Annotated in this window: 55 protein-coding genes and 1 pseudogene (1 of these 56 only partly in view); 34 read left to right on the top strand and 22 right to left on the bottom strand. The window is 63.8% G+C overall.

The window, feature by feature from the left end; translation table 11 throughout:
- A protein-coding gene (locus C100_RS32625) for a competence/damage-inducible protein A (RefSeq protein ID WP_024019225.1) crosses the window boundary here: on the bottom strand, nt 1-533 show its 5' portion. 229 nt of this gene lie to the left of the window's left edge; 533 of the gene's 762 nt are visible here — the first part of the coding sequence; it begins with the start codon at nt 531-533; its stop codon lies off the left edge, out of view.
- A 91-nt stretch (nt 534-624) separates the two neighbouring features.
- Here C100_RS32625 and map point away from each other — a divergent pair, with 91 nt between their 5' ends.
- From map to C100_RS32645, 4 genes are all read left to right on the top strand, one after another.
- On the top strand, nt 625-1,455 hold the full coding sequence (map, locus tag C100_RS32630) for a type I methionyl aminopeptidase (RefSeq protein WP_024019226.1): 831 nt from the start codon (nt 625-627) through the stop codon (nt 1,453-1,455).
- 238 nt (nt 1,456-1,693) lie between these two features.
- Complete coding sequence (locus tag C100_RS32635) at nt 1,694-2,032, top strand: P-II family nitrogen regulator (RefSeq protein ID WP_006953025.1); 339 nt, start codon at nt 1,694-1,696, stop codon at nt 2,030-2,032.
- Between the two features lie 85 nt (nt 2,033-2,117).
- Nucleotides 2,118-3,530: a type I glutamate--ammonia ligase gene (gene glnA, locus C100_RS32640; protein ID WP_024019227.1), complete on the top strand. Its 1,413-nt coding sequence runs from the start codon at nt 2,118-2,120 to the stop codon at nt 3,528-3,530.
- Nucleotides 3,531-3,636: 106 nt separating this feature from the next.
- Nucleotides 3,637-4,686 (top strand): NAD(P)H-dependent flavin oxidoreductase, encoded by a 1,050-nt coding sequence (locus C100_RS32645; RefSeq protein ID WP_024019228.1) that lies wholly within the window; start codon nt 3,637-3,639, stop codon nt 4,684-4,686.
- A 16-nt stretch (nt 4,687-4,702) separates the two neighbouring features.
- On the opposite strand, the gene C100_RS32650 is transcribed toward C100_RS32645, so the two are convergent.
- The gene (locus C100_RS32650; RefSeq protein WP_031309050.1) at nt 4,703-5,350 is read right to left on the bottom strand and encodes a histidine phosphotransferase family protein; all 648 of its coding nucleotides are present in this window, start codon (nt 5,348-5,350) and stop codon (nt 4,703-4,705) included.
- Between the two features lie 90 nt (nt 5,351-5,440).
- Nucleotides 5,441-5,842, bottom strand: a complete 402-nt coding sequence (locus C100_RS32655; RefSeq protein ID WP_024019230.1) for a M67 family metallopeptidase — start codon at nt 5,840-5,842, stop codon at nt 5,441-5,443.
- A 17-nt stretch (nt 5,843-5,859) separates the two neighbouring features.
- Here C100_RS32655 and C100_RS32660 point away from each other — a divergent pair, with 17 nt between their 5' ends.
- The 5 genes from C100_RS32660 to C100_RS32680 all read left to right on the top strand — a co-directional run bounded on the left by C100_RS32660 (nt 5,860) and on the right by C100_RS32680 (nt 10,826).
- Nucleotides 5,860-6,813, top strand: coding sequence for an RluA family pseudouridine synthase (locus C100_RS32660; protein ID WP_024019231.1), 954 nt, complete (start codon nt 5,860-5,862; stop codon nt 6,811-6,813).
- Nucleotides 6,814-6,890: 77 nt separating this feature from the next.
- Complete coding sequence (rpoH, locus tag C100_RS32665; protein ID WP_031309051.1) at nt 6,891-7,802, top strand: RNA polymerase sigma factor RpoH; 912 nt, start codon at nt 6,891-6,893, stop codon at nt 7,800-7,802.
- A gap of 155 nt (nt 7,803-7,957) precedes the next feature.
- On the top strand, nt 7,958-9,127 hold the full coding sequence (locus tag C100_RS32670; protein ID WP_024019233.1) for a hypothetical protein: 1,170 nt from the start codon (nt 7,958-7,960) through the stop codon (nt 9,125-9,127).
- 68 nt (nt 9,128-9,195) lie between these two features.
- Nucleotides 9,196-9,828: a glutathione S-transferase family protein gene (locus C100_RS32675; protein ID WP_024019234.1), complete on the top strand. Its 633-nt coding sequence runs from the start codon at nt 9,196-9,198 to the stop codon at nt 9,826-9,828.
- A gap of 71 nt (nt 9,829-9,899) precedes the next feature.
- Nucleotides 9,900-10,826 carry an IS1595 family transposase gene (locus C100_RS32680; protein WP_024019235.1) on the top strand — a complete coding sequence of 309 codons (927 nt, stop codon included), beginning with the start codon at nt 9,900-9,902 and terminating at the stop codon, nt 10,824-10,826.
- A 143-nt stretch (nt 10,827-10,969) separates the two neighbouring features.
- On the opposite strand, the gene C100_RS48250 is transcribed toward C100_RS32680, so the two are convergent.
- Both C100_RS48250 and C100_RS32685 read right to left on the bottom strand, forming a co-directional pair.
- Nucleotides 10,970-11,791, bottom strand: a complete 822-nt coding sequence (locus tag C100_RS48250; RefSeq protein ID WP_152536430.1) for a hypothetical protein — start codon at nt 11,789-11,791, stop codon at nt 10,970-10,972.
- 334 nt (nt 11,792-12,125) lie between these two features.
- Complete coding sequence (locus C100_RS32685; protein ID WP_031309053.1) at nt 12,126-12,863, bottom strand: Bax inhibitor-1/YccA family protein; 738 nt, start codon at nt 12,861-12,863, stop codon at nt 12,126-12,128.
- A 122-nt stretch (nt 12,864-12,985) separates the two neighbouring features.
- Between C100_RS32685 and thpR the strand changes: the two genes are divergently transcribed.
- Nucleotides 12,986-13,531, top strand: coding sequence for an RNA 2',3'-cyclic phosphodiesterase (gene thpR / locus C100_RS32690; RefSeq protein WP_031309054.1), 546 nt, complete (start codon nt 12,986-12,988; stop codon nt 13,529-13,531).
- 32 nt (nt 13,532-13,563) lie between these two features.
- Here the strand turns inward: thpR and C100_RS32695 are convergent, their stop codons facing one another.
- Nucleotides 13,564-14,109 carry a superoxide dismutase family protein gene (locus C100_RS32695; protein ID WP_024019239.1) on the bottom strand — a complete coding sequence of 182 codons (546 nt, stop codon included), beginning with the start codon at nt 14,107-14,109 and terminating at the stop codon, nt 13,564-13,566.
- Between the two features lie 257 nt (nt 14,110-14,366).
- Between C100_RS32695 and C100_RS32700 the strand changes: the two genes are divergently transcribed.
- A complete protein-coding gene (locus tag C100_RS32700; RefSeq protein WP_024019241.1) occupies nt 14,367-15,962 on the top strand; it encodes a hypothetical protein in 1,596 nt (531 codons plus the stop codon).
- A gap of 115 nt (nt 15,963-16,077) precedes the next feature.
- A complete protein-coding gene (gene trmFO, locus C100_RS32705; protein ID WP_024019242.1) occupies nt 16,078-17,421 on the top strand; it encodes a methylenetetrahydrofolate--tRNA-(uracil(54)-C(5))-methyltransferase (FADH(2)-oxidizing) TrmFO in 1,344 nt (447 codons plus the stop codon).
- Between the two features lie 94 nt (nt 17,422-17,515).
- On the opposite strand, the gene C100_RS32710 is transcribed toward trmFO, so the two are convergent.
- Together C100_RS32710 and C100_RS32715 are read right to left on the bottom strand one after the other, a co-directional pair.
- Entirely contained in the window at nt 17,516-17,980 is a 465-nt protein-coding gene (locus C100_RS32710; RefSeq protein WP_031309055.1) for an EF-hand domain-containing protein, read from the bottom strand.
- Nucleotides 17,981-18,022: 42 nt separating this feature from the next.
- Nucleotides 18,023-18,679 (bottom strand): hypothetical protein, encoded by a 657-nt coding sequence (locus tag C100_RS32715; RefSeq protein ID WP_024019244.1) that lies wholly within the window; start codon nt 18,677-18,679, stop codon nt 18,023-18,025.
- 153 nt (nt 18,680-18,832) lie between these two features.
- On the opposite strand from C100_RS32715, the gene C100_RS32720 reads away from it, so the two are divergent.
- The 3 genes from C100_RS32720 to C100_RS32730 are packed head-to-tail and all read left to right on the top strand — an operon-like array spanning nt 18,833 to nt 22,076.
- Nucleotides 18,833-20,815 (top strand): TadE/TadG family type IV pilus assembly protein, encoded by a 1,983-nt coding sequence (locus C100_RS32720; protein WP_024019245.1) that lies wholly within the window; start codon nt 18,833-18,835, stop codon nt 20,813-20,815.
- Complete coding sequence (locus tag C100_RS32725; protein ID WP_024019246.1) at nt 20,812-21,411, top strand: TadE/TadG family type IV pilus assembly protein; 600 nt, start codon at nt 20,812-20,814, stop codon at nt 21,409-21,411. The genes C100_RS32720 and C100_RS32725 overlap by 4 nt, the downstream gene beginning before the upstream one ends.
- A gap of 5 nt (nt 21,412-21,416) precedes the next feature.
- Nucleotides 21,417-22,076 (top strand): TadE/TadG family type IV pilus assembly protein, encoded by a 660-nt coding sequence (locus C100_RS32730; RefSeq protein ID WP_037530025.1) that lies wholly within the window; start codon nt 21,417-21,419, stop codon nt 22,074-22,076.
- Between the two features lie 39 nt (nt 22,077-22,115).
- On the opposite strand, the gene C100_RS32735 is transcribed toward C100_RS32730, so the two are convergent.
- The 4 genes from C100_RS32735 to eno form a co-directional block, all read right to left on the bottom strand.
- Nucleotides 22,116-23,483 carry a pyruvate dehydrogenase complex E1 component subunit beta gene (locus C100_RS32735; protein ID WP_024019248.1) on the bottom strand — a complete coding sequence of 456 codons (1,368 nt, stop codon included), beginning with the start codon at nt 23,481-23,483 and terminating at the stop codon, nt 22,116-22,118.
- Nucleotides 23,483-24,553, bottom strand: coding sequence for a pyruvate dehydrogenase (acetyl-transferring) E1 component subunit alpha (pdhA, locus tag C100_RS32740; protein WP_024019249.1), 1,071 nt, complete (start codon nt 24,551-24,553; stop codon nt 23,483-23,485). Before pdhA ends, C100_RS32735 begins: the two co-directional genes overlap by 1 nt.
- Before the next feature lie 221 nt (nt 24,554-24,774).
- Nucleotides 24,775-25,086, bottom strand: a complete 312-nt coding sequence (locus C100_RS32745) for an FtsB family cell division protein (protein ID WP_024019250.1) — start codon at nt 25,084-25,086, stop codon at nt 24,775-24,777.
- A gap of 92 nt (nt 25,087-25,178) precedes the next feature.
- Entirely contained in the window at nt 25,179-26,453 is a 1,275-nt protein-coding gene (eno, locus tag C100_RS32750) for a phosphopyruvate hydratase (RefSeq protein WP_031309056.1), read from the bottom strand.
- A gap of 226 nt (nt 26,454-26,679) precedes the next feature.
- Here eno and C100_RS32755 point away from each other — a divergent pair, with 226 nt between their 5' ends.
- The 5 genes from C100_RS32755 to C100_RS32775 all read left to right on the top strand — a co-directional run bounded on the left by C100_RS32755 (nt 26,680) and on the right by C100_RS32775 (nt 29,012).
- Nucleotides 26,680-27,300: a hypothetical protein gene (locus C100_RS32755; protein WP_024019252.1), complete on the top strand. Its 621-nt coding sequence runs from the start codon at nt 26,680-26,682 to the stop codon at nt 27,298-27,300.
- A 115-nt stretch (nt 27,301-27,415) separates the two neighbouring features.
- Nucleotides 27,416-27,805 (top strand): hypothetical protein, encoded by a 390-nt coding sequence (locus tag C100_RS32760; RefSeq protein WP_024019253.1) that lies wholly within the window; start codon nt 27,416-27,418, stop codon nt 27,803-27,805.
- Nucleotides 27,802-28,119: a hypothetical protein gene (locus C100_RS32765; RefSeq protein WP_024019254.1), complete on the top strand. Its 318-nt coding sequence runs from the start codon at nt 27,802-27,804 to the stop codon at nt 28,117-28,119. Before C100_RS32760 ends, C100_RS32765 begins: the two co-directional genes overlap by 4 nt.
- Complete coding sequence (locus C100_RS32770) at nt 28,119-28,694, top strand: DUF883 family protein (protein ID WP_024019255.1); 576 nt, start codon at nt 28,119-28,121, stop codon at nt 28,692-28,694. Before C100_RS32765 ends, C100_RS32770 begins: the two co-directional genes overlap by 1 nt.
- A gap of 96 nt (nt 28,695-28,790) precedes the next feature.
- Nucleotides 28,791-29,012, top strand: a complete 222-nt coding sequence (locus C100_RS32775) for a DUF4170 domain-containing protein (RefSeq protein ID WP_031309057.1) — start codon at nt 28,791-28,793, stop codon at nt 29,010-29,012.
- A gap of 100 nt (nt 29,013-29,112) precedes the next feature.
- Here the strand turns inward: C100_RS32775 and C100_RS32780 are convergent, their stop codons facing one another.
- The 6 genes from C100_RS32780 to carA form a co-directional block, all read right to left on the bottom strand.
- Nucleotides 29,113-29,772 (bottom strand): rhomboid family intramembrane serine protease, encoded by a 660-nt coding sequence (locus tag C100_RS32780; RefSeq protein ID WP_024019257.1) that lies wholly within the window; start codon nt 29,770-29,772, stop codon nt 29,113-29,115.
- A gap of 4 nt (nt 29,773-29,776) precedes the next feature.
- Entirely contained in the window at nt 29,777-30,253 is a 477-nt protein-coding gene (gene greA, locus C100_RS32785) for a transcription elongation factor GreA (RefSeq protein ID WP_024019258.1), read from the bottom strand.
- 80 nt (nt 30,254-30,333) lie between these two features.
- Nucleotides 30,334-33,669, bottom strand: a complete 3,336-nt coding sequence (carB, locus tag C100_RS32790; protein ID WP_024019259.1) for a carbamoyl-phosphate synthase large subunit — start codon at nt 33,667-33,669, stop codon at nt 30,334-30,336.
- On the bottom strand, nt 33,669-34,121 hold the full coding sequence (locus C100_RS0124385) for a hypothetical protein (protein ID WP_152536431.1): 453 nt from the start codon (nt 34,119-34,121) through the stop codon (nt 33,669-33,671). Before C100_RS0124385 ends, carB begins: the two co-directional genes overlap by 1 nt.
- Nucleotides 34,118-34,486, bottom strand: a complete 369-nt coding sequence (locus tag C100_RS32795; protein ID WP_024019261.1) for a ribonuclease E inhibitor RraB — start codon at nt 34,484-34,486, stop codon at nt 34,118-34,120. Before C100_RS32795 ends, C100_RS0124385 begins: the two co-directional genes overlap by 4 nt.
- Nucleotides 34,483-35,661, bottom strand: a complete 1,179-nt coding sequence (gene carA, locus C100_RS32800; RefSeq protein WP_031309059.1) for a glutamine-hydrolyzing carbamoyl-phosphate synthase small subunit — start codon at nt 35,659-35,661, stop codon at nt 34,483-34,485. The genes C100_RS32795 and carA overlap by 4 nt, the downstream gene beginning before the upstream one ends.
- Nucleotides 35,662-35,815: 154 nt before the next feature.
- On the opposite strand from carA, the gene C100_RS32805 reads away from it, so the two are divergent.
- From C100_RS32805 to C100_RS32840, 9 genes and pseudogenes are all read left to right on the top strand, one after another.
- The gene (locus C100_RS32805; RefSeq protein WP_024019263.1) at nt 35,816-36,268 is read left to right on the top strand and encodes a GatB/YqeY domain-containing protein; all 453 of its coding nucleotides are present in this window, start codon (nt 35,816-35,818) and stop codon (nt 36,266-36,268) included.
- A 163-nt stretch (nt 36,269-36,431) separates the two neighbouring features.
- Nucleotides 36,432-38,342, top strand: a complete 1,911-nt coding sequence (dnaG, locus tag C100_RS32810) for a DNA primase (RefSeq protein ID WP_024019264.1) — start codon at nt 36,432-36,434, stop codon at nt 38,340-38,342.
- A gap of 45 nt (nt 38,343-38,387) precedes the next feature.
- Nucleotides 38,388-40,439 (top strand): RNA polymerase sigma factor RpoD, encoded by a 2,052-nt coding sequence (gene rpoD / locus C100_RS32815; protein ID WP_024019265.1) that lies wholly within the window; start codon nt 38,388-38,390, stop codon nt 40,437-40,439.
- 136 nt (nt 40,440-40,575) lie between these two features.
- Nucleotides 40,576-41,256: a DUF6975 family protein gene (locus tag C100_RS32820; protein ID WP_024019266.1), complete on the top strand. Its 681-nt coding sequence runs from the start codon at nt 40,576-40,578 to the stop codon at nt 41,254-41,256.
- Between the two features lie 92 nt (nt 41,257-41,348).
- Nucleotides 41,349-42,194, top strand: a complete 846-nt coding sequence (locus tag C100_RS32825) for an AAA family ATPase (protein ID WP_024019267.1) — start codon at nt 41,349-41,351, stop codon at nt 42,192-42,194.
- A gap of 37 nt (nt 42,195-42,231) precedes the next feature.
- Nucleotides 42,232-42,645 carry a GFA family protein gene (locus C100_RS32830; RefSeq protein WP_024019268.1) on the top strand — a complete coding sequence of 138 codons (414 nt, stop codon included), beginning with the start codon at nt 42,232-42,234 and terminating at the stop codon, nt 42,643-42,645.
- Between the two features lie 90 nt (nt 42,646-42,735).
- Complete coding sequence (locus C100_RS32835; protein WP_024019269.1) at nt 42,736-43,770, top strand: hypothetical protein; 1,035 nt, start codon at nt 42,736-42,738, stop codon at nt 43,768-43,770.
- A gap of 105 nt (nt 43,771-43,875) precedes the next feature.
- Nucleotides 43,876-44,639 (top strand): annotated as a pseudogene (locus tag C100_RS47840) (IS5 family transposase).
- 22 nt (nt 44,640-44,661) lie between these two features.
- Nucleotides 44,662-45,519, top strand: coding sequence for a DUF817 domain-containing protein (locus C100_RS32840; protein WP_024019270.1), 858 nt, complete (start codon nt 44,662-44,664; stop codon nt 45,517-45,519).
- Here C100_RS32840 and C100_RS32845 read toward each other — a convergent pair.
- A complete protein-coding gene (locus C100_RS32845; RefSeq protein WP_031309062.1) occupies nt 45,507-46,871 on the bottom strand; it encodes a methyl-accepting chemotaxis protein in 1,365 nt (454 codons plus the stop codon). The genes C100_RS32840 and C100_RS32845 overlap by 13 nt on opposite strands.
- A gap of 145 nt (nt 46,872-47,016) precedes the next feature.
- Between C100_RS32845 and C100_RS32850 the strand changes: the two genes are divergently transcribed.
- Together C100_RS32850 and C100_RS32855 are read left to right on the top strand one after the other, a co-directional pair.
- Nucleotides 47,017-48,192, top strand: coding sequence for a vWA domain-containing protein (locus tag C100_RS32850; protein WP_024019272.1), 1,176 nt, complete (start codon nt 47,017-47,019; stop codon nt 48,190-48,192).
- A 92-nt stretch (nt 48,193-48,284) separates the two neighbouring features.
- On the top strand, nt 48,285-49,358 hold the full coding sequence (locus C100_RS32855; protein ID WP_024019273.1) for a mechanosensitive ion channel family protein: 1,074 nt from the start codon (nt 48,285-48,287) through the stop codon (nt 49,356-49,358).
- Here C100_RS32855 and C100_RS32860 read toward each other — a convergent pair.
- Both C100_RS32860 and tyrS read right to left on the bottom strand, forming a co-directional pair.
- Nucleotides 49,330-49,686, bottom strand: coding sequence for a PilZ domain-containing protein (locus C100_RS32860; protein ID WP_024019274.1), 357 nt, complete (start codon nt 49,684-49,686; stop codon nt 49,330-49,332). The genes C100_RS32855 and C100_RS32860 overlap by 29 nt on opposite strands.
- Nucleotides 49,687-49,781: 95 nt before the next feature.
- Nucleotides 49,782-50,999, bottom strand: coding sequence for a tyrosine--tRNA ligase (tyrS, locus tag C100_RS32865; RefSeq protein WP_024019275.1), 1,218 nt, complete (start codon nt 50,997-50,999; stop codon nt 49,782-49,784).
- Nucleotides 51,000-51,054: 55 nt separating this feature from the next.
- On the opposite strand from tyrS, the gene C100_RS32870 reads away from it, so the two are divergent.
- Nucleotides 51,055-52,140, top strand: coding sequence for an anhydro-N-acetylmuramic acid kinase (locus tag C100_RS32870; protein ID WP_031309063.1), 1,086 nt, complete (start codon nt 51,055-51,057; stop codon nt 52,138-52,140).
- Between the two features lie 63 nt (nt 52,141-52,203).
- Here the strand turns inward: C100_RS32870 and recG are convergent, their stop codons facing one another.
- On the bottom strand, nt 52,204-54,267 hold the full coding sequence (recG, locus tag C100_RS32875) for an ATP-dependent DNA helicase RecG (protein WP_024019277.1): 2,064 nt from the start codon (nt 54,265-54,267) through the stop codon (nt 52,204-52,206).
- Nucleotides 54,268-54,403: 136 nt separating this feature from the next.
- On the opposite strand from recG, the gene C100_RS32880 reads away from it, so the two are divergent.
- Together C100_RS32880 and C100_RS32885 are read left to right on the top strand one after the other, a co-directional pair.
- On the top strand, nt 54,404-54,670 hold the full coding sequence (locus tag C100_RS32880; RefSeq protein ID WP_024019278.1) for an FAD assembly factor SdhE: 267 nt from the start codon (nt 54,404-54,406) through the stop codon (nt 54,668-54,670).
- A 142-nt stretch (nt 54,671-54,812) separates the two neighbouring features.
- Nucleotides 54,813-56,729 (top strand): CarD family transcriptional regulator (locus tag C100_RS32885; protein ID WP_024019279.1); only part of this gene is annotated, 1,917 nt, incomplete at its 3' end.

A 56,729-nucleotide genomic window follows, 5' to 3' on the forward strand; every position in this document is an offset into this window, starting at 1 on the left:
GCCGATCGCAGCGGCAAGCCGCCTTCCAACGTTCCGGTCAGGCTTTCCAGCATCCCCGCAGTAATATGCGGCACGCCGGCCATGATGAAGATATTGCCGTGACGGATGCCGGGCGCACCCGACATGCGGTTTTCGATCAGAGTGGCGCCGGCCGGCACCCGCGCCATGCGCAGTCGCGCTTCGGTCAGGCCGCCGCGCGTTTCATAATAGCTCGACAGCACGGCCCGCGCTCCTTCGTGGATTTCCACGCCCACGCCCAGCGCCGCGGCAATCGCATCGACGGTGATGTCGTCATGAGTCGGCCCTATGCCGCCCGTGGTGAACAGATAATCGTTGCGCGCGCGCAGGGCGTTCACCGCCTCGACGATCGCCTGACTGTCGTCCGCCACCACCCGCACTTCGCGCAGGCGTATGCCCTGGACGTTCAACCAGGTCGCGATTTGCGCGACATTCCTGTCCTGCGTGCGGCCGGACAATATCTCGTCGCCGATCACAATCAGCGCTGCAGTCCAGATGCGGGTCGTATCGGCCATGGCGCGTCCATAGCCTGTGACGGGCGGGCTGCCTAGAGCCCCGCACACCGCCCCCCTCGCATTATGCCGGCCAAGCGACTATAATCGCGTCATGACCGACTATATGACGATGACGGCCGATGCGCCGATTTCCCGCTCGACCGCGATCAAGCTCCATGACGACTCCGGCTTTGCCGGGATGCGCAAGGCCGGCCGGCTCGCCGCCGAAATCCTCGACGCGCTGGCGCCTCATGTGGTGCCCGGCGTCACCACCGGCGAACTGGACGACATTGTCCGCCGCATGACGCTGGACGGCGGCGGCGTGCCGGCGACCCTGGGCTATCGCGGCTATACCCACAGCTGCTGCATCAGCCTGAACAACGTTATCTGCCATGGCATCCCCGGCGACTATCGGCTCAAGGATGGCGACATCCTCAATATCGACGTCACGCCGCAGGTCGATGGCTGGCATGGCGACACCAGCCGCATGTTCATCGCCGGCGAAGCCTCGATCAAGGCACGGCGGCTGGTGGAGGTCACCTATGAATGCCTGATGCTGGGCATCGAGCAGGCCAGGCCCGGCAATCATCTGGGCGACATCGGCCATGCCATCCAGCGCCATGCCGAAAAGCATCGTTATGGCGTCGTCCGCGATTTTTGCGGCCATGGCGTGGGCCGCGTCTTTCACGACAGCCCAGAAGTCGTCCATATCGGTCGCCCCGGCAGCGGCCCGGAGCTGAAGCCCGGCATGTTCTTCACGATCGAACCGATGATCAACATCGGCAAGCCGGACGTGAAGATGCTGGACGACGGCTGGACCGCGGTGACGCGCGATCGGACCCTGTCCGCCCAGTTCGAACATAGTATCGGCATCACCGAAACGGGTTGCGAAATCTTCACCAAAAGTCCGGCCGGGCGCGACTGCCCGCCCTATGGCGCCTGATCCATGCCCTGCCCAATAATTGGGCATGGCGACATGAAATTGCCCGGAATCCGGGCAATATGGACAAAGATTGCTGCATCGCCGAAAGCAGTCCTAGCGATTCGCCATTTGGCACGGTAATTGATTGCCAAGAGCGACGGATGCGTGCCTTGCGGGAGCATGGGGATCGTCGCTTGAGGAGAGGCATGGGGGCGGCGCCCGCATGTCGGCGTGCGTCATGGGTTGGGACTATTAAGCGATGAAGAAGATCGAAGCGATCATAAAGCCGTTCAAGCTGGACGAGGTGAAGGAAGCGCTGCACGAAGTGGGCGTGTCCGGCATCACCGTAACCGAGGCGAAGGGCTTTGGCCGGCAGAAGGGCCATACCGAACTGTATCGCGGTGCGGAATATGTGGTCGATTTCCTGCCCAAGGTGAAGCTGGAGGTCGTCGTCGACGACTCGCTCGCCGACCGGGTGGTCGAAGCGATCTGCGCCGCCGCGCAGACCGGGCGCATCGGCGATGGCAAGATCTTCATTTCGAATGTCGAGGGCGCAGTGCGCATCCGCACCGGCGAACGTGACAGCGACGCCATCTGATTTTATCGGCCGGTCCCGCGGGGGGCCGGAAGACAGGCATCAACGGACCCCTTGGGGGGGTTTTCTGAAAGAAGGGCAATTGCACATGGCCAATACGCCAAAAGACATCCTGAAGATGATCGAGGACCAGGAGATCGAGTGGGTCGATCTGCGCTTCACCGATCCCAAGGGCAAATGGCAGCACCTGACCATGTGCGCGAACGTGATGGGCGAGGATGAACTGACCGACGGCCTGATGTTCGACGGTTCGTCGATCGAAGGCTGGAAGGCGATCAACGAATCCGACATGATCCTGAAGCCCGACCTGGACGCCGTCTATGTCGATCCGTTCAGCGCCACCCCGATGATGATCCTGTTCTGCGACATTGTCGAGCCCGACACCGGCGAGCTTTACGCCCGCGATCCCCGTTCGACCGCGAAGCGCGCCGAAGCCTTCGTCAAGTCGGCCGGTTTCGGCGACACCGTCTATGTCGGGCCGGAAGCCGAATTCTTCATGTTCGACGATGTCCGCTTCAATTCGGACTATAGCGAATCCTTTTACAAGATCGATGACATCGAACTGCCGACCAACACCGGCAAGGAATATGAAGGCGGCAATCTGGGCCACCGTCCGCGCGCCAAGGGCGGTTATTTCCCCGTCGCGCCGGTTGACCCCTGCACCGACATTCGCGCCGAAATGGTGTCGACCATGCTCGAAATGGGCCTGCCCTGCGACAAGCATCACCATGAAGTCGCCGCCGCGCAGCACGAACTGGGCCTGACCTTCGGCACGCTCGTCACCACCGCCGACCGTATGCAGATCTACAAATATGTAGTCCACATGGTCGCCCAGGCCTATGGCAAGACCGCGACTTTCATGCCCAAGCCGATCGCGGAAGATAATGGCAGCGGCATGCATACCCACATGTCGATCTGGGACAGCGGCAAGCCGCTGTTCGCGGGCGACGGCTATGCTGGCCTGTCCGACATGTGCCTCTATTTCATCGGCGGCGTCATCAAGCACGCCAAGGCGCTCAACGCCTTCACCAACCCGACCACCAACAGCTACAAGCGCCTGGTGCCCGGCTTCGAAGCGCCCGTGCTGCTGGCCTATTCGGCCCGCAACCGGTCGGCCTCCTGCCGTATTCCCTATGGCGCGGGCGCCAAGGCGAAGCGCGTCGAGTTCCGCTTCCCCGATGCAATGGCCAACCCCTATCTGTGCTACGCCGCGCTGCTGATGGCCGGCCTCGACGGCATCGAGAACAAGATCCATCCGGGCGCCGCTATGGACAAGAATCTCTACGACCTGCCGCCCGAGGAACTGAGCCAGGTGCCGACCGTCTGCGCTTCGCTGCGTGAAGCGCTGACCAGCCTGGAGGCCGATTACGAGTTTTTGCTGAAGGGCGATGTCTTCACCAAGGATCAGATCGATGCCTATATCGAGCTGAAGTGGCCGGAAGTGTATCGCTGGGAAATGGCGCCTTCGCCGGTCGAATTCGACATGTATTACAGCGCCTGACCCCTTTCCCGGGACGCTGTAAAAAAAGGCCCGGCCGCGCAAGCGGTCGGGCCTTTCGCTTTTGCAGGCGATTGCGGGATGAAAGGCGACACCCCACATTGGCGACATGACCCCGCTGGATATGCTTGGCCTCTCCATCCCCCTCATCCAGGCGCCGATGGCCGGTGTCTCCACGCCTGCCATGGCCGCTGCGGTCAGCAACGCCGGTGCGCTCGGCTCGATCGCCGTTGGTGCGATCGATGCGCCCGCCGCGCGGGATATGATCGCCGCAGTGCGCGCCCGAACGGATCGCCCCTTCAACGTCAATCTCTTCGCCCACGCTCCGGCCACGCCCCGTCCGGCGCTGGAGGCGCGATGGCTTGCCACCCTTGAACCGCTTTTCGGCCAGTTCAGCGCAGCGCCGCCCACGTCGCTTCGGGAAATCTATCGCAGCTTCGCGGCGGATGACGCCATGCTCGCCATGCTGGCCGAAACCCGGCCAGCCGTGGTCAGCCTTCATTTCGGCCTTCCCGAAGCCTGGCGGATCGCAACGCTGAAGGCAGCCGGTTGCATCCTGTTCGCCAGCGTCACCAGCCTCGCCGAGGCGCACGCCGCCAACGCGGCCGGTGTCGATATGCTCGTCGCGCAGGGATTTGAGGCCGGCGGCCACCGCGGCATGTTCGATCCGACTGCGCCCGACGATCGGCTCGGCACCTTTGCGCTGACGCGGCTGCTGGTGGAACGCTCGGATCTGCCCGTCATCGCGGCGGGCGGCATCATGGACGGCCGTGGCGTGCGCGCCGCACTCGATTTGGGCGCGATCGCGGCGCAACTGGGCACCGCCTTCATCGGCTGTCCGGAAAGTAGCGCTGATGCCGACTATCGCGCTGCCCTGTTCAGCCCGGCGGCGGCACATACCGTCATGACGCGCGTGATTTCCGGCCGTCCGGCCCGCTGCCTGCCCAACCGCTTCGTCCAATGGGGCGTCGAAACGACGCAGACACCGCCCGACTATCCCATTGCCTATGATGCCGGAAAGGCGCTCAACCAGCTTGCCCGGTCGCATGGCGAAGGCGGCTATGGCGCGCAATGGGCGGGTCAGGGCGCGCCATTCGCCCGTGCGCTGCCTGCTGCCGAACTGGTGGCCAGAATCGAATCGGAGATGGCTGTCCTATAGCGCTCCCACGCAGTCCTCAGCCCGGTATCACCGCCCCGAACAACAGGGTCGGCTCTCCGGCGGGCGACAAGACGATCTGGCCGCCTGCTTCCATCACCAGTTGTCGCACCATCCAGGCCGCCGCCGTGCGCGACGCCAGCCCCTCGACCGGCAGCGTGCCCGCCAGCGCGGCGCGCAGGTCCGGGTCCAGCACCAGCTTTGGCCCTTCGGCCCGCACCACGATCTCGGTGACGCCCGGCCGCGTTTCCGCGCCGATATCGAGCTGACCACCGCGCACCAGCGCGTCGCCGGCGATCAGCGCCAGGTTGAGCAGGATTTTGGCCGCGAGCTTGCCGAGCATCTGTTCGTCGACCATCCAGCCGACCTTGACCCTGCCCGATCCCGCGAACATTCCCTCGATCGCGACCTTGGCCTCGTGCGGCGGCACCGCTTCGCCAAAGCCGCCCGCCGATCCGAAGGCCAGGCGGAAAAATTTCAGCTTGTTGGCCGATGTCCGCGCGCTGTCCGACAGCAGGTCCAGGCAGCGCTCCCGCATCGCCGGGTCCGTCTCGTCCGCCATCAGTTCCAGCCCGTTGTTGAGCGCGCCGACCGGGCTTAGCAGGTCATGGCACAGGCGCGAACAAAGCAGGCTGGCAAATTCGATGCTGTCGGTCGGGTTGGTCATGCGGATGCGGGTCGCCAATGTGAAAAGGGGAGTGACCCGGCTAATGCGCCGCCCGGTGCCGCGATGCAAGCCCGGCTCGCCGCCTTTCGCTCACCTTATGTCGAGCATTGCCTCTACAAAGCGCACCACGCCGCCGTCCTTCGCCCCCGCGATCCAGAGGCGCGCCTCTCCATCCGCGACGATCAGCCAGAAGCCGCCATCGGGGGCCGCGCAGGCGGCGTCTGTCGCCGATGGCATGGCGACGCCGGAAGGGTGCGAATGATAATGGCCGATCACGGCCGGTCCGCCTGCCCTCGCCGCCCGATGCGCCGCGATCAGCACCGCGGGGTCCAGTTCGAAATGGCGGGCGGGATCGGAGGCGATGTTGGCGGCGGGCAGGATCGCGTCGATCCGCCCCGGCGCGCCCAGCAGCAAACCGCAGACCTCATCACGGTCGGCCACGCACAAGGCCATGATTTGTTCCAGGGTGACCCTTGATATTGCGACCTTCATGCCTACATCCCTAGTCCATGGTTCCGGGGGTTTCCATCATCGAAGCAGCGATTGGCGAAGCGCAGCATGGGCTGCGACTCGACCGCGCGCTTGCGGACCTCCTGCCCGACATTTCGCGCGAGCGGCTCAAGACGCTGATCGGCGATGGCCAGGTGCAGGCCCGGCACAGCGGCAAGCTAAACGCGTCGATGAAGGTCGTCGCCGGCCAGCTTTTTACGGTCACCCTCCCCCCGCCGACGCCGCTCGATACGGTGGCGCAGGATATTCCGCTGGTTATCGTGCATGAAGATGCCGACCTGATCGTCATCGACAAGCCCGCCGGCCTGGTCGTCCATCCCGCCGCCGGCAATCTCGACGGCACCCTCGTCAACGCGCTGCTCCATCATTGTGCGGGGCGACTGTCGGGTATTGGCGGCGTGGCGCGGCCGGGCATCGTTCATCGCATCGACAAGGATACTTCCGGGCTTCTGGTCGTTGCAAAGACCGACAAGGCCCATGAGGGGCTGGCGCGTCAGTTCAAGGATCACAGCATCGACCGTGCCTATGCGGCGATCACTTATGGCGCGCCGATGCCGGGCGCGGGCACGGTGGATACATGGATCGGCCGATCCGACGCTGATCGAAAGAAGATGGCTGTTCATCGGGAAGGGCGCGGCAAACATGCCGTCACTCATTATCGCACGGTAGAGCGGCTGAACGGCGCAGCATTGATGGAATGTCGGCTGGAAACCGGTCGGACGCATCAGGTTCGCGTCCATATGGCGCATCTGGGACACCCCTTGATCGGGGACCAGGTTTACGGTAGAGAAAGAAAAGGTTTCAAATCAATACTGGAAACGCTGGGTTTCAAAAGGCAGGCATTGCACGCGAAAACGCTAGGGTTCATACATCCGGCAACGGAAAAGCCCCTCCAGTTTCAAAGTGCGCTGCCCGCCGATATGCAGGAACTGTTAAGCGAGCTTCACGTATAGGTTTTGACAAGTTTTGCGACGGCGCCTGAGACGCCTCTTCTGGGTCCCGCCGCGCAATGAAAGGGAAAGGTGACGACATGGCCAAGAGCAATGTCCCCGCGGTTCCGGCGCTGGGCGGTGAAGCCAGCCTCAACCGCTATCTGTCGGAAATTCGCAAATTTCCGCTGCTCACTCCTGAGCAGGAATATATGCTGGCGAAGCGCTACGAGGAACATCAGGACCCCGAAGCCGCGGCGCAGCTTGTTACCTCGCATCTGCGACTGGTGGCCAAGATCGCCATGGGCTATCGCGGCTACGGCCTGCCGGTCAGCGAGCTGATCAGCGAAGGCAATATCGGCCTGATGCAGGGCGTGAAGAAGTTCGAGGCCGATCGCGGCTTCCGCCTGGCGACATACGCCATGTGGTGGATTCGCGCCTCGATCCAGGAATTCATCCTGCGGTCCTGGTCCCTGGTCAAAATGGGCACCACCGCCGCGCAGAAAAAGCTGTTCTTCAACCTGCGTCGGATGAAGAATAATATCGAAGCGTTCGAGGATGGCGACCTGCGACCCGAGGACGTGACCAAGATCGCGACCGATCTGGGCGTCAGCGAAGATGATGTGATCTCGATGAACCGCCGCATGGCCATGGGCGGCGACACGTCGCTCAACGTGCCGATGCGCGAAGATGGCGATGGCCAGTGGCAGGATTGGTTGCAGGATAATGATCCGCTCCAGGACGAACGCGTCGCCGACGAGCAGGAAAAGGTCATGCGCCACGACATGCTGGTCGAAGCGATGGACGACCTGAACGATCGCGAGAAGCATATTCTCGCCGAACGTCGTCTGGCGGAAGAACCCAAGACGCTGGAGGAGCTTTCCCAGGTCTATGGCGTGAGCCGCGAGCGCGTTCGCCAGATCGAGGTCCGCGCCTTCGAAAAGCTGCAAAAGGCGATGATGCGCATCGCCGGCGGCAAGCTGGACAAGATGGCGCGCCTCGCCACCGCCTGATTACGCAATCTTGCTCCCAAGCAGGAAGCCCCGGAGCGATCCGGGGCTTTTTTTTTGACGGTCGGGCCTCTCCCTGCGCGTGACAATCTCTGCTACAGGGCCTCATCCCAGAAAAAAGGTCGCATCTCTTCCCTTTGTCACAAGGAACAGATGTCGTGCACAAATCCCGAACCCTGCGTTTCGCTCGCGGCGCTTCGTTTACGTCCTGCCTCGCAATTCTCGCCGTTCCCGGCGCCAGCCAACAGTCCGGGGGGCCGGTCGCGCGCTACACGATCGACGCCGGCACCATGTCCGGCATGGCCGCCATGGGCGCGGGCGGCGGCGACAGCATGGGCGCCATGATGGGCATGATGATGGGCGGTCGCCCCAATCAGCCGCTGCATGAACTGGTGCTGCGGCTCGGCTCGGCTCAGGCGCCGGCGGATGGCGCGCCCCAGGCCAGCCATTTCCTGCCTGCGGGTGCCGGGTTGGGCGCCTCCGTCCCGCTCGTCACCCCCCGCAACGCGCCGGCCGAGTATCAGGAAGATCAGGCCGGCATCCCCGGCGAACGCCCCAAGGGTCGTCTCTTCATCTATTGGGGCTGCGGGGCGAAGGCCGCGCCGGGCCAGCCAGTGGTGATCGATTTCGCCAAGCTCGCCCGTGGCCAGTTCCCGCCCGGCCTCTTCATGAATGCCGCGTCGGTGCCGCAAGCGTGGCAGGTCCGCTATGCGAACAGCAAGACCTATGGCGAATGGCCCAACGCCCAGACGCGCAAGCCCGTGCCCTCCAGTTCTTCGCTGATCGGGGAGCATCGCATTGCCGGCAATTACAGCCCTGAGATCAAGTTCGCACTGAAGCAGGACTATATGCCCGCGATCAATCCGCGTTCCGCCCCGGCGACGGGCGGCGCGACGGACATCAGTTGGAACGCGCTGCCCCAGGCAACGGGCTATTATGCCTGGGCCTTTGGCGGCAAGGAGAATGGCGACATAGTGTGGTGGACCTCGTCGGCCAGCCAGGCCTTTGGCGGCCCGGTGTGGGACTGGGTGTCCCCCGCCTCCGCCCAGGCGCTGATCGGCAAGAAGATCGTCCTGCCGCCCAGCCAGACCAGTTGCACCGTGCCGGCGGAAGTTGGAAAGGCTGCGGGTGCGATGCTGATGGGCAGCCTCTACGCCTATGGACCGGAAGCCAATTTCGCCTATCCGCCGCGCCCCACCGACGCGAAGGTCGCATGGCAACCCGAATGGACCGCCCGCGTCCGTTTTCGCTCGCACGCCATGTGGATGCTGAACGGTCCGAACATGGAAGATATGATGCGGCAGATGCAGGGCATGGACGACGAATAGGCCTGATCCGGGGTGGCGCTCCTTCCCGCCTTGCGTCACCCTGCTCTTGCCTGAAGCGGAGAATCGCGATGCCCCTGGACCTTATTTTCTATACCAACCCCATGTCGCGCGGGCAGATCGCCCGCTGGATGCTGGAGGAGGTTGGCGAAGTCTATGAAACCATAATCCTGGATTATGGCCCCGATGGCATGAAGTCGCCCGACTATCTGGCGATCAACCCGATGGGCAAGGTGCCGGCCATCGTCCACCAAGGCAGGATCGTGACCGAATGCGCGGCGGTCTGCGCCTATCTGGCCGATGCTTTCCCTGCCGCCCACCTCGCCCCGCCGCCGGGCGAGCGACATGATTATTATCGCTGGCTCTTCTTCACCGCCGGTCCGGTTGAGGCCGCGGTGACCAACAAGGCGATGGGTTTCGTCGTCCCCGAAGGACGCGAACGGAGCGCCGGCTATGGCTGTTTCGACGATACAATCGATACGCTGGAAGCGGCGGTATCAGGTGAGGGTTGGATTTGCGGCGACCAGTTCACCGCCGCCGACGTGTATGTCGGATCGCAGGTCGATTGGGGGCTGCAATTCGGCACCATTCCCAGCCGTCCCGCCTTTGAATCCTATGCCGCCCGCCTGCGGGAACGCCCGGCTTACCAGCGGCAAAAGGAGATCGACAACAGCCTCATCGCCGAGATGCAGAAACAGGGCTGAGAGGTTAGGCGCAGCTTAAAAAAAGGCGTTATTATATTTGACGTACCCACGCAAAAGCGTATGTACGAAGAATGACCAGCGCACTTTCAGCTCCGCACTTCCACAACGAAGAAGCCGCCTACGCCTATGTCGAGGCGCGCATCTGGCCGGAAGGTCCAGTCTGCCCGCGCTGTGGCGGCGTGGAGCGCATTTCGAAGATGCAGGGCAAGTCCACCCGCATTGGTGCGTACAAGTGCTATCAGTGCCGCAAGCCCTTTACCGTGAAGATCGGCACCATCTTTGAGGCCTCGCACGTCCCCATGAACGTGTGGCTCCAGGCGATGTATTTGATCGCTGGCAGCAAGAAGGGCATTTCGAGCAACCAGCTTCACCGCACCCTTGGCGTCACTCTCAAAACCGCTTGGTTCATGTCGCAGCGCATCCGCGAAGCTATGCGGTCAGATGATTTTTCGGCGTTCGGTTCGGGCGGCGGGATCGTGGAAGTGGACGAGACTTTCATCGGTCGCATTAAGGGCGCGCCGGTAAAGCGTTCGTTTCACCACAAGATGAAAGTGCTGGCGCTGATCGACCGCGATACCGGCAAAGCCCGCACTATGGTCGTGGACAAGGTCAACGCCGCCACCCTCATGCCGATCGTGAAGGTGAACATTGCCCGCGAAGCCGTGGTCATGACCGACGAAGCGATGGCTTACACCACGGTTTCAAAGCACTTCGCGGCGCATGGCGTAACCGTCCACAGCGCTGGACAGTATGTCGATCCCGCCAATTCGGCTATCCACAGTAACACCGTGGAGGGCTATTTCAGCATCTTCAAGCGCGGCATGAAAGGCGTGTATCAACACTGTGGCGAGCAGCATTTGCACCGCTATCTGGCGGAATTTGAGTTTCGGTATAACCACCGCATTGCGCACGGCATTGGCGATACCGAGCGTGCCAACATTCTGCTTACTGGCGTCGTCGGCAAGCGGCTCACCTATCAAACAACTCGTGAGGCCTGATCGTCATGCAGGAAAAGAAGCATCAAGAGACGCCAGAAGAGCAGAGCGAGCGATTCCGAAAGGAGGCTCAAAGGCTAATCGACGCTGGCGAACTAAACCCCACCGAGGCCGCTGAAAAACTCGACCGGATTACTCGCAAATTCTTAGATAAATCGCATCAGTAAACGTTGAAGGTCGTTAGCTGCTGAAGCGATCGGATACACTCCTGCGAGCATTCCATGCATAATTGCGACTGAATCGTCCGAACTTTGCGGGTAAGGAGGTTCGCCATAAATTCTTCGACAGAGTTCCTCTCTCAAAGCGTAAGCTTTTGGCCAGAGATTAGTTCGCCAAATAGTAGCTTTCGTACTAGATTCTGCCATCATTCTTTTCGTTTCTTCTTCACAACTTTCAACGGACCGATCTCGGTACGGGGTATTTTCGAGCGAGGCAGCTAGGGCCTGAATCCGGAATATGCACTGAGTGACAGCGGCGCGAAGTTGGTCAGCGCTCATCCCCGCCAAACTTTGCAATAACCCAATATCGTAGCGGTGGTCCCAAACGCGCGAATCATCATCAAAGAAAATTATGTTCTCCCGCGTTGGGAGTCTTGGCCGGATGAAAACATCTATTTGGATGCGACAAAGTTTCGGGTCAAACTCGTCCCATCCTACAGGTAAGTCTAGCATCTCATCAGAAATTGACGAGATTTTGGTGATCAAACGATCATCCTGAGCTAGCGTGAATAGAGGGTTGCATCCCTCATAATCTTCAGGTTTGCCAATCTCGTCGCTGTTTTGCGGCATTTTAAGGGCGTCGATCAAGGCCTTGATTTGATTGTCCGCGTCAGCGACGTTCCCCTCCCTTTCAGTGGAGCGAAGAATCCGAAACTCTAACGCGCACTCAACAGCCAATACTGGCAGAACGAGAGGGACAAATTTTATCCCGTTCAGAGACGGAACAAAGGATTGCACCCACTCTTGCACGAACGCGGACTCATGTCTTTCACCGATAGACCAACTCGCCAGAAACGGATTTCTAGCCCACAGCCTTTTAATCTGTTTGTGAAAGTGCTTCCTAAGTTCAGGTCGTTGCTGGGTTCGCCCCTTCTGACTGGTCCTAAGCAGCCCTTCGTAAGTGAGAGTGAATTTCAGAGGACATCTCCAAGAGCGAAACTCCGGGTCCGCCGAATGAACGCGAGTCTCACGCATCACCTAGCACCCCCGCTCGCGCTTGGGTACGCGAAATATAACAACGCCTAAAAAAAGACCCGGCGGAGATGTCCGCCGGGTCTTTTGCCATGTCGTTGATACAGCGCGGTCAGTCGCGGCTGCCACCCATGAAGCGCAGCAGGAACAGGAACATGTTGATGAAGTCGAGATAGAGGTTCAGCGCCCCCATCACTACCGATTTGCCCATCATGTCGGTGCCTGCGACATGGGCGTAGATGCTCTTGATCTTCTGCGTGTCATAAGCGGTCAGGCCCGCGAATAGCAGCACGCCAAGGCAGCTGATCACCAGATCCAGCGCGCTGGACTGGAGGAACAGATTGATCAGCATCGCGACGAACAGGCCGACCACGCCCATGATCAGGAAGGTGCCGAAGCCCGACAAATCCTTCTTGGTGGTGTAGCCGTAGAGGCTCAGGCCCGCGAAGGCGGCCGCCGTGGCGAAGAAGGTCTGCGCGATCGACGTGCCGGTATAGACCAGGAAGATCGACGAGAGCGACAGGCCCATCACCGCTGCATAGACCCAGTAGAGCGCCTGCGCGGTCGCCGTGGACAGTCGGTTGATGCCAAAGCTCAGCACCATCACGAACACCAGCGGGGCGAACATGATGACATATTTCAGGATGCCGGGGCCGGCGAGTATCTGATAGGCGAGCCCGCTCGACGCGAACAGCAGCGCGACGATGCCAGTCAGCAGTACGCCGCTCGCCATATAATTATATACCGACAGCATGTAGCGGCGCAGCCCGGCGTCGAACGCCTCGCCGCGCGCGGTGGTGGCGTTGCCAAAACCCGCAACACCGGAACGGGGGTCGGACCAGTTGGCCATGAAAATCATCTCCTTCACCGGCACTCCTTGCCGGTTCCTCTATTATCGGCACTTATGGCCGCGACTTCAAGCCAAACCGGAACAGGCGTGGCACATCGTTCGCGGGGGTCTATATGGGACGGATGCACCGCCTGTTCGTCGCCATCCGTCCGCCCGCCCCGATCCGGTCCCTGCTCCTGTCGCTGATGGGCGGAGTGGAAGGCGCGCGCTGGCAGGATGACGACCAACTGCACCTGACCCTGCGCTTTATCGGCGAAGTGGATCGCCACCGGGCCAATGACGTCGCCGATACGCTGGGCGCCATTCGCTTTTCGCCCTTCACCATCAGCCTGTCGGGCGTCGGCAGCTTCGATCGCAAGGGCATTGTGGATATAATTTGGGCCGGCGTGCAGCCGCGCGATCCGCTGGCGCAGTTGCACCGGAAGATCGACCGCGCCTGCGTGGCGATGGGCCTGCCGCCGGAAGGCCGCGCCTATCTGCCGCATATCACCTTGGCGCGATTCGGCCGATCCGGCGGCCTGGTAGACGGTTTCCTCTCCGTCCATGCCGGGCTGGCCAGCCCCGCCTTTTCGGTCGAACGCTTCAGCCTGTTCGAAAGCCGGATCGGCCATGCCGGGGCCAGCTATGTTCCCGTCGCCAATTATGACGCAAGCGGCGGCGGGGGGTAGCGCTTCCCCCGCCTGACCATCGCACCAGCCGGTCAGCCCGCCTTCAACACACCGCACGCGACGCGGCTGCCGGCATTGCCCGCCGGATCGCTCTTATTGTCATCGGCCTGCGCGTGGATGACGATCGCTGCGCCATCGGCATCGAGCAGCGGCATCGACCCGCTCTGGATCATGCCGCCGGGCACGACATACTCCATCTCGCCCATGCCGTCCGATCCCGCCATCATGTTGGGCATGTCGCCCATATGCTTGCCGGCCGGATTATCCTTGCCATGTTCGCGTGCGGTCGGGTTCCAATGGCCGCCGGCGCTGGTGAAGTCGGGCGCGGTGCACATGCCGGTGGTGTGGATATGCACCGCGTGCATACCGGGCGTCAGCCCCTGTGCCTTGACCAGGACATGCAGCCCGTCGGCCGCTTCGGTCACCGTCGCCTCCCCGCGGGGGCTGCCGTCGCCTGCAGCCAGGCTGGTGCGAGCCGTCGGCGCAGCTGCGGGGGCGGCGGCGTCCGAGGCGGCGGTGGCACAGGCGGATGCCGCAAGGCCAAGCGGCAGGGCGAGCAGGATGGGCATGATCTTCATCGACAATCTCCAGGGAAAAGCGCGAATTCTTCTGCGCGAACGCGGCAGACCGCCTTTTGTTGCCGATGCGAACCGATTTGTCACGGTCGCGCCGCCGCCATGATGGTATGGCAACCCGATAGTGATCGCGCCCGATGGACCATCCGCCGCCACTGCCTATCCGCGCCATCCATAGTTGCTACCTATGGATCGCCCAAGATTCACTATTTGACCCCCTGGCCGACTTTAGGGATGGCGGACCGAACAGGAGCAGGACAATGAACTGGCATCATGCAATTGCGCTTTCGATCGGCACTGCCGGCCTGATCGGCGCGAGCAATGCCGCGTCACCGGAGGGCGATCATCGATCCAGCCTCACCATCCAGCTTCCCGACCCGGCGCGCCTGCCGCGATTGACAACCGTCGATCCCCGTTTCCAATCCTATAATGTCGAAATGCTGGAAGTGACCGGCGGCGCTTTCTGGAAGCCCTATGCGGATGCCGCGCCGACAGTTGGCACGGCCCAGAGCGGCCATGCCGGGATCGATGCGTCCGCCTACCAATATCGCCCGCCGATCGACCTCACCAACAAACGCCTCGTCATGCTCGCGAGGGCGCTGGGTCCAGCCTATCTGCGCGTGAGCGGAAGCTGGGCGAACAGTGTCTATTTCGCTGACGGCGAAGCCGCTCCCGCCCAGCCACCCGCCGGCTTCAAGAGCGTTCTCACTCCGAAACAGTGGCGCGGCGTAATCGACTTTGCGCGGTCGGTCGATGCCAGGATCGTCACATCCTTCGCCATCAGTTCCGGCGTGCGGGATGCGGATGGCGCCTGGACCGACGATCAGGCCCGTCGCTGGCTGACCTACACGCGCGCCATCGGCGGCAACATCGCGGCGGCCGAATTCATGAACGAGCCATCCATGGCCGGCATGGGCGGCGCGCCGAAGGGCTATGACGCGGCCGCCTATGGCCGCGACTTTCGCCGGTTCCGTCAGTTTGCCGCCACCCAGGCGCCGGGCATGATCCTGCTCGGTCCCGGTTCGGCCACGGAAACACCCGCGCCCTGGGGAATGCCGCCGCATATTCCCGGCTCCATATCCACCGCCGCGCTGATGGCGGCGGCGGGGCCGGGCATCGACGCCTTTTCCTACCATCATTATGGCGCCGCATCGCAACGTTGCGCCTCGGCCCGCCTGCCGCAGACCAGCCTGGATCAAGCCCTGTCGGAAGAATGGCTGGCGCGCACCAGCGCCACGCATGACTTTTACGCCGCGCTGCGCGACGCTTATGCACCGGGCAAGCCGATCTGGATGACCGAAGGCGCGGATGCGGCGTGTGGTGGCAATCCGTGGGGCGGCCATTTTGTCGATAGTTTCCGGTATCTCGACCAGCTCGGCCGGCTCTCCAAGGCGGGGGTGAAAGTCGTAATCCACAATACCCTCGCCGCCAGCAACTATGCTTTACTGGAACCATCAGACTTTACACCCAAGGCCAATTATTGGGCCGCCCTCTTATGGCATCGATTGATGGGCGCAACCGTTCTGGACGCGGGCGTGCCGCTTCATGAGGGCGCCCATGTCTACGCCCATTGCCAGGCGGGCCGTCCCGGCGGGGTGACGCTGCTCATCATCAACAACAGCGTCGATGCCGATACGCGCCTGACCCTGCCGATCGCCGGGCGTCGCTATACGCTGTCCGCGCCCGTCGGCCCATCCTCCAGCGCACGGCTCAACGGCACCTTGCTGCGTCTGGGCGCCAGCGATCGATTGCCGGCGATGAAGGGCGTGGCCCAACCGGCGGGCCAGGCGACCTTCCCCGCGCGCTCCATCAGCTTCGTGACGCTGGACGGGGCAGACAACACCGCCTGCCGCTAGAGCGCTGTCCTAGCCGCCCATCATTGGGCTATACTGCTTGCCTCTCATGACAATATGTCCCACTGGCGACCGGAAATGGCCGCGTCTGCGGGAAAAATGCGAAGTTAAGCGAAGAATGTCCAATCATCAGGTTCATATCATCGGCGGCGGTCTCGCCGGATCGGAAGCGGCATGGCAGCTGGCGCAGGCGGGGATAAAGGTCCGCCTGTCGGAAATGCGGGGAACGGGCGACATGACCCCCGCGCACCAGACCGACGGTCTGGCCGAACTGGTCTGCTCCAACAGCTTCCGCTCCGACGACGCCGACAAGAATGCGGTGGGCCTGCTGCATCAGGAAATGCGCCGGCTGAACTCGCTCATCATGGCGAGCGCCGAACCGGCCAAGGTGCCCGCCGGCTCCGCGCTGGCCGTTGACAGGCATGTCTTTTCCGACGCCGTCACCCGCGCGCTGGCCGACCATCCCAATGTGGAGGTCGTGCGCGAACGGATCGACACGCTGCCGACCGAAGGCATGACCATCGTCGCCACCGGCCCGCTGACCGCCACCGCCCTCGCCCAGAGCATCGGCCAGGCGGCGGGGATGGAGCATCTTGCTTTCTTCGACGCGATCGCGCCGGTGGTCCATCATGACAGCATCGACATGGACCAGTGCTGGATGGCCAATCGCTGGGACAAGATCGGTCCCGGCGGCGGCGAGGGCAAGGATTATATCAACTGCCCGATGGACAAGGACCAGTACCAGGCCTTCGTCCAGGGGCTGATCGACGGCGAAAAGACTGAGTTTAAGGAATGGGAAGCCAATACTCCCTATTTTGAGGGCTGTATGCCGATCGAGGTGATGGCGTCGCGCGGGCCGGAAACCCTCCGTCACGGTCCGATGAAGCCGATGGGCCTCGACAATCCGCGCACCGGTCGCTGGCCCTATGCCGTGGTGCAGCTACGGCAGGACAATGCATCCGGCACGCTCTGGAACATGGTCGGCTTCCAGACCAAGCTGAAACATGGCGCGCAGGTGGAACTGTTCCGCACCATTCCGGGTCTTGAAAAGGCCGAGTTCGCACGGCTGGGCGGGCTGCATCGGAACACCTTCATTCAAAGCCCCAAGCTGCTCGACGCCACGCTGCGCCTGAAAAGCGCGCCGCATATCCGCTTCGCCGGGCAGATGACGGGCTGCGAGGGCTATGTCGAAAGCGCTGCGATCGGCCTGATCGCCGGACGTTTCGCGGCCGCCGAATTGCTCGGCCGCGCGCTGACGCCGCCGCCCGCCGACACGGCGCTAGGCGCATTGCTCGGCCATGTGACGGGCAATGTGGCAACCGCCGACTATCAGCCGATGAACGTCAATTTCGGCCTGTTCCCGACGCTCGAAGACATCAAGAAGAAGCAGCGCAAGGAAGCCTACACCGCCCGCGCCCGCGCCTCCTTCGGCGCATGGATGGGGGACATGGCGATCGGCTGATCTTTAGAGCGCCGTTCGTTCCGAGCGTGTCAAGAAACGCAAAGGACTGCTCTAGCCGCTTCTCGACTGCGCTCGCAGCGAACGGATTTGGACATCAGCATCTGCATTTCGGCTTGGCGCTGCGCTTGGGCGCGGTCGTGGCGAATTCGGCGGGGGTCAGCTTGCCATCCTTGTCCGCGTCCGCTGCCGCAAAACGGTCGGACGTGGCCACCGCCCATTCCTCGAAGGACAGGAGGTTGTCGCCGTCCTTGTCCAGCGCCTTGAACGCCTTGGTGCGGCTGCCCATCATCTCGATCCGGGTGATGATGCCGTCGCGATTGCGGTCGTAGCGGGCGAAACGCTTCTGCTCGCGGCTCTGCGGGCTGGCCTGCGCCGGCATGGGCGGCGCCTCGCCCACCGCGTCGGGATCGCCCTGCGGCAGCGTTTCGACCTGCGGCGGCGGCGGCGGCGCGGACGCGAGTTGCGGCACCGGGACATTGTCCGCGCGGCCAGCCCACCAGAACAGGCCGCCCGCAACCAGCAACAATGCCGCCATGCCCCCCGCCAGCAATCGCCCCATATCCGCCCTCCCTGCTTCAGACGGGGAGCCTATCCCGATCGTCTAGCGCCCGACAAGCGCGATCCGCAACAGCCGCAAGGCCAGGCCGCGCGGCATACCGCGCGGCGCGCCGCGCCCGGCCAGCACATCCTGCCGGGCCAGAGTGAAGGCGATCCGCTGCGGTTTCCACGCCGCGGGCCAGCGCGCCCCCTCCACCTCGCTTAGCAGTTCGCGCGCCAGCGCCAGCGCCGCCTCGCCCAGCGCGGCGTCCTCGACATGGCCCGCCAGATCCCACAGCGCCCAGACCTGCCCGGACGCCGCCAGCCAGTCCGGGCCGTCAGCCGCATCGGCCAGCGCGCGGAACAGCCCTGCCCCGCGTCCCGCCGCATAGGCGCGCAGCCCCTGCGCATCGATCTCCGGCTCGATGACCAGCACCTCCCAGCCGTCGATCATCGCCACCAGTCCCGGCGCGTCTATTGCGCCGGTCGCGCGCAGCGCATCGGCGACCGGCTCGCCCTGCCCCTTGCGTCCCTGATCGTCCTCGACCACGTCGTTCCACCAGGCAAGCCGCATCTGGCCGATGGCCCGCTCGCGCGTCGTGCGCGCGACATGCGCCAGCCGGCCGTCAAACGCCCACAACGCGCGATGTCGCGCCGCGTCGGATCCGGCATGGCTGGCAAGCAGCGTCGGTAGCGGCGGCAGGCTTTCTTCTGCGGGCATCAACCGACTCGCCGGTGGCAAAGGGGCATCATGCTTATGCGTTTTTTAACCATCTTCCTCATACACATTCTAACGAGTGTGCCTGCATAGCCAGGCAAGCTGTCCAGCCCGAATGTGGGGGGCGTCGGGCGCGACATGGATGATTGCGGGCAAATGGGCAAGATACACGGACATACCAAGGGCTTTCTCGCACGACTGGCGGGCAACCAGGCTGGCAACGTCATGGCCATGGTGGCGGCGGCGATCATCCCGCTCGCGGCGCTGATCGGCGGCGGCCTGGACATGAGCCGCGCCTATATGGCGCGCGCGCGCCTGCAACAGGCCTGCGACGCCGCGGCGCTCGCCGGCCGGCGTGCGATGACAACATCGTCCATGACCACCGCCAACATTGCGGAAGCCAAGAAATTCTTCGATTTCAACTTTCCCCAGGGCACTTTTCAGGTGAAGAGCTTCACGCCTGTCATCCGCAGCAAGCCTGGCGAAACCACCACGGTCCAGGTGTCGGCCACGACCACCATCCCCACCACCGTGATGAAAATCTTTCGCTACGAAACGCTGCCCTTGTCGATCACCTGCGAAGCGCGGTTCGACATCGGCAATACCGACGTGATGCTGGTGCTCGATACCACCGGATCGATGGACTATTCGATTTCGGACGGCAATGGCGGCACCACCACGCGCATCGCCGCGCTCAAGCAGGCGGTGAAGGATTTTTACGACACGCTGGGGCCGGGCGCAAACAGTACCGGCCGCATCCGCTACGGATTCATGCCCTATAGTTCGACCGTCAATGTCGGCTATCAGTTGCCGACCAACTATCTTGTCGGCGGCGTCAGCGGAGAGACGTGGGATTACCAGACGCGGCGGCGGTATATCAGCAGCTACACTTCCGCAACCAGCTATGGCGGCTGGACCCTTGTTTCGGGATCGAAGACTGATGGCAGCGGTCAAGACAATGATCGCTATAGCTGCCCCGGTACGCGCAACGACACCATGACTCAGTCATCCAACACGACGGCCGGCACGGCGACGACCGCGAGCGACGGGACAATCACGACTCCCGGAACGGAGACGCGGACCACTAACGGCATCAATTACAGCAACGGCAGCTGCTATTATTCCAGCAGTCGCTATCGTCGTGACTGGACGTCGGTCACCTACAATAATTATGTCGAGCGCCGCACCTACACAACGACCCAGACGCCGCAATATAGCTGGCAATATGGGCAATATCCGATTGATGTATCTGGCTTCATTACCGGCAATGCGACGGCGAACCCTGCCTATCACAGCAGTTCACCCTATGATTCGAGCAGCAATCTGGTCGCGTCCACCTCGACTTGGGCGGGCTGCATCGAAGAGCGGGATACCGACAGCAGCATCACGTCGAGCACCTCGACCAGCAGCACGCCATCGAATGCGCAGGATCTAAACATCGATGCGCTGCCAAATCCTGCGCAGAAGGGCACCAAATGGCGTCCCCACTGGCCGGACGTTGAATTTACCCGCAGCAACAGCGCGTCAGGCACCTGGCTCAACACCGCGACGCGCATCAGCGGCGGGTGGAACGCCTGCCCCAGTCAGTCGCGCCGCCTGACCAGCTATACCAGCCGCAGCGCCATTCCGACGGGCCAGACGAGCAGCTTCGACAGCTATGTGAACGGCCTGGTCGCGGTCGGCGGCACCTATCACGACATCGGCATGTTGTGGGGCGCGCGCTTCCTGTCGCCCACCGGCATCTTCGCCAGCGACAACGCCAATGCGCCCAACGGGTTCAACATTTCGCGTCACATCGTCTTCATGACCGACGGTGACATGAGCGCCTATGACCAGGTCTATGGCGCCTATGGCTATCAGAAACTCGACGCCCGCGTCGCCTCAGGCAGCACCGGCAACACCGACCTCACCGCCATTCACAACACGCGCCTCCAGATGCTGTGCAACTCGGTCAAGTCAAAGGGCATCACCATCTGGGTCATCGGCTTCCGCAACCAGTCGGAAGGCGATATCCAGACGCCGCTCCAGAATTGCGCGACCAGCGCCAACCACTGGACGATGGCCTATACCGCATCGTCGCTCAGCCAGAAGTTCAAGGACATCGCCAAGAATATCGGTGGACTGAGGGTGTCGCAATGATCGGGCGGATCGCGACATTGCTCACGCGCCTGCGGGACGATGTCCGGGGCGTCACCCTGCTGGAATTCGCCCTGGTTTCGCCGGCGCTGATCCTCACCATCATGGGCATCGGCGACCTCGCCTATCAATCCTATCTGCGCTCGGTCGCGCGCGGCGTGCTGGAAAAGGCTTCCCGCTCGGCCTCGGTCGGCACGCTCAACGGGACACAGCTCGACGCCTATATCGCCGCGCAGATGTCGACGATCACCGCCAAGAACGGCTCACCGCCGGTGGTGGTCAAAAAAAGCTATTATAATTTCTCCCGCGTCGGAAAGCCGGAAAAAATCACGACCGACACGGCACCGCTGGGCACCTATAATAGCGGCGATTGCTACGAGGATGCGAACGGCAATGGCTCATTCGATGCGGCAGGCGGCAGCACCGGGTTGGGCGGCGCGGACGACATCGTCTATTATGAAGTCACCATTTCCCAGCCGCGCCTGTTCCCGATGGCCAAGCTGCTGGGATGGAGCCCCACCCAGTCCGTCACCGTGAAAACCATGGTCCGCAACCAGCCCTGGGCCAATCAGGGCACACCGACGATCCGCTGCTCATGAAAAAGATGCCCCCTCTGGTCCCGCGCCTGCTGCTGCGCCGCCTGCGCCGGGACGAACGCGGCCTGGCGCTGATCGAATTCGCCTTCTCCCTGCCTGTCCTGCTGATCCTGGGCATGGCCGGACTGGAGTCGGCCAATCTGGCGCTGGCCCATATGCGGATCAGCCAGATCGCGATGCTGGTCGCCGATAATGCCGCGCGCGTGCGCACGTCGATCGACGAAGCGGATGTGAACGAAATCATGACCGGTGCGGACCTGTCTTCGGAAACTCTGCGGCTCAAGGCTAATGGCCGCATCATCCTGTCCGACCTGGAGCCCAATGGCCTGACCGGATCGAATGCAGGCCAATATATCCGTTGGCAGCGTTGCTGGGGTGATGGCGCCTTCACGTCCAGCTATGGCCTCGTCAACAAGGGCAAGACCGATGGCAGTCTGAAAGACGGGATGGGTCCGGGCACCACCGCCGCGACCAAAGTGACCGCCTCCAGCGGCACTGCGGTCATGTTCGTGGAGGTCGCCTATACTTATCAGCCGCTGGTCAGCAACTCGATCTTCGGCCCAAAGGTCATCCGCTATTCCAGCGCGTTCAACGTGCGCGAGCGGACCGACCAGGCGATCAAGAATGGCGGCAATCTGGCGGCAGCGAACACCGCCCGCTGCACCTGAAACCAAAAGGGCGGCCCCGTCGGGGCCGCCCTTTCGCCTTTATTTGTAGCAGACCTTCTTGGCCGCATCGACCACACGGGCCGCGTCGATCAGCGCCGCCTTTTCCAGGTTCGCGGCATAGGGCAGCGGCACATCCTCATTGGTGACGCGCAGGACCGGGGCGTCGAGATCGTCGAAGCCCTTTTCCATCACGACGGCGGCGATTTCCGACGCGATCGAGCAGGTCGGCCAGCCTTCCTCGACCACCACGATGCGGTTGGTCTTCTTCAGGCTTTCCAGCACCGTCGCAGTGTCGAGCGGGCGCAGCGTGCGCAGGTCGATCACCTCGGCATCGATGCCCTCGCCCGCCAGCGTCTCGGCCGCGTCCAGTGCCAGGCCAACGCCGATCGAGTAACTCACCAGGGTCACGTCCTTGCCCGGCTTCATGATGCGCGCCTTGCCGATCGGCAGGACATGATCGTCCAGCTTGGGCACGTCGAAGCTACGACCATAGACCAGTTCATTTTCCAGGAATACGACCGGGTCTTCGGACCGGATCGCGGCCTTGAGCAGGCCCTTGGCGTCGGCCGCATCATAGGGCGCGATGACGATCAGGCCGGGGACGGCGGCATACCAGGGACCGTAATTCTGGCTGTGCTGCGCGCCGACGCGGCTCGCCGCGCCATTGGGACCACGGAACACGATCGGGCAGCGCATCTGGCCGCCGGACATATAGTTGGTCTTGGCCGCCGAGTTGATGATGTGGTCAATCGCCTGCATGGCGAAGTTGAACGTCATGAACTCGATGACCGGACGCAGGCCGCCCATGGCCGCGCCCGCGCCGATGCCGGCAAAACCATATTCGGTGATCGGCGTGTCGATCACGCGCTTGGCGCCGAATTCATCGAGCAGGCCCTGGGTCACCTTGTAGGCGCCCTGATATTCGGCGACTTCCTCGCCCATCACGAAGACGCGCTCGTCGCGGCGCATTTCCTCCGCCATGGCGTCGCGCAACGCTTCGCGGACGGTCGTCTTGACGAACTCGGTGCCTTCGGGGATCGCCGGATCCTGCACGGTCGGCTTGGCTTCGGCGGCGAGCTTGGCGGCGCCGCCTTCGGGCTTGGTCGGCGCTTCCGCTTTCGCGTCTGCCTTGGCGGTCGGGGCCGGAGTCGGTGCGACTTCGCCACCCTCGCCCGCCATTTCGGCGATGACGGTGCCGACCTTCACGCCTTCGGTGCCTTCGGAGATCATGATCTTGCCGATCTTGCCTTCGTCGACGGCTTCGAATTCCATCGTCGCCTTGTCGGTCTCGATCTCGGCGAGAATGTCGCCGGACTTGACCTCATCGCCTTCCTTCACCAGCCACTTGGCCAGCGTGCCCTCTTCCATCGTCGGCGAGAGCGCCGGCATCTTGATTGCGATACCCATTAATATTGCTCCACCAGGACGTCGGTATAGAGTTCATGCATTTCGGGCTCAGGCGAGGTTTCCGCGAAGTCGGCCGCCTCGGCGACGATCTTGCGGATCTCCTGGTCCATCGCCTTGATGTCGTCTTCGCTGACGCCGGCCTCGGTCAGATATTTCTTCACGCCCTCGATCGGATCGGACTTGTCGCGCATCGACTGCACTTCCTCGCGCGACCGGTATTTGGCCGGGTCGGACATGGAGTGGCCGCGATAGCGATAGGTCTTCATTTCCAGCAGGATCGGGCCATTGCCGCCCTGCACCCATTTGAGCGCTTCCTCGGTCGCGCCGCGCACGGCGAGCACGTCCATGCCATCGACCTGGATACCGGGAATGCGGAAGCTTTCGCCGCGGCGGTAGAGCTGGTCTTCCGACGAGGCGCGGTTGACGCTGGTGCCCATGGCGTACTGGTTATTCTCGATCACGAAGATGATCGGCAGCTTCCACAGCTCGGCCATGTTGAAGCTTTCGTAGACCTGGCCCTGATTGGCCGCGCCATCGCCGAAATAGGCGACGCATACGCCGCCATCATCATTATATTTGTGGGCAAAACCCAGGCCCGCGCCCAGCGACACCTGCGCGCCGACGATGCCGTGACCGCCATAGAATTTATGCTCGACGCTGAACATGTGCATCGAACCACCCTTGCCGCGCGAAATGCCGGCTTCGCGGCCGGTCAATTCGGCCATGATGAGCTTGGGATCGATGCCATAGGCCAGCATGTGGCCATGGTCGCGATAGCCGGTGATGACGCTGTCCTTGCCGGGCTTGAGCGCCGACTGGATGCCGACAGCAACCGCTTCCTGGCCGATATAGAGGTGGCAGAAACCGCCGATCAGGCCCAGGCCATAGAGCTGACCCGCCTTTTCCTCGAAACGGCGGATGAGGACCATCTGCCGGTAGAATTCCAGCAACTCTTCCTTGCTGGCCTTATAGTCGGTGGGGGTTTCGGGGCGAGGCCGGTTATGGTCCGCGCCTGCGGGCGCGTCGGCCTTCTTTGCACTCGAAGCACGCGGCGTCGTAGGTTTCGCCAAGGCTCTTATCCTTTTGCGTGGGTAGGATGGAAGGAAGCCCGATATAGCGGTAGAGATGCAAGAATTGCAACGGCGGACCCCACGGAATCCGGGCAGAAACAATAGCTGCGGCGGAAATCTGATGGCACGCGACGCGCCGTGCCGGATCAGCGACGGGGCGCGGCTTTCTCGATGCTTGCCGCAGCGTGATTTTTCGTGGCTGACCGACGCCGCGCCACGGGTCAGTTCAGCGGCACGATCACTTCGTCATGATGGATGACGCCCAGCTGGCGACGGATCAGTTCGTCCGCCAGATCCGGGTCGACCTGGCGCGGGTCCAGCGCCTCGACCCGGTTGCGCAATTCCGCGCGCGCGGCCTGCGTCTTCTTGAGCTCCAGCTTCGCCTGGTGCAGCTGGCGCGTATAGTCGCCCCACGCCAGGACGCCGTTCGACCCCAGCACCACATAGCCCGCGAAGGACAGCAGCAGCAGCAGCGCGATCGCCGGACCAAAGGCCGATACCAACAACAGTCGAAGTTTCGCGATATGCGCCATGGCCTACTGGAATCACAGCAAAAGGCCGGCCGCAAGCGAAAAATCGCCAAGTTGCGACCGGCCGATCAATTTGGCCTCAAAAGACCTGTTTTTCAGCGGAAGATCGAACGTCCCGCATAGACGGCGACATCGCCCAGTTCTTCCTCGATACGGATGAGCTGGTTATATTTGGCGAGCCGGTCCGACCGGGCAAGCGAGCCGGTCTTGATCTGACCGCAATTGGTCGCGACGGCCAGGTCGGCAATGGTCGCGTCCTCGGTTTCGCCCGAACGATGCGACATGACGGCGGTGTAACGCGCGCGGTGCGCCATCTCGACGGCGGCCAGCGTCTCGGTCAGCGTGCCGATCTGGTTGACCTTGACCAGCAGCGAATTGGCAAGCCCCTTGTCGATGCCCATCGACAGCCGCGCCGGATTGGTGACGAACAGATCGTCGCCGACCAGTTGCACCTTCGCGCCGATCTTGTCGGTCAGCGCCTTCCAGCCTTCGAAATCATCCTCGCTCATGCCGTCCTCGATCGACTTGATCGGATAGTCGGCGCACAGCGCGGCCAGATAATCGGCCATCTCGACCGGCGACAGTGACAGGCCCTCGCCCGAAATTTCATAGTTGCCGTTCTTGAAGAATTCGGTCGCGGCGCAATCCAGCGCCAGCACCACATCGTCGCCGGGCGTGTAGCCGGCCTTTTCCACCGACTGCATGATGAAATCGAGCGCGTCGCGGGTCGAGGCGAGATTGGGGGCGAAACCACCCTCGTCGCCGACCGCGGTCGCCAGCCCCTTGTCATGCAGGCCCTTCTTCAAGGTGTGGAAGATTTCCGAACCAATGCGCACCGCGTCGGCCAGACTCTCCGCCCCGACCGGCATGATCATGAATTCCTGAAAGTCGATCGGATTGTCGGCATGTTCGCCGCCATTGATGATGTTCATCATCGGCACGGGCAGGACATGGGCGCTGACCCCACCGACATAGCGATAGAGCGGCAGGCCGCGCGCGTCGGCGGCGGCCTTCGCCGTGGCCAGGCTCACGCCCAGGATCGCGTTGGCGCCCAGGCGCGACTTGTTCTCCGTGCCGTCCAGGTCGATCATCGCGGCATCGACTTCGGCCTGGTCCTCGGCGTCGATGCCGATGATCTGCTCGGCAATCTCGTCATTGACCGCCGCCACAGCCGCCAGCACGCCCTTGCCCATATATTTGCTCTTGTCGCCATCGCGCTTCTCGACCGCTTCATAAGCGCCGGTCGATGCGCCCGAAGGCACGGCGGCGCGGCCAAAGCTGCCATCTTCCAGCATGACATCGACTTCGACGGTCGGATTGCCCCGGCTGTCGAGGATCTGGCGGGCGTGAATGTCGAGAATGGCGGTCATGATCGCTCCCTGATGATTGGCCTGCTGATGATCGGCCGCGCCCTCGCCGGACGCCGGTTTCGCGTTCCGCTTAGCCAGCACCTGTATCAATGGCAATGCAGGGGGTTGCGCCGGCAGAAAAAATGCCGATGCTCAAAATGTAACGGCAACGGAACTGTAGGCGTCCACCATGCATTAGGACTGGAACGCCTGCCGCAACGCTGCATCGAAAGGGAGAATCAGGACGATGGCCGACACCCCCGAAACCCCGCCTGTCAAGCGCGGCCGCAAGCCCGCCGCCGCCAAGCCGGTGAAGGCCAAGCCCGCAAAGGCTGTGGGCGCCCCGGCGCCGGTCAAGACCGCACCAGTCAAGAAAGCGGCGACGCGCAAGGCGGAAACGAAGAAAGCAGCCGGTAACGGCGCCAGTGCCCAGGGTTGGACCGCGCAGATCGCGCCGCTCAAGGCCCAGGCTGAAAAGGCGGCCAAGTCCGCGGCGGACAAGCTCAACGCGGTCGATTGGAAGGCGCATATTGACCCGATCAAGGATCAGGCCGGCAAGACCGCAAAGTCCGCCGCTGGCGTGGCGAAGGACAAGACCGGCACCGCCATGCAAAGCCTGGCCAAGCTGATTTCCGACACTGCGGGCACGGTCGATGCCAAGCTCGGCCCGCAATATGGCGACTATGCGCGGCAAGCGGCCGAACAGGTCGCGGGGGCTGCCGACAAACTGGAAGGCAAGGAAGTCGATCAGTTGATGGATGAGGCCCGCGACTTCGTACGCAAAAGCCCCGCCGTCGCCATCGGCGCGGCTGCCGTTGTCGGCTATGTGCTGATGCGCCTCGCCAAGGGGTCTGACGATAAAGCATGACATGTTTGGGCGTGAGCGTTCAGGCCCGACCATCGGGGCCTGAACGCTCAGGCCTGAACGACCGGCCTGACCAGATTGCGCAGGCCGGTTATTCCCCACCCAGTGGAGGGCTATTTTGATCGAACAGCCAGCGGAAACGGCGGTCACGCCGCTCGCCGACGGGCCGGACGAGGACGTGCGCGACGAAACGGTCCGTGACGCCTTCGCGCGCTTCTATGCCGATGCGCGCGCCTATGCTGCCGCAGAGGCCGAAAAGCAGAAGCTGCGCGCCGGCATCATCGCTACATCGGTACGCAATGCGGCGATCCTGGGCGTCGTCGCCTTGATGCTCGTCTTTGCCACGCTGGTCGCCCTGTTGGTCGGCCTCGTCCTGGCGCTGCAATCCAGCCTTGGCGCCATGGGGGCCACGTTCACGGTCGCCGGCGGCGGCCTGCTCGTCGCCGTCATTCTGTTGCTGCTGGCAAAAAACTGTATCACCCGCATGAAGAAGGCGATCGCGTCATGACCGACAAAACCGCCTATCGCGATGCCGTCGCGCGCGCGCGGGCGCAGCGGGACCGGATGATCGCCAGCGCGCAGGCCGCCAAGGCGCGCGTCGCCCCCGCCCGCCTGAAACAGGATGCGGTGGACAAGGTGACGGCGACTGTACTGGACGGCGCGGCCTATGCCGCCGCAAAGACGCAGGAACGCCCCTACGCCGTGGGCGCCGGGCTCGCCGCCTTTGGCATCTTTCTCGCGCGGCGGCCATTGGCGGCACTTTTCGGCCGGCTATCCGTTCGTTTCAGGAACACCGACACCGACAATTCGGAGAATGAATGATGGCTGACATTCGTGCCCAGATCACTCGCGCCCGCGAAGCCGCCAATGATGCGGCAACCACGGCGACCGACCGCATCAAGGATACCACCGGCAAGGCGCGCGAGGGCGCCGGCGACCTGATCCAGACTGGCAGGGACAAGGCGGGCGAAGCCTATGCCGATGCGCGTGACAAGACGCAGCGCGCCGCCACCCGCGCCAACCAGATCGTGCAGGATCATCCGGTGGTCGCCGTCGCCGGCGCCGTCGCCGCGGGCGCGCTGATCGCCTGGATGTTCCCCAAGAGCCGCCGCGCGATGAAGGCCCTGCCCGGCCTCGCCGCCGCCACCGGCACCCGGATGATGGAAGCCGCGGTCGCCGCCCGCGCGGCCGCCGCAGAGGGCGCCGAAAGCGTGAAACAGCGCGCCGGTGATGCGTTCCATGCGGCCGAAGACGCCGCGTCGGACGCGAAGGACACGATCGCCTCCACCGATCTGACCGCCAGGGCATCGAAGCTGGCCGACGATGTGACCGCGATGGTCGCCGCTCGGGTGGATGCGCTGAGCGACGCGATTAAGGCGCGATTGCCCAAAAGCTAATCGCGATTGCCTGAAACGCAATCGCGTCCTCTTCTTGGCGGATCGCGGGGACGATGCTAAGGCTCCGCGATCATCCAAGGGAGAATGAATAGCGCCATGAGCAAAATGCATCTGGTGATGGGCGGTCGCGTTACCGATCCGCAGACGCTGGAATTTCAGGATCTGGACAAGGTCGATCTGGTCGGCGTCTTTCCTGACTATGCTTCGGCTGAAAAGGCCTGGCGCGGCGCGGCCCAGCGCACGGTCGATGACGCAGAAATGCGCTATGTGATCGTGCACCTGCACCGCCTGCTGGAGCCGGAACTGTCGGCCGCCTGATCAAAACCGTCATTGCGGGCGTAGCGCAGCAATCCAGAGGAGCTTCGTGGATTGCTGCGCTACGCCCGCAACGACGATTTAATGCAATGCCGACGCACTATTAGTTCACGACCTTCGGCTTTTTCCGGAATCGCCAGCGCAGCAATGGCCGCGTCAGGATCAGGCCGGCCAGAAAACCTCCGATATGCGCGGCGATCGCGATCTGCCCCAGTTCCCCGAAGCCACCGGAGGTCGCCACGCCGATCATCAACTGAATGGCGATCCAGCCTGCGGCCAGCCACAACACCCTGACCAGATTGGCCGACAATGGCCCCATTTTGCGCACCTGCTGCTGGCTGTAGAGCAGCGAATAGGTGGCGATGATCGCCGAAATCGCGCCGCTTGCCCCCACCATCGGATTGGTCGATCCGGGGTCCACAGCCCATTGCGCCAGGCAGGCGGCGTAGGCGCCCACCCCGTACAGGACGAGCGTGCCGCCCCATCCCAGCACATGTTCCACCTGCCGACCGCAAAAAACCAGCATCAACATGTTGAAGCCGATATGCAGCCAGCCCGCATGGATCAGCGTGCAGCTGAGCGGCGTCAGCCAGGCCGGCACGGCGGCCATCCCGGCCAGCAGGGCCGGGTCTCCTATCCGCGCCGGAATGAAGCCCGCGATGATGGCGGCGTCATCCACCCGGTTCGCCAAGGCGAGCAACAGGAAGACGGCGACGCTGATCGCCGCCAGCCCGTTCGTGGTCCGGCCCGCTGGCAGACGCACGGCGTCAGATGAACTCGATCTTGTCGACTAGGTAGAATTTGTCGCCCGATGGGACCGACACTTCGACCTCGTCGCCGACCTCGCGGCCGATGAGCGCGCGGCCCAGCGGACTTGAATAGCTGATCATGCCCTGTTTGGCGTCAGCTTCGGCCTGGCCGACGATCTGATATTTGACGGGCTTTTCGTCCTCGTCCTGCAAGGTCACGGTCGCGCCGAACACGATCTTGTTGCCCGACAGGGTCTTGGGATCGATGACCTGCGCGCGCGACAGCTTGTCTTCCAGGTCGGAGATCGTGGCCTCCACCTGGCCCTGCCGTTCCTTGGCGGCATGATATTCGGCATTTTCCGAAAGGTCGCCATGCGCGCGAGCTTCCTCGATGGCGTCCACGATCAAAGGGCGTTCAGCCTTCAACTCGCGGAGCTGCGTATTGAGCTTGTCATAGCCCATCTGCAGCATCGGCATCTTCTCGACGGTCGCCATTATTGCAAATCCTTCGTCAAAACTTCCCTTTGGCAGCCCCGGCATGGGACCGCCCGCAGCGTCATTCCTTGTGCAGGGGATCAGGCGTGCGACCCGGGATAATAGGATTGGAGCGAGCGCACTTCAAGAGCGCGGCTTTGCAGCGCCTCGATCGCATCCGCGGCGGCAACGCTGGCGGCGGCCGTGGTGAAGCTCGCAATCTTCGCGCGTAGCGCCGATGTGCGTATCGCCTTGCTGTCCTTCAGCGACTGCCAGCCCTCGGTTGTGTTGAAAATCAGGTCCACGTCCCCATCCGTGATCCGATCGACAATGTGCGGCCGGCCTTCCGCCACCTTGTTCACATGGGCGACGGCGATGCCCTGCTCTTCCAGATATTTCGCCGTGCCGCCGGTCGCGATGATGGTGAAGCCCATCGTCGCCATCTTCCGCGCCGCCGGCAGGATGATCGGTTTGTCGCTGTCCTTCACCGACACGAACACCGTGCCGCGCGTCGGCAGGACTGTGCCCGCGCCGAGCTGCGCTTTGGCGAAGGCGGTGGCAAAATCCCGATCGATTCCCATGACTTCGCCAGTGCTCTTCATTTCCGGCGACAACACCGGATCGACGCCGGGGAAGCGCGCGAAGGGGAAGACGGCTTCCTTGACCGCGATATGGCGACAAGCATTGCGATCGATCCTGGGCAGGTCTTTCAGCTTCTCGCCCGCCATCACACGCGCCGCGATCTTGGCGATGGGCGTGCCGATCGCCTTGGCGACGAAGGGCACGGTGCGGCTGGCGCGCGGGTTCACCTCGATCAGGTAGACGACCCCGTCCTTGACCGCGAACTGGATGTTCATCAGGCCGCGGACCGACAGCGCGCGGGCCAGCACCTCGGTCTGGCGCTCAATCTCGGCGATCACTTCGGCCGACAGGCTGTAGGGCGGCAGCGAACAGGCACTGTCGCCCGAATGGACGCCGGCTTCCTCGATATGCTGGAGCACGCCCGCGACCACGACATCGTCGCCATCGCACAGCGCGTCCACGTCCACCTCCACCGCATCGCGCAGATACTGGTCGATCAGCACCGGCGAGTCGCCCGACACCTGAACGGCGGTGGCGATATATTCCTCCAGCTGCGCCTGGCCGTCGACGATTTCCATCGCCCGGCCGCCCAGCACATAGGACGGACGCATCAACACGGGGTAGCCGATGCGGCTGGCGACCGCGATCGCCTCTTCCCGGCTGCGGGCGATGCCGTTGGCGGGCTGCTTGAGCTTGAGCTTGTCGATCAGCGCGGCGAAGCGCTCGCGATCCTCGGCCAGGTCGATGGCGTCGGGGCTGGTGCCCAGGATCGGCACGCCTGCATCCTCCAGCGCCTGCGCCAGCTTGAGCGGCGTCTGGCCGCCAAACTGGACGATCACGCCGGCCAGCGTTCCGTTCGACATTTCGACGGCCAGGATTTCCAGCACATCCTCCGCCGTCAGCGGCTCGAAATAGAGGCGGTCGGACGTGTCATAATCGGTCGACACCGTTTCCGGGTTGCAGTTGACCATGATCGTTTCATAGCCGACATCGGCCAGCGCGAAGCAGGCATGGACGCAGCAATAATCAAACTCGATGCCCTGCCCGATCCGGTTCGGCCCGCCGCCCAGAATGACGACCTTCTTGCGGTCGCTCGGCTGCGCCTCATTTTCCGCCTGCCCAAAAATCGGCGCTTCATAGGTGGAATACATATAGGGCGTCTTCGCCTCGAACTCGGCGGCGCAGGTGTCGATGCGCTTGAAGACCGGGCGCACGCCCAGCTTGTGGCGCAGCTTGCGCACCTCATCCTCGGTCACGCCGCCGGTCATCGCTTTCACCGCGTCATGGATCAGGCCGGAGCCGCGCGCGATGCCGCGTTCCATGCCGCGCAGGTTGACGGACCTGAGCGCCAGATAAGCGAGGCGCTTGTCGGAAAAGCCCATGGATTTCAGGCGCCGCATCCCTTCCGCATCCTGCGGCAGGCCGTTGTCCAGCACCTGCGCCTCGGCATCGACGATTTCCTTGATCCGCTCCAGGAACCAGGGGTCGAATTTCGCAACGGCATGGATTTCCGCCACGCTCAGCCCCTCGCGCAGCGCCTGGGCGGCGACCAGCAGACGATCGGGCGTCGGCTGGGCCAATGCAGCGACGATGTCATCCTTTGACGCGCCGACCAGATGATCGACATCGTTGAAACCGCACAGGCCGGTTTCCAGACCGCGCAGCGCCTTCTGCATCGATTCATGGATATTGCGCCCGATCGCCATGACTTCGCCGACGGACTTCATAGCGGTTCCGAGCAGCGGCTGCGCCCCCTTGAACTTTTCAAAGGCGAAGCGCGGGATCTTGGTCACGACATAGTCGATGGTCGGTTCGAAAGACGCCGGCGTCGCGCCGGTAATGTCATTCTCGATCTCGTCGAGCGTATAGCCCACCGCCAGCTTCGCCGCGACCTTGGCGATGGGAAAGCCGGTCGCCTTCGACGCCAGCGCCGATGAGCGCGACACGCGCGGGTTCATTTCGATCACGATCAGGCGGCCATCCTTCGGATTGACCGAGAACTGCACGTTGGAACCGCCTGTTTCCACACCGATTTCACGCAGCACCGCAATGGATGCGTTGCGCATGATCTGATATTCCTTGTCGGTCAGCGTCAGCGCCGGCGCGACGGTGATGCTGTCCCCGGTATGGACGCCCATCGGATCGATATTCTCGATCGAACAGATGATGATGGCATTGTCGTTCCTGTCCCGAACGACCTCCATCTCATATTCTTTCCAGCCGAGCAGCGATTCCTCGATCAGGACTTCGGTGGTCGGCGAAGCGTCGAGGCCACCGCGCACGATGTTCATGAACTCGTCGCGATTATAGGCGATGCCGCCGCCCGTGCCGCCCATGGTGAAGCTGGGGCGGATGATCGCGGGCAAGCCGGTAAACTCCAGCGCCTCCATCGCCTCGTCCATCGTATGCGCGATGCGCGAACGGGCCGATTCCAGGCCGATCTTGTCCATCGCGTCGCGGAACTTGATCCGGTCCTCGGCCTTGTCGATGGCTTCGGCGTCGGCGCCGATCATCTGGACGCCATATTTCTCCAGCGTGCCGTCATTATAGAGCGCCAGCGCCGTGTTCAGCGCGGTCTGCCCGCCCATCGTCGGCAGCACCGCGTCCGGCCGCTCCTTCTCGATGATCTTCGCCACGATTTCGGGCGTGATCGGCTCGACATAGGTGGCGTCGGCAAATTCCGGGTCGGTCATGATCGTGGCCGGGTTGGAATTAACCAGGATGATGCGATAACCCTCTTCCTTGAGCGCCTTCACCGCCTGCGTGCCCGAATAATCGAACTCGCACGCCTGGCCGATGATGATCGGGCCAGCGCCGATGATGAGGATGGAGGAGATGTCGGTGCGTTTGGGCATTAGACTGCAAGCTCTTTTATTAGGACCGACCAATCGTCATCGGCAATTTCAGAGGAAACAAACGTCTGCACACCCTTTGTAAAAATGAGCGCATCGACATTCTTGAGATTTTTCCGCGCAATGGACGGGAGCTTAATCTGAGCGTCCGCGCGGCTCAGTATCTTCGACGGATTACCTAAGGGTTTAATTGCAAAAGATAAATACCAGTCTTCAGGCCAGACCTTAGACTCAACGTCCACATAATTAGGCTCTGACGTCACAACGAATGGGACGGTGAACCCTTCGCCGGACAGATATAAAATGCCGAAAGAGCCAACGGGCATTTCTCGCGCCAGCGTCTCCCGACGCTTATTTACTGAGTCATGATCTGACTTGCTGACAGCCCATTTACCAGCGCCAACGGCTGCCCAAATGTTGCTCAGCTTTGCGGAAGGAAAAGCATAAATCTTCAATGCACGCCCCCCGTCTGCGCCTCGCAGCCCCAGCCGTCATATTCCACGCCGCACATCATCTCGATCTGGAGGCACTTCCTGGTCAGCGCCCGGATGGACTGTTCATCGACCGGCTGCACACATTCCAGGAACAGGAACAGGTCGCCATCCTCATCCTCCTCGCGGTCCAGTTCGACAAAGCCGAACTGGCTGGCGATGATGAGGACGCGCTCGAAATCCTGCTCGCTGCCCCGGAAGCTGACGTCCACGGGGCGCGCGATCCGCGCCACGTCGCCATTGGCGGCGAGATTGGCAAGGACTTGCCTGTCCGCTTCCCACTCGGCGGCCAGGCGGGCTTCATCGACCGGGGGCAGGTTCTGGCTCATGCCGCGACCGATCCTTTGAGGCCATCGACGAACCGCTTGAACAGATAGAAGCTGTCCTGCGGCCCCGGCGATGCTTCGGGGTGATATTGTACCGAAAAGGCATTTTTATCCGTTAGTTCAATGCCGCAATTGCTGCCGTCGAACAGCGATATATGGGTCGTGCGGGCATTGGCGGGCAGCGTGTCGGCATCGACCGCGAAACCATGGTTCATGCTGGTGATTTCCACCAGCCCGTCGTCCAGCCGCTTGACCGGATGGTTCGCGCCGCGATGGCCCTGATGCATCTTGATCGTCCTGGCGCCGACCGCCAACCCCAGCAACTGGTGGCCAAGGCAGATGCCGAACACCGGAATATCGGCGGCCAGTACGGCCCGGATCACCGGCACGGCATATGCGCCGGTCGCGGCGGGATCGCCCGGACCATTGGACAGGAACAGGCCGTCTGGCTTTTGCGCCATCACATCGTCGATGCTGGCGGTCGCGGGCAGCACGGTGACGCGCGCGCCGGCCTGCACCAGGTTGCGGAAGATATTATTCTTCGCGCCATAATCGATCGCGACGACATGGGGGCGTTCTTCACCGGCTTCATCAAGGCCATAGCCAAAGCCCAGCTTCCATATGCCGTCCGTCCACAGGCGGCTTTCCTTGCCCGTGACTTCGATGGCGAGGTCCATGCCCTCCAGCCCCGGCCAGGAGGCAGCCTTGGCCGCCAGCGCTTCGATGTCGAACTTCCCGTCGGGATCATGGGCGATCACGACATTGGGCGCGCCCTTGACCCGGATCAGGCGGGTCAGCGCGCGCGTGTCGACCCCGGCCAGGCCGATGCGGCCATTTTCGCGCATCCACTGGTCGAACGGTTCGACATTGCGGAAATTGCTGGGTGCGGTGACGTCCTGCCGCACGATGCAGCCCAGCGCGTGCGGCGACATGGCCTCCACATCGTCCAGGTTGGTGCCGACATTGCCGATGTGGGGAAAGGTGAAGTTGATGATCTGCCCGGCATAGGACGGATCGGTCATGATCTCCTGATAGCCGGTGATGGAGGTGTTGAAGCACAGCTCGCCCACCGCATCGCCTTGCCGGCCAAAGCCGCGACCGAACACCGCGCTGCCATCGGCGAAAACCACGACCCCTGTCGCTCCCTTGGGCACAATGAGGGTCTTGGCGTCTGCCATGGTCTTGTCGTCCTTCATGCTTTTTCGGGAACCCGTCAAAAGCGGGTTAAACGGCCGGTCACCTATGCCTGCAACGCTGCAAGGTCAACGTCTGTTAAAAATCTCTTTTGCCGCTATATCTGCTTCTTTCCGAAAGACACAGGATTCCTTCGCCATGATTCGCGATACCATCAAGAGCGCCCAGGTCGAGTCGATGAAGGCCGGCGACAAGGAAAGGCTGGCTGCCGTGCGGCTGATCCTGGCGAAGCTGAAGGACCGCGACATCGAACTGCGCACCGCCAGCAATGTGCCGGACGACGACGCCATCGTGGTCGAAGTGCTCCAGAAGATGGTCAAGCAGCGCCGCGAATCGATCGACATGTTCACAAGCGGCGGGCGCGATGAACTGGCCGCCAAGGAACAGGCCGAACTGGACGTGATCGAGAGCTTCCTACCCGCGCAGATGAGCGAGGAAGAGACGAAGGCCGCGATCGAGGGGATCAAGGCCGAGGTCGGGGCGGAGAGCGTCAAGGACATGGGCAAGGTTATGGCGGTGCTCAAGGAACGCCACGGCAGCGTGATCGACATGAGCAAGGCGAGCGGTCTGGTGAAGGCGGCGTTGAGCTAAGCGCGCGTCAGTAGTTCCCCTTCCGCTTGCGGGAGGGGTCAGGGGAGGGCATGTTCGATACAGATGGACAAAGGCTATGCTCGCCCCAGCGCAAAAGCCCGCCCGCTGCGCAACAATGCCACGGACGCCGACCTCTCCCTAAGCAGGGAGGGGCTTTGACTCCATGAGCCTCACCCCCGCCTTCCTTGACGAACTGCGCGCGCGCACCTCGCTGTCGACCCTGATCGGCAGGAGCGTGAAGGTGCAGAAGGCTGGCCGCGAGTATAAGGCCTGCTGCCCCTTCCATAATGAAAAGACGCCCAGCTTCACGATCAACGACGAGAAGGGCTTCTACCATTGCTTCGGCTGCGGCGCGCATGGCGACGCGATCCGCTGGATGACCGACCAGCGCGGCCTGCCCTTCATGGAGGCGGTGAAGGAACTGGCCGCCGCCGCCGGGATGGACGTCCCCGCCCCCGACCCGCGCGCGGCGAAACGCGCCGAACAGGCCAGGGGGCTGCATGACGCCATGGCCGCCGCGCAGCGCTTTTTCGAGGAGCAACTGGGCGGCATCGATGGCGCGGATGCACGCGCCTATCTGGGCAAGCGCGGCATCAGCGACGCCACCCGCCGCACCTTCGGCTTTGGCTATTCCCCCGACGGACGCGGCCGCCTCAAGACCGCGCTCAAGGAGTTTGGCGAACCGATGCTGGTCGAGGCGGGGCTGCTGATCGACCCCGATGGCGCCGAGCCGGACGGCGGCCAGGCCAGAAAGCGCGACAGCTATGATCGCTTCCGCGGCCGGCTGATGTTCCCCATTCGCGACATTCGCGGCCGGGTCATCGCCTTTGGCGGCCGCATCCTGGGGGCAGGCGAGCCCAAATATCTGAATTCGCCCGACACGCCGCTGTTCGACAAGGGGCGCACCCTCTACAATATCGACCGCGCCTCCCCCGCCAGCCGCCAGACCGGCCGGGTGATCGTGGTCGAAGGCTATATGGACGTGATCGCGCTCGATCAGGCGGGCTTTGGCGAAGCGGTCGCTCCGCTCGGCACGGCGTTGACCGAGCATCAGATCGAGCGGCTGTGGAAGATGGTGGAGGTGCCGCTCCTCTGCTTCGACGGCGATTCGGCGGGCCAGAAGGCCGCGATTCGCGCCGCCAACCGCGCCCTGCCCCTGCTTCGCCCCGGCCACAGCCTCGCCTTCGCGACGCTGCCGGCGGGACAAGATCCCGACGACCTGATTCGCGCCAGCGGCCGACAGGCGATGGAGGCGGTGCTGAACAACGCCGAACCGCTGATCGAGCGACTCTGGAAATATGAAGTTTCCAGCGCCCCGCTCGACACGCCCGAACAGAAGGCCGCGCTCAAGCAGCGGCTTCGCGCCATATCGGATGCGATTGCGCATCCCGATGTGCGCGCCCATTACGCCCATGAGTTTCGCGAGCGCTATGACGCGCTCTTCTTCGCAAGGCGTGCCGCGGCACCTGCCCAGCAGCGCTTTCAAGGCGGCAACGCGGGCAGCGCCGGCCGCTGGCAACGCGACAAGCGCGGCAACTGGAAACCGCCAATTCCGCCGGCCGGCACCGAAGTCCGTGCGATCGGCGCCAGCGGTATGGAACGGCATCTGCTCCGGGCCGTCCTCGCCGGCCTGCTGCGCCATCCCGCGCAGATCGCGACCCATCGCGAGATGCTGTCGAGCCTGCAAATCGGCGACCCGCTGCTGGCTCAACTGCTCGCGGCGATGATCAGTTTCTCCTTCCGCAAAGAAACAGTTGAAACACAGGCCCTCCTTACCATATTGGGGCAAGGTGAAGTGTATAATATGGCCAAGGGGATGCTCCGGGCCGACACGTTCACACTCACGCCCAACAGGATGACCACCGACCCGGATCGCCTGGCGCGCGACCTGGAGGAGGCCGTTCGGGTGATGGCACAGGGGCCGGAGTTGGAAGCGGCGCTGGTGGAGGCCACAAGGCGGTTCGAGAGCGACTTCAGCGAGGAGAATTTCGCTGAACAACAGCGTATTCGTGCGCTGAAAGCCGATCACGATCGCCGTTTGGCGGAACTGACGCAGCCCGAAGATAGTATTTGATCCAGATTATCCCTTTTGCAGGGATGGTGCAGTTAAGGCGAATAAATGGCGACCAAGGCGAACAGCAAGAACGGCGGAGCAGGTGATGGCGAGGATGGCGGCGATGCCCCGCTGCTGGATCTCAACGAAGCGTCCGTCAAGAAGCTGATCGCCCGCGCGAAAAAGCGCGGCTACATCACCTATGACGAACTGAATGACGCCCTGCCGCAGGACCAGATGTCCTCCGAGCAGATCGAGGACATCATGGCGGCGCTCAACGAAATGGGCGTCAACATCGTCGAGAATGAGGAAGCGAGCGAGGACGGAGACGAGCCGCAGCGCGACGACAGCGACGACGAATCGACCGACGATAGCGCCGAGGATGATGGCGCGCCCAAGCTCATGACCGAAAAGAAGAAGGAAACGGTCGATCGCACCGACGATCCCGTTCGCATGTATCTGCGCGAAATGGGGGCGGTCGAACTGCTGAGCCGCGAGGGCGAGATCGCCATCGCCAAGCGGATCGAGGCTGGCCGGGACACGATGATCCTGGGCCTGTGCGAAAGCCCGACCACCTTCAACGCGATCATCGAATGGTCGACCGCCCTCAATAATGGCGAGATGCAGTTGCGCGAGATCCTCGATCTCGATGCCATGCTGTCGAAAGATCCTGCCCCGGAAAGCCTGGAGGAAGGCGCCGAGGACGATGATGGCGAGATCAGCGAAAAGACCGCCGGACCAAGCTTCAAGGAAGAAGAAGAGCCGGAGGAGGAATCCGCCGACGGGGACGAAGAGGACGGCCTGACCGAACGGCGCGCCCGCCCCGCCGAAGAGGATGACGAGGAGGATAATACCCTCAGCCTCGCCCAGATGGAAGAAACCCTCAAGCCGATGGCGCTGGAGAAGTTCGCAACCATCACGGAAATCTTCCGCAGCTTTTCCCAGGCGCAGGAAGCGCGCATGGCCGCCATGGCCAGCGGCGACAGCCTGAGCCAGTCGCATGAGGACATGTATCAGGATCTGCGCGAAAAGCTGACCGCCGAGGTCGAGAGCGTCCAGTTCCACCAGCAGAAGATCGAATATCTGGTCGATCAGCTTTATGCCTATAACCGGCGCCTTACCGCGCTGGGCGGCCAGATGCTGCGCCTGGCCGAGCGTCACAAGGTCAGCCGCAAGGACTTTCTGGATCGCTATGTGAACCAGGAACTGGACGACGGCTGGCTGGACAAGGTGCAGGGCCTGGACAAGAAATGGTCCGCCTTCGCCGCGGCGGAGGGTCGATCGGTCGATCGCATCCGCAACGAAGTGGGCGAGATCGCCCAGGCGACCGGCATGTCGCTCAGCGAATTCCGCCGCATCGTCAACATGGTGCAGAAGGGCGAGCGCGAAGCGCGCATCGCGAAGAAGGAAATGGTCGAGGCTAACCTGCGCCTCGTCATCTCCATCGCAAAGAAATATACGAACCGCGGCCTGCAATTCCTCGACCTGATCCAGGAAGGCAATATCGGCCTGATGAAGGCGGTGGATAAGTTCGAATATCGTCGCGGCTACAAGTTCAGCACCTATGCGACCTGGTGGATCAGGCAGGCGATCACCCGCTCGATCGCGGATCAGGCGCGGACCATCCGCATCCCGGTCCACATGATCGAGACGATCAACAAGCTGGTCCGCACCAGCCGCCAGTTCCTGCACGAACAGGGCCGCGAGCCGACGCCGGAAGAGATGGCCGAGCGCCTCTCCATGCCGCTGGAGAAGGTGCGCAAGGTGATGAAGATCGCCAAGGAGCCGATCTCCCTGGAAACGCCGATCGGCGACGAGGAAGACAGCCATCTGGGCGATTTCATCGAGGACAAGAATGCGATCATCCCGGTCGACGCGGCGATCCAGGCGAACCTCAAGGAAACGGTCACCCGCGTCCTCGCCAGCCTGACCCCGCGCGAAGAGCGCGTGCTGCGGATGCGCTTTGGCATCGGCATGAACACCGACCATACGCTGGAGGAAGTGGGCCAGCAGTTCAGCGTGACCCGCGAACGTATCCGCCAGATCGAGGCGAAGGCGCTGCGCAAGTTGAAGCATCCCTCACGCTCAAGAAAAATGCGCAGTTTTCTGGATCAGTAAAGCAACGTTAACCAAGTTTGACGAAAAAGGGCGGCTTTCACGGTCGCCCTTTCTGATTCCGTAAACCGGACGTTTACTCGACGGGCTTATGCCTGTGGCGATCCCGCATGGGCGGGCTTTCACAGGGAAATCGAGCATGAGCGAAGCGGCACCGCGTTATCAGTTCGGCGACATCGCGCGCGTGCTCGACGCGCTGGTCGCGGCTGACGGGACGGCCGCCCATGCCTATGTCATCAGGGCGCGCACCGGCCTTGCCAGCGAAGGGCTGCTGGCGCTGCCCGATCTGGCCGATGCGGCGTCCTATATATGCCTGCTCCATGGCCGCCACCCCGGCGTCATCGACCATGCCGCCACCCGGTCCACCGAAAACGCGGCGCGCCAATGGCTGATCGAGGCGGCGGACGCCTTCGCCGCCGAGCGCACTTATCTGACCCAGGTCACCGTCGCGGCCGGCCCCGCCCCCAGCACGGCCGGACAGGCCGACTGCGAAACCGCCGTTAGCCAGCAACGCCATGCGCTCGACACGCTCGCCCAGTCGGACCGCCGGGGCTGCGCCATGGGCGCGGCGATGGCGCTGGTGCTCGACTGGCGCGCGATGCGCCAAGTCCTTGACATGGCGGCGATCCGCGCCGGACTGGAACCGCATCCCTGCGCCCTGCCCGACCGTGCCGCCACCCTGGTCGTCGCCCGCGACATTGGCGGCGACGACATTATCGACCGCGCCATCCAGTTCGGCGCGCGCCAGTTGCTCAACCAGCATCGCGGCCTGTGGGATATTCTGTCCGCCCGCGCCGACCTGCGCGCCCGGGGCGACTGAAGCCGCATCGCCACCGCACAGCGACAAAACCCATTGCGCGCGTCGGTCGCCATGCCTAGGTCCGTAGGGATCGGGACAGCGAAAGGACGAAGATGCGCTTTGAAGGCACGCAGGATTATGTCGCCACCGATGACCTGAAGGTGGCGGTCAACGCCGCCGTTCTGCTGCGCCGCCCGCTGCTGGTGAAGGGCGAACCGGGCACCGGCAAGACCGTGCTGGCGCAGGAAATCGCCACGGCGCTGGGCGCGCCGCTGATCGAATGGAACGTCAAGTCGACCACCAAGGCGCATCAGGGCCTTTACGAATATGACGCCGTCGCCCGCCTGCGCGACGGGCAGCTCGGCGACCCGCGCGTCCATGACATTTCCAACTATATCCGCAAGGGCAAATTGTGGGAGGCGTTCACCGCCCCCAATCTGCCCGTGCTGCTGATCGATGAGATCGACAAGGCCGACATCGAATTTCCCAACGACCTGTTGCAGGAACTCGACCGCATGGCCTTCCATGTCTACGAAACCGGGGAAACGGTCGCGGCGGTGGAGCGCCCCGTCGTCATCATCACCTCGAACAATGAGAAGGAACTGCCCGACGCCTTCCTGCGCCGCTGCTTCTTCCACTATATCAAATTCCCCGACCGCGAGACGATGGAGCGGATCGTCGAGGTTCATTTCCCCGGCATCCAGAAAATCCTCGTGTCGCGCGCGATGGAGATTTTCTACGAGATCCGCGACGTGCCGGGCCTCAAGAAAAAGCCCTCCACCTCCGAACTGCTCGACTGGCTGAAATTGCTGCTGGCCGAGGACATGCCGCTCGACGTGCTCCAGAACAGCGACCCGACCAAGGCGATCCCGCCGCTCCATGGCGCGCTGCTCAAAAATGAGCAGGACGTCATGATGTTCGAACGCCTCGCTTTCATGGCGCGGCGGCAGGGACGTTAAGGGCGCATTTCCCCTCCCCCGTTGCAGGATATTTGCCATGCCCCATTCCGCCGGATGCCTCTGCGGCCAGGTTCGCATCGCGATCGACGCCGAACCGCTGGCCGCGCGCCAATGCTGGTGCCGCCTGTGCCAATATCTGGGCGGCGGCGGGTCCACGGTGAATATCTGCTTCCCCAGCGACGCGGTGACGACCACCGGCGAAGTGCGCTGGCATGACAGCGTCGCCGACAGCGGCAACGCCATGAAGCGCGGCTTCTGCCCGGAATGCGGCACACCCCTGTTCAGCATGGCGCAAGCGCGCCCGCATCTGACCTTCATTCGCGCCGGCGCGCTCGACGATCCCTCGCTCATCGGGCCGCAGGCGGTGATCTGGACCGATGCCGCGCCGGCCTGGGCGCATCATGATCCCGACCTCCCCCATTATCCGGCGCAAATGCCCCCGGTGACGTGAAAAGCCGCTTGCGCCCGCGCGCATAGTCTGTAGCCTCCCTGTCATAGTCCAAGGCCGCACGAAGACGGCCGGTTCTGGAGAGGGATGCCCATGCCCAAACGCGCCTTGTTCCTGTTGTCTGCGGCTCTCTGCCTGGCTGCGCCGTCGCTGGCGCAGGCGGCGGACGATGCGGAGGCATGGACGCCGACCGCCACCGCGATCCGCGCCAATGCGGCCGGGATCACCCTGCCGCAGACCGTCGCGGGCCTTTCGCTCACCAAGAGCGGGGAAGTGTCCAATGGCGGCCGCGCGGTCGATAATTACGCGCAATATCTGTCGCAGGACGGCGCCGTGCAGGCGACGCTCTATGTCTATATGCCGACCTATGCCGACGCTTCGCTGGCCGCCTATATGACCGACAAGGCGATCATGGCGCGGTTCGGCGACAAGACCCGCCGCACCGCCTATGCCAGCGCGCCGGCCGCCGGTCAGGCCGATCATGCGATCCGCGCCGTCTATGACGATGCCGCCGACGGGGCGTTGACGACGGCGGCGGGCTTCGTCCATGCCGGGCGCTGGATCGTCAAGATCCGCGTCACCGGCCCGACCGAACGCCGCGCCGAAGTGCTTGCCGGACTGGACGGCATGTTGTCGGGCCTCGCCTTTGACGACGCCTCCACGCTGCACGCGACGATGCCCGCGCGTCTGGCCGCATGCCCGGCTGCCGATGCGGGCGACGCCCGGCTCGGCGCCGCCAGCGACGCGGACGCCGTGCCGCATGATGTGCGCATCCCGCGCGACGGGCGCGACCAGCTCTGCGTACGCGGCACCGTGACCACGGCGCAGGGCCGCTACGACATGCTTCAGCAGGCGGGCCGCAGCGACGGCGCGATCATCGTACCGGTCGATGACAGCGGCACCCTGCTCGCGTTCGATCCGGCCGCCGATGCGCAGGGCTATAAGCTTTCGATCCACATGGTCGGCCAGACCGACCTCTACGGCGTCTATGATAAAGTGCCCAGCCCGCGCCAGATCGCCGCGATCCTGGATGGCAAAGACCCGCAGACCGCCCAGGCCCAGGCTATCGCCGCCTATGCCGCCAATGGCGATGTGACGATGCAGCCGGGCGGCGCGCCCGCCCGCTGAGCCCGCTTCCCTTCGCGCGGAACCGGCCCTAGGGTCCGTACTCAATAAGGTTGCGGGCGCGCGATGGCACTGATTCAAGGGTTAGTGCGAGAGCAGGAGACCTTGATGGCACGGCAGTTGACGTGGTTGAGCGATGCGGAGTGGGCAAAGATCGAGCCTTTGTTGCCGCAGGGCCGTAAAGGAGCGCGGCGGGTCGATGATCGAAGGGTGATTTCGGGCATCGTCCACATGCTCAAGATCGGCGCGCGGTGGCGCGACTGCCCGCCGGAATATGGCCCCTACACGACGATCTACAACCGCTTCCATCGCTGGAGCCAGCAAGGTGTATGGTTCGAGGTCTTCGAGGCGCTGACTGGATACAGTGGGGTTTGGGGCTCGTCCGCGATCGACTCGACCAGCATCAAGGTCCATCGCTCGGCCGCCGGCGCAAAAGGGGGGCCTTCGCGCAAGGCATCGGAACCTCGCGCGGCGGACGCACCAGCAAGATCCACGGACTGACCGACGCTGCCGGAAGGCCGCGCATTCTGCTGATCTCGCCCGGCAACCTCTCCGACATGACCATGGCGCCTGCCTTGATCGAGGCCGCGCGTGGCCGCTTCGACAAGTTGATCGCCGACCGCGGCTATGACAGCAACGCCATCCGTGCCGCCATCCAGGCCCAAGGTGCCGAAGTGGTTATCCCCGCCACCCGCAGCAGAAAAGCGCCCATCCCCTATGATCGCGACGCCTATAGGGCACGCAACCTCGTCGAGCGCCTCTGGTGCCGCCTCAAGGATTGGCGCCGCATCGCAACCAGATACGACAAGCTCGCCACCAATTACATGGCCGGCGTCTTCCTCGCTGCCTCACTCACCTTCTGGTGCAATTGAGTCCGGAGCCTAGGACGGCGGGATGATCCAGCCATCGGGCGCGACCCGTTTCGCCCGCATCCGCGCCCGGCTCGAAGCCATCCGCATCGCGCCCGGCCCGCAGGCGTGGGCGTTTGAATTTCTGCTGTTCGGTTTCAAGCAGGGCTGGGCCTGCCTGTTCGGTGGGCTGATGCTGGCATTGCTGCTGGCCACCCATTTTCTTTATCCGGCCGGCGCGCCGGTGCATCGTTATGATTTCCTGACCCTCGCCGCGCTCGCCATCCAGGCGGGAATGCTCGCCTTCCGCCTCGAAAGCTGGGGCGAGGCGAAGGTGATCTTCGCCTTTCACCTGATCGGCACGGTCATGGAATTGTTCAAGACGCAGGCCGGCTCATGGATCTATCCCGAAGCCAGCCTGCTCCACATCGGCGCCGTGCCGCTCTTTTCGGGCTTCATGTATGCCGCGGTCGGCAGCTATATCGCGCGCATCTGGCGCATCTTCGCCTTCCGCTTCACCCACTATCCGCCGCTGTGGACGACCGCGCTGCTGGCCGGCGCCATCTATGTCAATTTCTTCGCCCATCACTGGCTGCCGGATGTGCGCCTTGCCCTGTTCGGCGCGGCGATCCTGCTGTTCGGGCGAAGCTGGATCATCTTCACGCCCTGGCGCCGGGCGCGGCGGATGCCGCTGCTGGTCGGCTTCTTCCTGGTCGCCCTCTTCATCTGGCTGGCGGAAAATATCGGCACCTTCGCCAATGCCTGGACCTATCCGGACCAACGCCATGGCTGGCAGATGGTCGGCATCGCCAAGCTGGGCAGCTGGTATCTGCTGATGATCATCTCCTTCGTGCTCGTCTCGCTGATCCATGGCATCCGCCGCGACGGCGATCAGATCAGATAGCCGACCTCATACAGTCCCCAGCGGCGCCCGGCGAAGACCAGCGGCACGAACACGCTGCGCAGCGCGCGATAGCGGCTGTCGCCCAGATCCTGCCGATAGGTGAAGAGGAAGAAATCGCCCGCGCCGTCCAGCGCGCGCCGGGTCTGGGCGTCCATGAAAATCTGGCGGTTGCGCGCATATTCCATGTTCCATGATCGTTCGCCCGGCCGCTGCGGCTGGCTGCGCGCGCTGATATGGGTGGGCAGATAGCCGTTCATGTCGATCAGGCAGCAGCCGACGATGGCGCTGTCCTGCGCCGTATGCCGGTCCAGCACCGGCCGCAGCACCGCATCGGCAAAGTCGGTGAAGCCGTTCAGATATTGCGCCGGATCGGCCCCGTCGATGCGGCGATAGCCGGTATCGAACAGCGCGTCGATGCTGAGCGTCCCGTCCCGCAGCCCGGTTTCGATCGCGCCGCGCACCTCCTCCGCCCCGTCTTCGGCCAGGGCGATATAACGGCTGTTGCGCGTGATCTGCGGCCCATGCGCGGCGGTGTTGAGCATGGCGTTCGCCATCTCCTCCAGCCCCTCCAACTGGGTGCGGGCCGTGTCCACGCGCGCCGTGCTTTCCTGGGCGGACCGGCTGAAATCGGCCAGCCCCTCGCGCAGCGCGGCGACATCGCCGTCGGCCGCGTCGGTACAGGCGACGATCGTGCCGGATCGCGCCCCGAACTGCGTCACCAGCGATGCGATCTCCGCCATGTGCAGCCGCAACTGGTCGATATGCGTGCTGACGCCCCGCCCGCGCGCGATATTGGCCTCCACCCCGCCGATCAGCCGCCGCGCATCGCGATCCAGCTGGCCCAGCTTGTCGGCGACGGAGGCGGAGGACTCGCCCGCCTGCCCCGCCAGCCGCCTGATCTCCTCCGCCACCACGGCAAAGCCCTGGGTCGCCTCGCCGCCGCGCGCCGCCTCGATCGCGGCGTTGACCCCCAAAAGGCGGGTCTGCCGCGCAATCGCGCTCAACTGGCCGGAAACATCGCCCACCGCCTCGATGACGGACAGGAACTGGCGCAAATGCCCCTCCAGGCCGGTGACATGCTCGACCAGCCCCGCCACTTCGCCCAGCGACAGGCCGATCACGTCATGTCCGTCGGCGACGATATGCTCGGCGCGATGGGCCGTCTGGCTCAATTCGCGCGCCGCCGCCACGCTTTCCCCCTGGCTCGCCGCCAGCTGTTCCATATGGGTCTGCAAGCTGCCCAGATGCGCGGCATCGGTCTGGATGCGGCGGTTAAGCTCGCCCAGAAACCCGGCGGTTTCGCTGCATTGCAATGCTATGTCGCCCGACCTTTCCCCCAGATCGGCCAACAAGTCCCTGTTTTCCAAGCCTACCCCGCTAATTTGCCCGCTTCATGAATAGTGACGGATTAACCATGCGCCGCAACACTTAATATTCGCACAAGAGGCGGATTTTGCCGACTTGCATCCGCCCCTGCGCTGCCCGACAAGGGGCGCCATGCTGCTCAATTTCCTCGACGCGCTCCGCGCTGCGGGCATCCCCGCCAGCATCAAGGAGCATCTGTTGCTGCTGGAGGCGCTGGACCGGGACGTCATCGCCCGGCGGCCGGAAGATTTCTATTATCTCGCCCGCGCCACCTATGTGAAGGATGAAGGCCTTCTCGACCGTTTCGACCAGGTGTTCGCCAGGGTCTTCAAGGGCGCGCTGGGCCAGGACGGGGTAGAGGCCGAAATCCCGGAGGAATGGCTGCGCCTCGTCGCGGAAAAATTCCTGTCGCCCGAAGAGATGGAGAAGATCAGGTCGCTGGGCGACTGGGACGAGATCATGAAGACGCTCAAGGAGCGGCTGGAGGAACAGAAGGGCCGGCATCAGGGCGGCAATAAATGGATCGGCACTGGCGGCACCTCTCCCTTCGGCCATGGCGGCTATAATCCCGAAGGCGTGCGGATCGGCGGCGAATCCCGTCACAAGCGCGCGATCAAAGTGTGGGAAAAGCGAGAATTCGCCAATCTGGACAACAGCAAGGCGCTTGGCACCCGCAATATCAAGGTGGCGCTGCGCCGCCTGCGCCGCTTCGCGCGGGAAGGCGCGGCCGACGAACTGGACCTCGACGAAACCATCCGCGGCACCGCGCGGCAGGGCTGGCTCGACATCCGAATGCGGCCCGAACGGCATAATGCGGTCAAGCTGCTGCTCTTCCTCGACGTCGGCGGTTCGATGGATCCGTTCATCACCCTGTGCGAAGAACTTTTCTCGGCGGCGACCGGCGAATTCAAGAATCTGGAATTCTTCTATTTCCATAATTGCCTGTATGAAGGCGTGTGGAAGGATAATCGCCGCCGCTTTTCGGAGCGCACCCCGACATGGGACATTCTGCACAAATATGGCCATGACTATAAGCTGATCTTCGTCGGCGACGCGGCGATGAGCCCCTATGAGATCAGCCATCCGGGCGGTTCCGTCGAACATATGAACGCGGAATCGGGCGCCGTCTGGCTCGGCCGCGCCACCCACACCTATCCCGCCGCCGTGTGGCTCAACCCCACGCCACAGGAGCATTGGGGCTATAGCCAGTCCACCCGGATGATCCGCGAGCTGATGAACGACCGCATGTTCCCGCTCACGATCGAGGGCATCGACGGCGCGATGCGGGAGCTGACGCGAAAACGGTAAGCGCGGCGGTTTGACGCGCGACAGGGCCGTCCCCTCGGCAAAAACTCTGCTGCACTTGCGAAACAAAGCGGCGCGGACCGCGTTCCTCCCCCATGCCCGACATCAGCCTGAACAACATCACGTCGCTGGCCGCCTTTTCGCTGGCGGCGTCGGTCGTCGCCGCGTTCCTGATCCACTGGGCACTTTACGCCATCGCCATCCGGGTGGTGCGGGCGAAGATGACACCGACCTTGCTGCCGGCCATTTTCCAGCCGACGCGATGGCTGGTGGTCCTGTTCTCGCTGGGCGCGGGGTTGCAGCCGCTGGAGCTTGGACCGCAACTGGAGTCGCTCTGGTCGATCGGGTCGAAGATGCTGTTCGCGCTGCTGGTCGGCTGGCTGATCTTTCGCATCCTGCGCGTGATCCGGCAGATGATCGAGCGTCATTCGGACATTCATGCCGAGGATAATCTGAAGGCGCGGCGGCGGCATACGCGCGTGCGCATCCTCTATCGCATCGCACAAAGCGTGGTCGCGGTGCTGGTGATGGCGATGATCCTGATCGCCATCCCCGGCGTGCGTTCCATCGGCGTGACGCTGGCGGCGTCGGCAGGGCTGGTCGGCCTGGCGGTCGGCGCGGCGGCCCAGCCCGCGCTCAAAAATCTGATCGCGGGCATCCAGATGGCCTTTTCCGAGCCGATCCGGCTGGACGATGTGGTGATTGTGGAGGGGGAATGGGGGCGGATCGAGGATATCACCCTGACCTTCGTCGTGGTGCGCATCTGGGACGATCGGCGGATGGTGGTGCCGGTCTCCTATTTCCTGGAAAAGCCGTTTCAGAACTGGACCACCAAGACGTCGGACCTGCTCGGCACCATATTCTTCTATGTCGATCCGGCCGCCGACGTGCAGCGCATCCGCGAGGCGTTCGTCAACGCCACGAAGGCGAACAGCCGGTGGGACGGGCGCGTCGCCATCGTCCAGGTGACCGACCATCGCGCCGATGCGCTGGAGTTGCGCGGGCTGCTGTCGGCGCGCAATGCCGGGGCGGCCTTCGACCTGCGCTGCGAAGTGCGCGAGGCGGTGATGGAGTTTCTGCGGAAGGAGATGCCCGAAGCGCTGGTGCGCAGCCGGCAGCGGCTGGAGGCGGGCGAGGGCTTTACCAGGCCGTCTGGCGCGGCGGAATGAGCGCCATCATCGCGTCATAGAGGCGCGGCCTGATCGGTTCGAGAAATTCCATGCCCGCCCGGCCATCCTGCGCCCAGCGGATCTCGGCGGCATAATCCTTGAGCACCGGCAGCCAGACGCTGATCCGCTCGCCGGTCAGCAGTTCGCCGTCGGACCGGCACATCAGCCCAAGTTCCGAGATGTTGATGATACGGATGCCATGGGTGCGCCCCCGCGCGGTCACATGGCTGACCATGTCGACAAGATCGCGTTTGGCGCGCCGCTGCTCGACCGAAGGGTCGCGCGAACGCATGACATGACCAAGATTGGCGAAGACCGAGGACGACATGGCGGCGAGCCTAATCATGTCGATATGGACCGGATGTAAAAGAACAGCGTTAACAGGCGACTAACGCATTTTCCGTTGCGCCGGCGACAGATGCGTCAGGCGATGACGATGCCGTGCTTCTTTGCGCCGAAGCTCAGCTTGTCGCCCGGCTTGAGCGCCAGGGCCGGATCGCTCACCACCGCGTCGTTCACGCGGATCGCGCCTTCGCTCAGCTTGCGGCGCACTTCCTTGTTGGAGGTGGCAAAGCCAAGGCCGGTCGTGGCCTGCACGACATTAAGGCCGTCGACGCCCAGGCTGACGGTCGGCAGATCGGCGTCGGACGCGCCTTCCTCGAACGTGCGGCGCGCGGTTTCCGCCGCCGCCGCCGCCGCATCCGCGCCGCGGCACAGCGCGGTCGCTTCGTTGGCGAGAATCTTCTTCGCCTCGTTGATCTCCGCCCCTTCCAGCGCGGCGAGCCGGTTTACCTCGTCCATCGACAGGTCGGTGAAAAGACGCAGGCGGCTGGCGACATCGGCATCGGCGGTGTTGCGCCAGAATTGCCAATAATCATAATGGGAAAGCTGATCCTCGTTCAGCCACACCGCGCCGCCCACGGTCTTGCCCATCTTCGTCCCGTCGGCATTGGTGAGCAGCGGGGTGGTGAGGCCGAACACCTGCGTCCCATCGACGCGGCGGGCCAGTTCAACGCCGTTGACAATATTGCCCCACTGGTCGGACCCGCCCATTTGCAGGCGGCAGGTCGCGCGGCGCGACAGCTCCAGAAAATCATAAGCCTGGAGGATCATGTAATTGAATTCGAGGAAGCTCAAAGACTGTTCGCGGTCGAGCCGCAGCTTCACCGAATCGAAGCTGAGCATCCGGTTGACCGAGAAATGCTGGCCGATGTCGCGCAGGAACGGGATATATTCCAACTTGTCGAGCCAGTCGGCATTGTCGACCATGATCGCGTCCGTCGGGCCATCGCCAAAGGTCAGGAAGCGTTCGAACACCCGCTTGATGCTGGCGACATTTTCCTGGATCAGATCGACCGTCAGCAGCTTGCGCGCTTCGTCCTTGAAGCTGGGATCGCCGATCTTGCCGGTGCCGCCGCCCATCAGCACGATCGGCTTATGCCCGGCCTTCTGCAACTGGCGCAACATCATGATCGAGACCAGATGGCCGACATGAAGCGACGGCGCGGTCGGATCGAAACCGATATAGCCCGGCACCACCTGGCGCGCGGCGAGGGCGTCGAGCCCCTCCGCATCGGTCAACTGGTGGATGAAGCCGCGTGTTTCCAGCAGGCGCAGGAGATCGGAACTATAGTTGCTCATGGCGCGCGCCTGTAGCATTGCGGGTGCGACTGGAAAAGAGGCGGAGTTTTCGATCATGTTGGCAATCGGCCTGATGTCCGGCACATCGCGCGACGGGATCGACGCCGCACTGATCGACACCGACGGGGAGGATGCGGTGGCCGCCGTCGCCTTTCACGCCATGGCATATGACGACGGGTTCCGCCTGCGCCTTGCCGAAGCGTGCCAGCGGGCGATGGCGATGGAGCGGCCGGGCTTTGAACCGCTGATCGCGTCGGTCGAGGCGGAACTGACCGAACGCCATGTGCAGGCGGTGGCCGACCTGCTGGGCCGCAGCGGGCATGTCGCGGAGGATGTGGGCGTGATCGGCTTTCACGGCCATACGGTCGCGCATCGGCCCGAACGGGGATGGACCTGGCAGATTGGCGATGGCGCGGGGCTTGCCGGCGGCTTCGGCATCCCGGTCGTCGGCGACCTACGCAGCGCCGACGTGGCGGCGGGCGGACAGGGGGCGCCGCTGCTGCCGGTCTATCACCGCGCGCTGGCGCAGGGACTGGCAAAGCCAGCGGCGGTGCTGAACCTGGGCGGCGTGGCGAATATCAGCTTCATCGGGTCGGACGGGACGCTGATCGCGTTCGACACCGGCATGGCGAGCGGGCTGATCGACAATTGGATGCAGGCGCATGGGGCCGCGGCCTATGATGCGGGCGGGGCTTGCGCCGCGCAGGGCCGGGTCGATGACGCACGGCTGGCGGCGATGATGGCCGACCCCTGGTTCGAGGCGCCACCGCCCAAGAGCATCGACCGCGAGCGGTTCAGCATCGATGCCGTGCAGGGACTGGGCGTGGCGGACGGCGCGGCCACCCTGACCGCCTTTTCCGCCGCCGCCGTGGCGCGGGCGATCGGTCATCTGCCGGAGCGCCCGGCGCAGATTCATGTCGCGGGCGGCGGGCGGCATAATGCGACCTTGATGGCGATGCTGGCGGACCGGACCGGGGCGCGGATATTGTCGGTCGATGGCCTGGGCTGGGACGGCGACGCGCTGGAGGCGCAGGGCTTCGCCTATATGGCGGTGCGGCATATGCGGGGGCTGCCGATCAGCTTTCCAGGCACCACAGGCGCGCCCGAAGCGATGACGGGCGGGGTGCTGTTTCGGGGGTGATGGAGTTCCGGCTGCGCGGGGCTGGCCAGGAAGGGCGGTGAGCGGGCCGGCGGCTTTCACCCCTCACCCGCCGCGCAACAATCCCACCGCCGCATCCTTTTCGAACAGATACAGGCAAATCCGCGCCGCCGCCCCCCGCGCGCTGTCCAGCCCGCCATCGCGTTCGATCAGCAGATGCGCGTCATCGCGCGCCGGGTCGATCAGCACCGCGACATGTTCGGGCGTCGCCAGCTTCAACTCCGCCTCGCCCGACTGGCGCGTGCCCAGCACTTCGCCCGCGCCGCGCAGCTTCAGATCCTCCTCGGCAATCCGAAACCCGTCATTCGTCTCGCGCATCAGCGCCAGCCGCGCCCGCGATGTTTCGCCCAAAGCATTGCCGCGCAGCAGCAGGCAGGTCGACGGCTTGTCGCCGCGCCCCACCCGCCCGCGCAACTGGTGCAACTGCGCCAGACCGAACCGATCCGCGCCCTCGATGATGATGAGGCTGCTATTGGGCACATCGACGCCCACTTCGATCACGGTGGTCGCGACCAGTATCTGGGTGCGATTGGCGGCGAAGGCCTCCATCGCCGCATCCTTGTCCGGCCCCTTCATGCGCCCGTGGACCAGGCCGACCCGATCCCCGAACCGCATTTTCAGCGTTTCCGCCCGCGCCTCGGCCGCGGCCTGGTCGCTCGTCTCGCTTTCCTCGACCAGCGGGCACACCCAATAGGCCTGTCCCCCGCCGTCCACATGGCGGGCGAGCGCATCGACCACCTCGTCCAGCCGGCTCGCGGCCATCACCAAAGTCTGGATCGGCTGGCGCCCCGGCGGCATCTCGTCCAGCCGCGACACTTCCATCTCGCCATAATAGGTCAGCGTCAGCGTGCGCGGAATCGGTGTCGCGGTCATCACCAGCAAATGCGGCGACCGCTCCGCCTTGCTTGCCAGCATCATCCGCTGCGCTACGCCGAACCGATGCTGCTCGTCGATCACGGCGAGGCCCAGCGCCTTATACTGCACCGCTTCCTGAAAAATGGCGTGAGTGCCGACGAGAATGTCGATGCTGCCGTCCGCCAGCCCCATCAAGGTCGCCTCGCGCGCCTTGCCCTTGTCGCGTCCGGTCAGGATCGCGATCTCGACCGGCAATCCCGACGCCATCTTCCGCAGCGTCTCATAATGTTGCCGCGCCAATATCTCGGTGGGCGCCAGCATCGCCCCCTGCATCCCCGCCTCGACCGCGTTCAGCAGCGCCATCAGCGCCACCAGGGTCTTGCCCGAACCGACATCGCCTTGCAGCAGCCGCAGCATCGGCGTCGCCTGCGCCATGTCGCCCTCGATCTCGGCCGTGGCGCGCCGCTGCGCGCCCGTCGGCGCAAAGGGCAGCTTGAGCATGTCGCGCAGCCGCCCGTCGCCCTCAATGGGGATGCCGCGCCGCCGCCGCGACGATTGCCGCACCAGCATCAGCGCCAATTGCCCAGCGAAAATCTCGTCATAGGCCAACCGTTCGCGCGCCATGGCATCGGCCGGATCGGCATGGGCGCGGACAAGCGCCTCACGCCAGGTCGGCCATTCCTTACGCGCCAGCAGGCTCGGCTCAATCCATTCGGGCAGGTCAGGCGCACGGACCAGCGCCTGGCCCGCAATGTCGCGCATCCGGTTGTTGGTCAGCCCCTCCGACAGGCCATAGACCGATTCGCGCGGCGGGATCGTCGCCGCTTCCTCGGGCGGCAGCACATAGTCGGGATGGACGATTTGCAGGTTCTCGCCATAGGCCTCCAGCTTGCCCGACACGAATTTCGGCTCATTGAGCGGCAGCAGCTTACGCGGCCAGCCGCTGTTCCGACCGAAATAGACCAGGCTGACATGGTTGCCATGCCGGTCGCTCGCATGGACGCGGAACGGCGCGCGCGCGCTGCCGCTCGCCTTGTAGTCGACCGGGGTCAGGGTAATGCCGATCACCCGCCCGGCGTCCGCCATGTCCAGTTCGTCGGTCAGGTGCCGATCGACCCAACTGACCGGCAGGTGAAAGGCGACATCGACCGCGCGCTGAAGGCCCAGCCGCTCCAGCGGGCGGGCCAGCGCGGGGCCGATCCCCTTGAACAGGGAAATTTCGGCAAAGAGCGGATTGAGAATATCGGGTCGCATGGCTATCTGACGGGCTGTAACGCCTGATCGTTCCTCTGTGAACGTCTTCGGGGAGAGAAGAGACCAGATCGCAGCCGGGACGGTTCCTCAAACGCCCGATCGGCGGGCGGCGCCATGTCCGGCAAAGGAACAAATTGTGAACGACGACCCCCAGATGCGCCGCATCCAATTCCGCGCCTGGCACCGTGGCACACGGGAAGCGGACTATACCGTCGGCGGTTATTTCGACCATTATCATGCGACCTGGAACGCGGAAGAGATCGCCTGGTTCGAACGCTTCATGGAAGAACAGGATGCCGACATCATGGGCTGGGCCATCGGCACGATCCCCGTGCCCGACCCATGGAAAGGTCCGATGATGGACAAGTTCCTGAAGCTTGATTTCGTAAAGATCGAAAACTGAAAATCCTCCCCCTCCTGGGAGGGGGACCGCCGCCAGAGGCGGTGGTGGAGGGATATCCCCCTCCCGATAGCGCGACACCCCTCCGTCTGGCCTATGGCCAGCCACCTCCCCTTCCACGGGAGGGATTGAAGAGCGAAGTGACATGACCGACCTGCAAAAAATCCTGAAGGCCAAGGCCCCGCTCACCCTGTCCGGCGTGCCGGCGGGGTTCCAGCCCTGGCTGCTGGCCGACATCGCCCGCGCCGCCGGCGCCGGGGGTTCGACCGGGGGCGGCCGCGCGGTCTTCATCGCGTCGGACGAGCAATTGATGCGCGCGGTCGCCGACACGGCGCATTATTTCGCGCCGGAAATCGAGATCGTCGAAATCCCCGCCTGGGACTGCCTGCCCTATGACCGCGCCAGCCCGTCGCTGCGCGCCGCCTCCGCGCGGCTCGCGGGCCTCTATGCGCTGCAAGCCCGGCCGAAAGGCCCGCAACTGGTCGTCACCACGCTCGCCGCGATGACCCAGCGCACGCTTACGCCCTTTCGCGTCCGCCAACTGGTCGCGAAACTCGCGCCCAAGGAGCGGATCGCGATCACGCGGCTGGCCGACATGCTTCAGGGCAATGGCTATGTCCGCACCGACACGGTGCATGACCGGGGCGAATTCGCCATTCGCGGCGGCATCGTCGATCTCTTCCCCGGCGGCGAGGAACAGCCGCTGCGCCTCGACTTCTTCGGCGACGAGATCGAGACGGTCCGCCGCTTCGACCCGTCCGACCAGCGCACCACCGGCAGCGTCGACGGCTTCACCCTCCTCCCCGCCTCCGAAGCGCTGCTGGACGAAGAGACGATCAAGCGCTTTCGCCTGCGTTACCGCGAAACCTTCGGCGCCACAGCGACCGGCGACCCGCTCTATCAGGCGGTCAGCGACGGCCGCCGCCTTGCCGGCATGGAACATTGGCTGCCCCTGTTCGAGGATAAGCTGGTTCCCCTCGCCGACCATCTGGGCGACGATGCCGTCGTCATCCGCGACCATGGCGTCGCGGGCGCGGCGGAAAACCGGTTCGAGGCGATCCGCGACTATCACGCCAACCGCGTCCAGGCGAAATCGTCCGATCCCGGCTCCTATCGCCCATTGAAGCCCGACGCCCTTTATCTCGACGCGGCCGAATGGGACGCCGCCGTCGCCACCCTGCCGATGCACGGCACCACACCCTTCCATGAGCCTGAAAGCGCGACGGTGCTCGACTTCGCCGTGGACGGCCCGCGCGATTTCGCCCCCGAACGGGCGCAGAACAGCAATATCTACGAAGCGGTCGGCAAACATATCGCAGCCCTGCGCCGGAGTAAGAAAAAGGTCGTCATCGCCAGCTATTCCGGCGGCGCGCGTGAGCGCCTGTCGGGCCTGCTCGCCGATCATGACGTCCCCCGCCTCGCCGCCGCCGATGGCTGGCAGGAAGCGCTCGGCATTGCCGCCAGCGGCAGCGTCGTCCTCACCGTCCTGCCGCTCGACCATGGCTTCACCGCGCCCGACGTCGCCGTCCTCACCGAACAGGATATGCTGGGCGACCGCCTCGTCCGCCGCGCCAAGCGCAAGAAGAGCGCCGACGCCTTCCTGCAGGAACTCGCCACCCTCTCGCCCGGCGACCTCGTCGTCCATATGGACCATGGCATCGGCCGTTATGAAGGGTTGACCCAGATCCCGGTCAGCAAGGCCGCGCATGATTGCGTCGCGCTCAGCTATGCAGGCGGCGACAAACTCTATGTGCCGGTCGAAAATCTCGAAGTCCTCTCCCGCTACGGCTCCGACAGCGAGGGCGTAAGCCTCGACAAGCTGGGCGGCGAAGCCTGGCAGCGGCGCAAGGCGCGGATGAAGGAACGCATCCGCGAAATTGCGGGCGAACTGCTGAAAACCGCCGCCGAGCGCGCCCTGCGCGCCGCCACCGTCGCCGAGCCCGACGCGGCCGGCTATCCCGCCTTCGTCGATCGATTCCCCTATGACGAGACGGAGGATCAGGACCGCGCCATCGCCGACGTGGTGGAGGATCTGGGCGCGGGCAAGCCGATGGACCGGCTC

Origin of the sequence: Sphingobium sp. C100 (genome assembly GCF_000508185.1) — a bacterium.
In the GTDB taxonomy this organism is placed as follows: Bacteria; Pseudomonadota; Alphaproteobacteria; order Sphingomonadales; family Sphingomonadaceae; genus Sphingobium.

What these genes read in the sequence shown, in the direction of transcription:
- map (WP_024019226.1), top strand. Translation starts at nt 625, where the DNA reads ATGACCGACTATATGACGATGACGGCCGATGCGCCGATTTCCCGCTCG.
- C100_RS32635 (WP_006953025.1), top strand. Translation starts at nt 1,694, where the DNA reads ATGAAGAAGATCGAAGCGATCATAAAGCCGTTCAAGCTGGACGAGGTG.
- glnA (WP_024019227.1), top strand. Translation starts at nt 2,118, where the DNA reads ATGGCCAATACGCCAAAAGACATCCTGAAGATGATCGAGGACCAGGAG.
- C100_RS32645 (WP_024019228.1), top strand. Translation starts at nt 3,637, where the DNA reads ATGACCCCGCTGGATATGCTTGGCCTCTCCATCCCCCTCATCCAGGCG.
- C100_RS32650 (WP_031309050.1), bottom strand. Translation starts at nt 5,350, where the DNA reads ATGACCAACCCGACCGACAGCATCGAATTTGCCAGCCTGCTTTGTTCG.
- C100_RS32655 (WP_024019230.1), bottom strand. Translation starts at nt 5,842, where the DNA reads ATGAAGGTCGCAATATCAAGGGTCACCCTGGAACAAATCATGGCCTTG.
- C100_RS32660 (WP_024019231.1), top strand. Translation starts at nt 5,860, where the DNA reads ATGGTTCCGGGGGTTTCCATCATCGAAGCAGCGATTGGCGAAGCGCAG.
- rpoH (WP_031309051.1), top strand. Translation starts at nt 6,891, where the DNA reads ATGGCCAAGAGCAATGTCCCCGCGGTTCCGGCGCTGGGCGGTGAAGCC.
- C100_RS32675 (WP_024019234.1), top strand. Translation starts at nt 9,196, where the DNA reads ATGCCCCTGGACCTTATTTTCTATACCAACCCCATGTCGCGCGGGCAG.
- C100_RS32680 (WP_024019235.1), top strand. Translation starts at nt 9,900, where the DNA reads ATGACCAGCGCACTTTCAGCTCCGCACTTCCACAACGAAGAAGCCGCC.
- C100_RS32685 (WP_031309053.1), bottom strand. Translation starts at nt 12,863, where the DNA reads ATGGCCAACTGGTCCGACCCCCGTTCCGGTGTTGCGGGTTTTGGCAAC.
- thpR (WP_031309054.1), top strand. Translation starts at nt 12,986, where the DNA reads ATGCACCGCCTGTTCGTCGCCATCCGTCCGCCCGCCCCGATCCGGTCC.
- C100_RS32695 (WP_024019239.1), bottom strand. Translation starts at nt 14,109, where the DNA reads ATGAAGATCATGCCCATCCTGCTCGCCCTGCCGCTTGGCCTTGCGGCA.
- C100_RS32700 (WP_024019241.1), top strand. Translation starts at nt 14,367, where the DNA reads ATGAACTGGCATCATGCAATTGCGCTTTCGATCGGCACTGCCGGCCTG.
- trmFO (WP_024019242.1), top strand. Translation starts at nt 16,078, where the DNA reads ATGTCCAATCATCAGGTTCATATCATCGGCGGCGGTCTCGCCGGATCG.
- C100_RS32710 (WP_031309055.1), bottom strand. Translation starts at nt 17,980, where the DNA reads ATGGGGCGATTGCTGGCGGGGGGCATGGCGGCATTGTTGCTGGTTGCG.
- C100_RS32715 (WP_024019244.1), bottom strand. Translation starts at nt 18,679, where the DNA reads ATGCCCGCAGAAGAAAGCCTGCCGCCGCTACCGACGCTGCTTGCCAGC.
- C100_RS32720 (WP_024019245.1), top strand. Translation starts at nt 18,833, where the DNA reads ATGGGCAAGATACACGGACATACCAAGGGCTTTCTCGCACGACTGGCG.
- C100_RS32725 (WP_024019246.1), top strand. Translation starts at nt 20,812, where the DNA reads ATGATCGGGCGGATCGCGACATTGCTCACGCGCCTGCGGGACGATGTC.
- C100_RS32730 (WP_037530025.1), top strand. Translation starts at nt 21,417, where the DNA reads ATGCCCCCTCTGGTCCCGCGCCTGCTGCTGCGCCGCCTGCGCCGGGAC.
- C100_RS32735 (WP_024019248.1), bottom strand. Translation starts at nt 23,483, where the DNA reads ATGGGTATCGCAATCAAGATGCCGGCGCTCTCGCCGACGATGGAAGAG.
- C100_RS32745 (WP_024019250.1), bottom strand. Translation starts at nt 25,086, where the DNA reads ATGGCGCATATCGCGAAACTTCGACTGTTGTTGGTATCGGCCTTTGGT.
- eno (WP_031309056.1), bottom strand. Translation starts at nt 26,453, where the DNA reads ATGACCGCCATTCTCGACATTCACGCCCGCCAGATCCTCGACAGCCGG.
- C100_RS32755 (WP_024019252.1), top strand. Translation starts at nt 26,680, where the DNA reads ATGGCCGACACCCCCGAAACCCCGCCTGTCAAGCGCGGCCGCAAGCCC.
- C100_RS32765 (WP_024019254.1), top strand. Translation starts at nt 27,802, where the DNA reads ATGACCGACAAAACCGCCTATCGCGATGCCGTCGCGCGCGCGCGGGCG.
- C100_RS32770 (WP_024019255.1), top strand. Translation starts at nt 28,119, where the DNA reads ATGGCTGACATTCGTGCCCAGATCACTCGCGCCCGCGAAGCCGCCAAT.
- C100_RS32775 (WP_031309057.1), top strand. Translation starts at nt 28,791, where the DNA reads ATGAGCAAAATGCATCTGGTGATGGGCGGTCGCGTTACCGATCCGCAG.
- greA (WP_024019258.1), bottom strand. Translation starts at nt 30,253, where the DNA reads ATGGCGACCGTCGAGAAGATGCCGATGCTGCAGATGGGCTATGACAAG.
- carB (WP_024019259.1), bottom strand. Translation starts at nt 33,669, where the DNA reads ATGCCCAAACGCACCGACATCTCCTCCATCCTCATCATCGGCGCTGGC.
- C100_RS32795 (WP_024019261.1), bottom strand. Translation starts at nt 34,486, where the DNA reads ATGAGCCAGAACCTGCCCCCGGTCGATGAAGCCCGCCTGGCCGCCGAG.
- carA (WP_031309059.1), bottom strand. Translation starts at nt 35,661, where the DNA reads ATGGCAGACGCCAAGACCCTCATTGTGCCCAAGGGAGCGACAGGGGTC.
- C100_RS32805 (WP_024019263.1), top strand. Translation starts at nt 35,816, where the DNA reads ATGATTCGCGATACCATCAAGAGCGCCCAGGTCGAGTCGATGAAGGCC.
- dnaG (WP_024019264.1), top strand. Translation starts at nt 36,432, where the DNA reads ATGAGCCTCACCCCCGCCTTCCTTGACGAACTGCGCGCGCGCACCTCG.
- rpoD (WP_024019265.1), top strand. Translation starts at nt 38,388, where the DNA reads ATGGCGACCAAGGCGAACAGCAAGAACGGCGGAGCAGGTGATGGCGAG.
- C100_RS32820 (WP_024019266.1), top strand. Translation starts at nt 40,576, where the DNA reads ATGAGCGAAGCGGCACCGCGTTATCAGTTCGGCGACATCGCGCGCGTG.
- C100_RS32825 (WP_024019267.1), top strand. Translation starts at nt 41,349, where the DNA reads ATGCGCTTTGAAGGCACGCAGGATTATGTCGCCACCGATGACCTGAAG.
- C100_RS32830 (WP_024019268.1), top strand. Translation starts at nt 42,232, where the DNA reads ATGCCCCATTCCGCCGGATGCCTCTGCGGCCAGGTTCGCATCGCGATC.
- C100_RS32835 (WP_024019269.1), top strand. Translation starts at nt 42,736, where the DNA reads ATGCCCAAACGCGCCTTGTTCCTGTTGTCTGCGGCTCTCTGCCTGGCT.
- C100_RS32840 (WP_024019270.1), top strand. Translation starts at nt 44,662, where the DNA reads ATGATCCAGCCATCGGGCGCGACCCGTTTCGCCCGCATCCGCGCCCGG.
- C100_RS32850 (WP_024019272.1), top strand. Translation starts at nt 47,017, where the DNA reads ATGCTGCTCAATTTCCTCGACGCGCTCCGCGCTGCGGGCATCCCCGCC.
- C100_RS32855 (WP_024019273.1), top strand. Translation starts at nt 48,285, where the DNA reads ATGCCCGACATCAGCCTGAACAACATCACGTCGCTGGCCGCCTTTTCG.
- C100_RS32860 (WP_024019274.1), bottom strand. Translation starts at nt 49,686, where the DNA reads ATGTCGTCCTCGGTCTTCGCCAATCTTGGTCATGTCATGCGTTCGCGC.
- tyrS (WP_024019275.1), bottom strand. Translation starts at nt 50,999, where the DNA reads ATGAGCAACTATAGTTCCGATCTCCTGCGCCTGCTGGAAACACGCGGC.
- C100_RS32870 (WP_031309063.1), top strand. Translation starts at nt 51,055, where the DNA reads ATGTTGGCAATCGGCCTGATGTCCGGCACATCGCGCGACGGGATCGAC.
- recG (WP_024019277.1), bottom strand. Translation starts at nt 54,267, where the DNA reads ATGCGACCCGATATTCTCAATCCGCTCTTTGCCGAAATTTCCCTGTTC.